Genomic DNA, 57671 nt, shown 5'->3' with positions numbered 1-57671 from the left:
GGAGCGTGGTGATGTCCACACCCTGCTCCTCGGCGACGACCTGATAGAGCGCCAGCAGCCACATGGCGGTGGCGTTGATGGTCATCGAGGTGTTCATCTGGTCCAGGGGGATGTCCTGGAACAGACGGCGCATGTCACCGAGGTGCGAGACCGGAACCCCGACCCGGCCGACCTCGCCGCGGGCGAGGACGTGGTCGGGGTCGTAGCCGGTCTGGGTCGGCAGGTCGAACGCGACCGACAGGCCGGTCTGGCCCTTGGCGAGGTTGCGCCGGTACAGCTCGTTGGACGCCTCGGCCGTGGAGTGACCGGCGTACGTGCGCATGAGCCACGGCCGGTCCTTCTGACGCTGACGCTCTGTCATCTGGTGACCTCAGACGTTCCGGAAGCGGTTGATGGCGTCGATGTGCTGCGCGCGCTTCTCCTCGTCGCGCACACCCAGGCCCTCACGGGGCGCCAGGGTGAGCACACCGACCTTGCCCTGGTGGAGGTTGCGGTGCACGTCGTAGGCGGCCTGCCCGGTGTCCTCCAGGGAGTAGACCTTGGAGAGCGTGGGGTGGATCTTGCCCTTGGCGACGAGCCGGTTGGCCTCCCAGGCCTCGCGGTAGTTCGCGAAGTGCGAGCCGATGATCCGCTTCAGCGACATCCACAGGTAGCGGTTGTCGTACTCGTGCATGTAGCCCGAGGTCGAGGCGCAGGTGGTGATGGTGCCGCCCTTGCGGGTGACGTAGACGCTCGCGCCGAAGGTCTCGCGGCCGGGGTGCTCGAAGACGATGTCGATGTCCTCGCCCCCGGTGAACTCGCGGATGCGCTTGCCGAAGCGCTTCCACTCCTTCGGGTCCTGGGTGGACTCGTCCTTCCAGAACTTGTAGCCCTCGGCGTTGCGGTCGATGATCGCCTCGGCGCCCATCGAGCGGCAGATGTCCGCCTTCTGCTCGCTGCTGACGACGCAGATGGGGTTGGCGCCGCCGGCGAGCGCGAACTGGGTGGCGTACGAGCCGAGCCCGCCGCTCGCGCCCCAGATGAGCACGTTGTCGCCCTGCTTCATGCCGGCGCCGTTCCTCGACACCAGCTGGCGGTACGCGGTGGAGTTGACGAGACCCGGGGCCGCGGCCTCCTCCCAGCTCAGGTGGTCGGGCTTCGGCATGAGCTGGTTGGACTTGACGAGCGCGATCTCGGCGAGGCCGCCGAAGTTGGTCTCGAAGCCCCAGATCCGCTGCTCGGGGTCGAGCATCGTGTCGTTGTGGCCGTCCGAGGACTCCAGCTCGACCGAGAGGCAGTGCGCGACGACCTCGTCTCCGGGCTTCCAGGAGTTCACGCCGGGACCGGTGCGCAGCACCACGCCCGCGAGGTCGGAGCCGATGACGTGGTACGGCAGGTCGTGGCGCTTGGTGAGCTCGCTGAGCCGCCCGTAGCGCTCCAGGAAGCCGAAGGTCGACATCGGCTCGAAGATCGAGGTCCACACGGAGTTGTAGTTGACCGAGGAGGCCATGACGGCCACCAGGGCCTCGCCGGGGCCGAGCTCCGGCACCGGCACGTCGTCCAGGTGGATCGACTTGCGGGGGTCCTTGTCGCGGGTGCTGAGCCCGGCGAACATCTCCGTCTCGTCCTTGTGCACGGTGACGGCACGGTAGGACTCGGGGAGCGGAAGAGCGGCGAAGTCGGCGGACGTGGATTCCGGCGACTGGATCGCGTCCAGGATTTCCTTCACGGTGTTGCCTCCGGCGGTACGCGTCCGAGGGAAGACGCTGGGGTTACGTCGGTGCTGCTGCTTGAGGTGAGGGGTGTGCCGTCGGTTCGGCGGAGGTGGTGCGGTGGCAGCGCCTTGTCGGCGCGGGAGGGTGCCTGTGACGCAGGCGTCCGGGCGCGCTCACCAGGGGTGTGCGGGGACAGCCGGCGTACGAGGGATCTCTGCACGCCGGCCGCCCGGACACCCTCAACGTATGGCACGCCGTGTCACCTGGCAAGGCACGGAGTGCCATGAGTTGCGCTCAGGTGAAATCTTTACGCACCACGTGAGCGATGATCGATCAGGCAACCCGATGATCGATCAAAACCCCTGTTCGGAGGGGGTGTGACCGGCTCTCGCCCGGGAATGGGGGGCGCGGCGAGGTGACGGCGAGGCGGTCGACGGATGGTCCGCAGGAGGCGGAGGGTGACACGACGGGTGCGGAGAGTGTCGTCCCGGGGCCCGGAGTGCCACGCGAGTGAGGGAGTTTCCGCGGCGGCGAGCGGCCCGGACACCCGCTCCGGCGCTCCGCCGATCGGGTGACGGTGGCGGGGGCGTTGCCAGGTGCGTCGCCGGGGGCGGCGCGGGGTGCGGACGCCGTGGGGCGCGGGGTGTGAGGTCACGGACCTCGGAACACCGGACGCGGTGGCGGGCCGCCCCCGGGAGAGCCACCGGGGAAGGCCCGTCCCCGGAACGGGCGGGACCCACTCTTCCGCGGGTTCCGCCGGTTCTACGAACCCTGGGGGCGGTCGCGCAGCGCCTGCTCGATCGTGCGCATCACCTGGTCGAGGGGGGCGTCGACCCGGGCCACGGTCACCAGGACGTCCCCCTCCGTGAAGGAGCTCGCGGGCGCTGTGCGCGGCGAGGTGTCCCGCCCGGCGCCGATACCGGTCCCGAACGTCCGTCGGACGATGGCGAAGGCGTGGTCGAGCTGCGTCTCCACGTCGCCCTGGCCGCCGGCCCGCAGCCAGCGCCGCAGGACGTGGTTGTGCGCCGTGACCACGGCGGACGCGGCGACCTCCGCGAGCAGCGGATCGTCGTTGGCGTCGTCGTCGTGGGCGTGCTCGTCGAAGTGACCGAGGAGGTAGCGGGTGAAGAGCCGCTCGTAGCGGGCGACGGAGGCGATCTCGGCCTCCCGGAGCGTGGGTACCTCGCGGGTCAGTTTGTAGCGCGAGACGGAGATCTCGGGCTGGGCCGCGTACATCTTCATGACTTCCTTGATGCCGCGGCACACCGTGTCCAGGGGGTGCTCGTGCGCGGGCGCCGCGTCGAGGACCGCCTCGGCGCGGATCAGGGTGTCGTCGTGGTCGGGGAAGATCGCCTCTTCCTTGGAACGGAAGTGGCGGAAGAAGGTGCGGCGGGCGACCCCGGCCCGGGCCGCGATCTCGTCGACGGTGGTCGCCTCGTAGCCCTTGGTCGCGAACAGCTCCATGGCCGAGGCCGCCAGTTCCCGTCGCATCTTGAGCCGTTGCGCGGCGGCGCGGCTGCCGGCGGCACTCTCCGGTGCGTCGGGCGTGGCCGGTGTACGTGGGGACCTGGCGGGCTGGGACATGACCCGAACGTACTGCATCCGCGCAGGAGAACGTGCAAGTCCGGTGATCCCCCCACCCTCGACGGGCGGGGGGTTTCCGGTCGGGTCGAGCAGTCCGCCCCAGTCGGCGCTGTCCGCGGACCGGTCGCCGGGACGGTCAGCGGCGGGCATATTCGCGGAAGCCGCGGCCCGTCTTGCGGCCGAGGCAGCCCGCGGCCACCAGATGCTCCAGGAGCGGCGCCGGGGCGAGGCCCGGGTCACGGAACTCCCGGTGCAGCACCTTCTCGATGGCCAGGGAGACGTCCAGGCCCACCACGTCCAGGAGCTCGAAGGGGCCCATCGGGTACCCGCCGCCGAGCTTCATCGCCGCGTCGATGTCGTCCAGCGTCGCGTAGTGCTCCTGGACCATCTTGACCGCGTTGTTCAGGTACGGGAAGAGCAGCGCGTTCACGATGAATCCGGCGCGGTCGCCGCAGTCCACCGGGTGCTTGCGGATCTTCTCGCACAGCTCGCGGACCGTGGCGTGCACGTCGTCCGCGGTCAGGACGGTCCGGACCACCTCGACCAGCTTCATCGCCGGGGCCGGGTTGAAGAAGTGCATGCCGATCACGTCCTGCGGGCGCGAGGTGGCGCGGGCGCAGGCCACGACGGGCAGCGAGGAGGTCGTGGTCGCGAGGATCGCGCCGGGCTTGCAGACCTTGTCGAAGACCGCGAACAGCTGCTGCTTGACCTCCAGGTCCTCGGCCACCGCCTCCAGGGCGAGATCGACCTCGGCGAAGGAGTCGTACGAACCCGACGGCGTGATCAGGTCCAGGGTGCTCGCGGCGGCCTCGGCGGTCATCCGGCCCTTGTCGACCGACCGCGCCAGCGACTTGCCGATCCGGGCCTTGGCGGCCTGCGCCTTCTCCTCGCTGCGGGCGGCCAGGACGACCTCGTGGCCGGCCTTCGCGAAGACCTCGGCGATGCCGGACGCCATCGTCCCGGAGCCCGCGACACCGACCGAGCGGACCGGACGGCCCGGCGTGCCGGTGCCGCCGGAGAGGGGGGTCAGCGCGTCCCGCACGACGCTCGCGCTGCCGGGCGCCTCGTAGGAGTAGAAGCCGCGACCCGACTTCCGGCCGGTCAGGCCCGCCTCGCTGAGCTGCTTGAGGATGGGCGCGGGGGCGTGCAGCCGGTCGCGGGACTCGGCGTACATGGCCTCCAGGACCGTACGGGCCGTGTCGACGCCGATCAGGTCGAGCAGGGCGAGCGGGCCCATGGGCAGGCCGCAGCCGAGCCGCATCGCGGCGTCGATGTCCTCGCGGGAGGCGTACTTCGCCTCGTACATCGCGGCCGCCTGGTTCAGGTAGCCGAAGAGCAGTCCGTCGGCGACGAAGCCGGGGCGGTCGCCGACCGCGACGGGCTCCTTGCCCAGGTCGAGGGCGAGGTTGGTGACGGCGCCGACCGCCGCGGGCGCGGTCAGCACGGAGGAGACCACCTCGACGAGCTTCATCGCGGGCGCCGGATTGAAGAAGTGCAGGCCGAGGACGCGCTCGGGGTGGGCCGAGTCGGCCGCCAGCCGTGTCACCGAGAGGGCGTTGGTGCCGGTGGCCAGGACGGTGTCCGGGCGCACGATGCCGTCCAGCGCGCGGAAGACCTGCTGCTTGATGTCGTACGACTCCGGGGTCACCTCGATGACCAGGTCGGCGTCGGCCGCGGCGGCGAGGTCGGTGGAGGTGCGGAAGCGGGCGAGGACGTCCGCCCGCTCCTGCTCGGTGAGGCGTTCGCGCCGCACGGCGCGGGCGGTGGAGGCTTCGAGCGCGGTGACGGCCTGGACGGCCGCGGCCTCGCTGATGTCGATGCCGACGACCTCGCGTCCGGCCCGGGCGAGCACCTCGGCGATGCCGGTGCCCATGGTGCCGAGGCCGACGACGGCGACGGTCTTGAGAGGGGACAGAGGAAGGTCGGACTGGGGAGCGGCCATCGCGGGACTCCAGATGAGGGTGACGACTGAGGAGAGGACGCACGGATGCGCGACGGAGCGCACGGGGTGCGGAGCATTGCGGGTGGTGCCGGGCCGACGAACGCACAGGCCCGGTTCCGTCCGGTCCGGGAGACCGCGATGGGTCGCCCGGTGAACGGTGGAGCCGACCGGCCCTGTCCCGGAGCCGTGTCGTACTGCGGTGCCTGAAGCACCGAACCGACTGCTCTCACGGCGGCTGCGTCACCAGGCCGCCCTGAGGTACACACGAGTGGGTAACTCGCTCGTCTGAGCTTAACCCGCCGGTAACGAGCGCGCCAGCCCCTGAGTTGGTGATGTACGTCCCCCCGTCGAGGTGTCGCCTCTAGTCTCGGCGGCATGGACGAGGAGTTGCGATCACTCACGGAGCGTCTACGGACCGAGGCGGGGGCCTCTTCGGCGTACGGCCGGCTCCTGGCGACCGAGGACCTCGACGTGCTGGCGGCGGCGCTGACCGAACCGGGACAGCCGCTGTGGGCGCGGGAGCTGGCGGCCTTCCGGCTCGGGGCCGCCGGGGACCGGCGGGCCTTCGAGGCGCTCGTCCTGCTGCTCAACCACCGCGAACCACGGCGCTGCGCGTCCGCGGCCCACGCGCTCGCGCTGCTCGGTGACCCGCGCACCGCGCGCGCGGCGGCGGCGCTCGCGACCAACGAGCTGCGCGTCGCCTACGCCCTGCATCCGGTGCGGCTGCTGGTCGCGCTGCGCGCCCCCGAGGCCGTGCCCGCGCTGATCACCACGTTGCGGCGGCGGCTGGGCCCGCACGATCCGTACCGCGCCGTCGCCCTGGCCTGCGTGGAGGGCTTGGGCGAGCTGGGGGACGTCCGCGCGAGACCCGTGCTGAACGACGCGCTCGCACACCCGGTCCTCGCCGAGCAGGCGGTGCGGGCGCTGGGCCGGCTGCCCCGGTGACACGACACCGCCGCGCTGTCGCCGTTTGCCCGTAGGCCGGCCCCCGCCTGCCGCCACCTCTCCGCCTGCCGCCGTTCCCCCGTCCGCCGGTGCTTCCCCGCCGGTCCCGAGGCCGGCACGCACTTCGGGGGAGAGCGCCCGGAACCGGTGAGGGGTCCGGCGGAGCCGATCCGCGGCAGCCCTCCCGGGGGCCGCCCCGCGTCGGAGCGCGGGGCCCTTCGGGGGTCAGACCGCGGAGCCCTCCGGGGGGACGCCGGTGACCGCATCGGCGTCCGCGGGGGCACCGGCGTCGGCACCGGTGCGCGACGGTACCGGTGCGGGGAGGCCGGTGAGCGCCCCGGCGTAGCGGACCTCGGGCACCTCGACCCCGCCCGCCTCGAACGGCTCCTCGGCGCCGTCGGGGCCGAAGCCGGCGTGCTCGTAGAACCCGCGGGCCGCGGAGTTCTCCTTGAGCACCCACAACAGCATCCGCTCGTACCCGGCGGCGGCACAGCGCTCGGCCGACGCCCGCAGCAGCGCGCGTCCCACGCCGGAGCCCGTCCGGTCCGGGTCGACGTAGATCGCGTACAACTCGACGTCCGTGGCGAGGACTTCGCCGTCGCGGTACGGGCCGTGGCAGGCCCAGCCGACCACCTCGCCCGCCTGTTCCGCGACCAGGTTCACCACGGTGCCGCCGCCCTGCCCGAAGCGAGCGCGCCGTCGCGCCGCGTCCTCCGCGACGCTGAGCGCGTCGAGGTACGACGAGGGCATCAGGCCCCGGTAGGCGGTCCGCCAGCCGCGGACGCGGATCTCCGCCACCCGGTCGCAGTCCGCGAGGTTCATCTCCCGGACGAGGACGCCGCTCATCCGCCGAGCACCGCGTACGCCTCGATCTCCATCAGGAACTCGGGGCCGATCAGCGCGGCGACCTGGACCGCGGAGGCGGCCGGCAGGCGGTCCGCGGGTATGTGGGCGTCCCGGGCGGCGCGGACGGCCGGCATGTGGGCCATGTCCGTGACGAAGTAGGTGAGTTTGACGACGTCGTCGAAGGTCGCGTCGGCGGCGGCCAGGCAGCGGCGCAGGTTCTCGAAGACCTGGCGGGCCTGCGCCGCCGGGTCGCCCTCGCCGACGAGCCTGCCGTCCTCGTCCAGGGCGAGCTGGCCCGAGACCGCCACGAAGCGGCCGCTGCCGAGGACGACATGCGAGTACGCGGCGGCGGGGGCGACCCCGTCGGGGGCGGGGATGCGGGTCGGTCCACTCATGCGTCCATGGTGGACCACGGGTGTGACAACGCCCCCGACGGGTGTCCGGCGGTGCTCAGCCGCGGGGGCCGAGCAGTCCGTGCAGTGTCGAGCCCTGCGCGGTGGCGGAGGCCGCCCTCGTGCCGAGCGGCTCCGGGTCGGGCAGCTTCTCGCACACCGCGTCGGCCTCACCGCTGCCGCGCGGCACCGTGCCGTCGGTGAGGTACGCCGCCAGGTACTTGTCCAGGCAGGCGTTGCCGCTCAGCGTGATCCCGTGGTTGCCGCCGCCCTGCTCGACCACCAGGCTGGAGCCGAACAGCTGGTGATGGACCGTCACGCCGCCCTGATACGGGGTGGCGGCGTCGTCGGTGGCCTGGAAGACCAGCGTCGGCGGCAGGGCCGTGTTGGAGATGTCCACCGGCCGCAGCGCGCTCGTCGGCCAGAACGCGCACGGAGCGTTGTACCAGGCGTTGTTCCAGACCATGAAGGGCGCCTTGCCGTAGGCGGCCCAGTTGTCCTTGCGCCACTGGTTCCAGTCGCGCGGCCAGGACACGTCACGGCACTGCACCGCGGTGTAGATGCTGTAGCCGTTGCCGTCCGAGGCGTCCTTGGCGCCGATCTTCTTGTAGGCCGCGAGGAGCGGGGCCGTCTCCTTCTTGTCGGCGTACGCCGCGAAGGCCGTGGCGAGACGGGGCCAGTAGCCGTTGTAGTAGCCGCCCGGGATGAAGGTGTCCTCCAGCTCGGAGGCGCCCACCTTCTTGTCGGCGGGCTTCGCGGCGAGCGCCCTGCGCATCGCGTACCACTTCGCCTCGACGCGAGCCGGGTCGGTGCCGAGCCGGTAGGTGGCGTCGTGCTTGGCGACCCAGGCCAGGAAGGCCCGGTGGCGGGCGTCGAAGGCGTAGTCCTGCCCGATGTTGTCCTCGTACCAGACACCGCCGGGGTCGACGACGGAGTCGAGCACCAGACGGCGCACGCGCTGCGGGTAGAGCTTCGCGTAGACGGCGCCCAGGTAGGTGCCGTAGGAGTACCCGAAGTAGTTGATCTTCTTGGCGCCGAGCGCGGCACGGATCGCGTCCATGTCACGGACCGCGCTGATCGTGTCGATGAACGGCAGCAGGTCGGCGTACTTCTCGCCGCACGCCGTGGCGAAGGACCGGGCCCGGTCGAGGTTGGCCCGCTCGATGGCGGGGGTGCTGGGCAGGGTGTCGGGGCGGACCGGCGCGAAGTGTCCGGGCCTGCAGTCCAGCGCGGGCCTGCTCGCGCCCACGCCGCGCGGGTCGAAACCGATGACGTCGTACTGCGCCGCCACCGCCTTGGGCAGCGTGGAGGCGACGAAGCCGGCCATCGTGATCCCGCTGCCGCCGGGGCCGCCGGGGTTCACCAGGAGGGGCCCCTGGTACGTCTTCGCGGTGTGCGGGACGCGCGAGAGCGCCAGGGTGATGAGCCGGCCGTCCGGCTTCGAGTGGTCCAGCGGCACCTTCACGGACGCGCACTGGAGCGCCGGGTAGGCATGGGTGCCGCACTTCTTCCAGGTGGGCTTCGCGGTCCGGACGGTGCGCGGTGCGGTCGTGGAGCCGGCGCTCGCGTCGGCGGGGATCGACGTGATCATCCCTGCCACCACGGCGACAGCCCCGCACAGAGCAGCTGCGCGTTTCTTCACAAGGCCTCCCAGGACGGAGGATTTCGAGCCGTGCACGCCACGGCCTTCGCGGCATCGTCCCGAGGTGGAGGCCCGGAAGAACCCGTTCGGGCAAGAGTTGACCCGATTGGGCCGAGGGATGCGCTCGTATGACGTCAGGGAGGTTTCGGGCGGGCGGGTCCCGCGAGCCGGTGGCTCGAACGCCCGTCAGAGCAGCGTCAGCTGGGTCGGCCCGGGCGCCGCCGGCGCGGCCGGACCGGCGGAGGTCCCGCGGGCGGCGATCCCGCGCGGCGCGCCCCGGTGGGCGGGCCCGATGCCGTACTCCTGGGCCAGTTCGTGGACCTGACGGGTGATCCGGCGCTGGTACCACTTGGGGGCGTACGCCCCCTCCGCGTACAGCCGCTCGTAACGGCGGACGAGATACGGGTGGTGGCGCTCCAGCCAGGCCATGAACCACTCACGGGCGCCCGGCCGCAGATGCAGCACCAAGGGGGTCACGGAGGTGGCCCCCGAGACGGCGATCGCCCGCACAGTGGCGCGCAGTTGGGCCGGGTGGTCGCCCAGGAAGGGGATCACGGGGGCCATCAGGACCCCGCAGCCGATGCCGTGGTCGGTCAGGGTGCGGACCACGTCCAGGCGGCGTTCGGGCGCCGGGGTCCCCGGTTCCACGGTGCGCCACAGCTCGGTGTCGGTGAAGCCCACGGAGACGGAGATGCCGACATCGGTCACCTCGGAGGCCTGCTTGAGGAGGTCGAGGTCGCGCAGGACGAGCGTGCCCTTCGTCAGGATCGAGAAGGGGTTCGCGTGGTCGCGCAGGGCGGCGATGATGCCCGGCATCAGCCGGTAGCGGCCCTCGGCCCGCTGGTAGCAGTCGACGTTGGTGCCCATCGCGATGTGCTCGCCGTGCCAGCGGTGGGAGCCGAGGTGGCGGCGGAGCAGGTCCGGCGCGTTCACCTTGACCACGATCTGGGAGTCGAAGTCGAGGCCCGTGTCGAGGTCCAGATAGCTGTGCGTCCTGCGGGCGAAACAGTAGACGCACGCGTGCGTGCAGCCCCGGTAGGGGTTGACCGTCCACTCGAAGGGCATGCGCGACGCCCCCGGCACCCGGTTCACGATCGAGCGGGCCCGGATCTCGTGGAACGTGATGCCGCGGAACTCCGGCGTGTCGAACGTGCGGGTCGTCACCGCGTCCGCGCCGAACAGCACGGCGTCCCGGGCGCGGTCCCCGGCGGGGTCCGCTGTGAGGTTCTCCCAGCGCATGAGGCCTCCTCGGTAGCACTGGCCACAGAATAGAACACATGTTCCCTTGATCGTGCGACCCGGTTTCCCCGGACCGGCGCGGACCCCGTCGCCCGCGCCGGTCCGCCCCCTCCGCGCCCGCGCCGCCGCCCCCTCGGCGCCGCGTCGCGGGACCCCTCCCGCCCCCGGGCCGCAGGCGCATTCCGCACCGGCTTCCACGCCCCTTCCGCGCCCGCGTCGCGGACCCCTTCCGCGCCACCGCGCGGACTTCTCGCGCGCCCCCTCGCGACCCCGTCCCGCGCCCCGCGGGCACCCCGATTTGAGGGGGCGGCCCGCCGGGTGGTTGGGTGGCCGCACACCCCGATTCACCAAGTGCTGGAGGAAGTGCCATGGCGCAGGTCGAGGCCACCACGGAGCGGGTCATCGCGGCGGACGCGGAGGCGGTGTTCGACGCCCTGGCCGACTACTCCGGCACCCGCGCGAAGCTGCTGCCCGAGCACTTCAGCGAGTACGAGGTGCGCGAGGGCGGTGACGGCGAGGGCACCCTCGTCCACTGGAAGCTCCAGGCCACCAGCAAGCGCGTCCGCGACTGTCTGCTCGAGGTCGGCGAGCCCACCGACGGCGAGCTCGTCGAGAAGGACCGCAACTCCTCCATGGTCACCACCTGGCGGGTCACCCCGGCCGGGGAGGGCAGGTCGCGGGTCGTCGTCAGCACCGTGTGGAACGGCGCGGGCGGCATCGGCGGCTTCTTCGAGAAGACCTTCGCGCCCAAGGGGCTCGGCCGGATCTACGACCTGGTGCTCGAGAGGCTCGCCGCCGAGACGGAGAAGTAGAACCGGAGACGCCTCGACGGCCCTCGGGCCCAAGAGGCGGACTCTCAGGGCGTGTTGCCGCCCTCACCGGTTCGAGTGCATCTCCTCTCCACGCGACGGTACGCCGTAACTCGTCGCGCTTGCTCGCAGTTGTCGCGATAAGCGGGAATTGTGCGGTCGGCGCGACGAGGGGAACGGCACGTGGGCGGGATCACTCTGGTGGAGGACGAACCGGCTGTCGCGCCCCCGCGGCCCGCCGCTCCCGAGGCGGCCGTCGCCACGGCCGGTCCCGGCCGGCTGGGCCCGCGCCAGGTGCGGCTGGTCTTCCTCGGGCTCATGCTCGCGCTGCTGCTCGCCGCGCTGGACCAGATGATCGTCGCCACCGCGCTTCCCAAGATCGTCGGTGAACTGCACGGCCTGGACCGGATGTCCTGGGCGATCACCGCCTACCTGCTCACCTCCACCGTCGGCCTCCCGGTCTACGGCAAGGTCGGCGACCTCTTCGGGCGCAAGGGCGTCTTCCAGTTCGCGATCGCGACCTTCGTGGTCGGTTCGGCGCTCGCCGGACGCGCGCAGAGCATGGACCAGCTGATCGCCTTCCGCGCGGTCCAGGGCGTCGGCGCGGGCGGCCTCATGATCGGCGTGCAGGCGATCATCGCCGACATCGTCCCGCCCCGCGAACGCGGCCGCTTCATGGGCCTGATCGGCGCCGCGTTCGGCCTCGCCTCGGTCGCCGGACCCCTGCTGGGCGGCTACTTCACCGACCACCTCTCCTGGCGCTGGTGCTTCTACGTCAACGTGCCCTTCGGCCTGGTGACGCTGGCGGTCGTCACCGTCGTCCTGAAACTGCCGAAGCCGGCCCGCCGGGGACGCGTCGACGTGCTCGGCGTACTGCTGCTCGCCGCCGCCTCGACCTGCCTGGTCCTGCTGACCAGTTGGGGCGGCACCGAGTACGACTGGGGGTCCGGGGTGATCCTCGGACTCGGCGCGGGCGCCCTCGCCGCGGCGGTCCTGTTCTTCGTCGTCGAGCGCTTCGCCGCCGAACCCCTCATCCCGCCACGGCTGTTCAGGGACGGCGTCTTCAACATCACCGCGCTGGTCGGACTGGTGATCGGCGTCGCCCTCTTCGGCGCCGCAAGCTATCTCCCGACCTTCCTGCAGATGGTCGACGGGGCCAGCGCCACCGAGTCCGGACTGCTCATGCTCCCGATGATGGGCGGCATCGTCGGCGCCTCGGTCGTCTCCGGCCAGCTCATCAGCCGCACCGGCCGCTACAAGGTCTACCCCGTGCTCGGCGCCGCCCTGTCGGCGCTCGGCATGTGGCTGCTCTCCCGGCTGGAGGTCGACACCCCGCGGCTGACCTACAGCGTCTGGATGGCCGTCCTCGGCGCCGGCATCGGCATGGTGATGCCCGTGCTGGTCCTCGCCGTCCAGAACTCCGTGCGCCCCGCCGACCTCGGCACGGCGACCAGCGCCAACAACTACTTCCGGCAGATCGGCGGCAGCGTCGGCGCCGCGATCTTCGGCACGCTCTTCGCCCGCCGGCTCACGGACGCCCTCGCCGAACGCGTCCCGGCACGCCCCGACGACCCCCTCCCGGACCCCGAGTCCCTGACCCCGCAGCTCGTCCACGCGATGCCCGCCCCGTTGCGCGACGCCTACATCGCCGCCTACGCGGACGCCATGCCGCGGATCTTTTTCTACCTCGTGCCGGTGCTCGTCCTCGGCCTGTTCATCGCCTTCTTCCTCAAGGAGAAACCGCTGGTGTCCCACAACGCCCCCGCCGCCGACACCGATTCCGCAGCGCCCGCCCACGTCCCGCAGGCCCGCACCACGTACGCCGCCGGCGTCCCCGTCTGCGGCACCGTCCAGCACCCCGACGGAACCGTCGTGCCGCGCGCCGCGCTCACCCTCATCGACATCGCCGGACAGCAGATCGGGCGAGGCGCCAGCGGCGAGGACGGGCGGTACGCGCTCTCCACGCCCGGATCGGGCTCGTACGTCCTGATCGCCGCGGCGGGCGGCCACCAGCCGCAGGCCGTCTCCGTGACCGTCGGCGAGCGGCCCGTGGAACTCGACGTCGTGCTCGGCGGCGCCGGCCGCCTGGCCGGAAGCGTGCTGACCGCCGACGGCACCCCGGTGCGCGACGCCACCGTCACCCTGACCAACGTGCACGGCGAGGTGGTGGCGACCACCCGCAGCGGGCGCGAAGGAGGCTATGTCATCACGGAGCTGGTGGCGGGCGAGTACACCCTCGCGGGCAGCGCGCCCGCGTTCCGGCCGGCCGCGCTCCCGGTGAGCGTCCAGGCCTCCCGCGAGACCCGCCAGGACGTCGAGCTGGCCGGCGGCGCCGTCCTGCGCGGCACCGTACGGGCGGGCGGCGGACGGCCCGTCGAGGACGCGCGCGTGACCCTGCTGGACGCCGCGGGCAATGTCGTGGACACCCTCACCACCGGCGCCGACGGCACGTTCCGCTTCGTCGACCTGTCCTCCGGCGAGTACACCGTCATCGCGGCCGGTTACCCACCGGTGGCCACCGTGCTCCAGGTGGCCGGCGGGGGCCGGACGGAGCGCGACCTCCAACTCGGCCACGAGGACTGACCGCGGACGGTCCGTCACAACGGGGACGGGTGGTGCGCCGGAGCGGGCCCGGTAAGGTCGATTACCCTATTGCCGCACACGGCGACGGACCGCCGCCGTACGGTGGTGGGTGCGGCACAGATCTTGCCGAGCCGCGGGGAGAGGGGCCAGGGCCATGGAGAGCGGCACTTCGCGTGGCACCGAAGTGGACACACCTCCCGGTCGCACAGCGGCGAACGGCGTCGCGGAGCACGCCGGCGCCGGGCGCGTCCCGCTGGCCGTGGTCGCCGTGGACCGTGACGGGCTCGTCTCCCACTGGAGCACCGGCGCCCGACGGCTGTTCGGCGTCCCCAAGGAGGACGCGGTGGGCCGTCCCGCCGTCGACCTGCTGCCCGTCTCCGGTGTGCTCCCCGAGGAGGACGAGACGGCGCCGTTCGGGGCGTACGCGGCGTACGACGGGTTCGGCCCGGGCCTGGAGTCCTCGCTCGACGGACGGCACTTCTACCCGGCCGCGGGCCGCGCCCGGCTCTCGGTGCCCGGCCGGGAGCGCGCGGCGCACGACGGCGGCGACCGCGTCGACGTGTTGTGGTGGGCTTACCCGCTGGTGGGCCCGGGGCGGGAGCGGCTGCTGGTGCTGGCCGCCGACGCGGGCGCGCTGCGCCACGCCGACGACCGGGTGGCCGTCGAGCGGATCGCCCCCGCCTTCGCCCTGCACACCGACTTCCCCGGTGCCGAGGAACTGGCCCGCAGACTGCCCGAGATCCTGCCCAGCATGAGCGTGGACGAAGGCGCCCGCATCGTCGCCCAGGTCCTCGAACTCGGCTACCCCGTCATGGAGTTCAGCCAGAACGACCGGGTGCCCGTCACCCCCGACTGGGGCGTGCCCCGGCGGGCCGGGCGCAGGGCGCGCTGCGAGCGGGCCGCCGGCTCCGAGGCCGACCCGGCACTCCCTCGGGACGCGTACGACGCGCAGGACGAGCGTGAGGACCTCGAGTACGTCGCGGTGCGCGAGCGCCTGGAGTTCCTCAACGAGGTCAGCGGACGCATCGGCACCTCCCTCGATCTCTCACGGACCGTCCTGGAGGTGAGCCGCGCCGTCGTGCCCCGGTTCACCGACGTGGCGGGCACCTATCTGCGCGAACAGGTCGTCGCCGGTGAGGGGTTCCCCGACGGGGTGCCCGACACCACCACGCTGTGGCACCGCGTGGCCCTGGAGCACACGGACGAGCCGGGCCGCTGGGACGACGTCGTGCCCGTCGGCGAGGCCATGCCGTTTCCCGCGCACACCCCGTTCTTCCAGTGCATGACCACCGGCGAGCCCGTCCTCGTGCCGCGCATCAGCGCGCAGTTGGGCCACATGATCGCCGCGCAGTTCGAGAAGCGCGACATCAGGCCGCTCATCACCGGCCGCTCCATGCTGGTCGTGCCGCTGAAGGCCCGCAACGTGGTGCTCGGCTTCATGGTCCTGCTGCGCCACCCGGAGCGTGTCGAGTTCAACGACATGGACCGGGTCACCGGCGCCGAACTCGCCGCCAGGGCCGGACTCGTCCTCGACAACGCCCGGATGTACACGTACCAGGAGAGCGTCGCCGAGACCCTCCAGGACAGCATGCTGCCGCAGATAGCGCCCCGCATGGCGGGCTGTGACATCGCCACCCGCTATCTGCCGGGCACACTCCTCGGCCGGGTCGGCGGCGACTGGTTCGACTCGGTGAAGCTGCCCGGTTCCCGGACCGCCCTGGTCGTCGGCGACGTGATGGGCCACGGCCTCAACTCGGCAGCGATGATGGGCCAGTTGCGTACCGCCGTGCAGACCATGGCAGCGCTCGACCTGCCGCCCGCCCAACTCCTGCGCAACCTCGACGACCTGGCCCAGCGGCTCGGCGAGCACTACCTCGCGACGTGCGTCTACGCGATCTACGACCCCCTCGCCGGTGAGCTGCAGATCGCCAACGCGGGCCACATCCCGCCCGTCCTGGTCCGCGCCGCCGACGGCCACAGCGACCTGCTCGACCTGCCCACCGGCGCGCCCATCGGCGTCGGCGGCGTGCCCTTCGAGGCGGTGCGCGTGGCGGTGGCGCCCGGCGACCGGCTCGTGATGTGCACCGACGGTCTGGTCGAGGTGCGCGGTGAGGACATCGGCGTCGGCCTCGCGACGCTCTGCGAGTCCGCCGCGCACCCGGCCGCGTCCATGGACGACGCCTGCGACACGATCATCCGGGCCCTCAACACCCGTGGCGGCCGCAAGGACGACGTGGCCCTGCTGATGGCCCGGCTGAACGGCATCGAACCCGAGGACGTCGCCGAATGGCGGCTCACCTCCGACCCGGCCGAGGCCCGCCGGGCGCGTGCCGTCGTCCGCGAGCAGCTGCACGAGTGGGGGCTGCGGCGGCTGGCCGATCCCGCCGAGCTCATGGTCGGCGAACTGGTGGCGAACGCCGTCCGGCACGCGCGGAGCCGGCGTATCGCACTGCGCCTGGTGCGCGGCGACACCCTGCTGTGCGAGGTGGCCGACGACGACCACACCCTGCCCACGCTCCTCAGCGCGGGCCCGGGCGACGAGTACGGACGCGGGCTGCGCGTCGTCAGCACGCTGGCCCGGGAGTGGGGCACCAGTCGCACCAGCGGTGGCAAGACCGTGTGGTTCGAACTGACGCTGCCGCGACGCTGACACCTTCCGGGGGCACCGACGCCCTTCCGTGGCTCGCTCGCGCGCTCCCGGGGCTCGCCCGCGTACGTCCCTGGACATGCCCGCGCACCTCGCGGGCCCCTGGGGGCGCAGGGGGCGCGCAACGGCGTACATGGTTCGGAATGACCGGTGAAGGAATGCGCCGTACGCTTGTCGCCGCTCTCCAGGCGCGATAGACCGATCTGGCCCGTCGCGCTCGGCGGGCGGCGGTGCTACCTGGGGAGCTGGCATGAGCGTGACGGGTCGGTACAGGGAGGCCTGGGAGGGCTTCTGGCGCGAGGCTCCCCAAGAACAGGGAGCCGTCTTCTGGGACGCGGAGCCCGCTCTGACCGCGGGCGTCCATCTCGCCCTCTTCGAACCGTACGTGACGTTCCACGGGCTGCCTCTCGTGGACCTGGGCTGCGGCAACGGCACCCAGACCCGCTTCCTCGCCGACCGCTTCCCGCGCGTCGTGGGAACCGACCTCTCGGCCGCGGCGCTCGACCACGCCCGTCACGCGGACGCCGCGGGCCGGGCGACGTACCGGGTGCTCGACGCGTCGGAGAAGGGTGAGGTCCAGCGCCTGCACGCGGAACTCGGCGACGCCAACGTCTATATGCGCGGGGTGCTCCACCAGTGCGAACCGGACGACCGCCAGCCGCTGGTGGACGGCATCGCCACGCTGCTGGGGGAGCGGGGCCGGGTGTTCCTGGTGGAGCTCTCCGAGGCCGCCCGTCCCGTGCTGGCGGGGCTGGCGCAGGGCGCCGACGGTCCTCCGGCCAAGCTGGCCCCCGTCTTCCGGCACGGCATCGCCCCGGGCGAGGTCTCCGACGCGTCCGTCCCCGACCATCTCGGCGCGGCCGGTCTCACCGTCCTCGCGAGCGGTGAACTCCCGCTCGTGACGGCGGAGTACACCGCGCTCGGCACCCGGATCGAGCTGCCTTCGAAGTGGCTGGTGGCGGGCCGCACCACGGGATGAGCCAGGGCACGGGTACGGCGTCACCGGCCGGTCGGTGACGCCGTACCCCTCTCAGTGGCCCTGGGCGAAGACCGGCAGGACCCGGCCGGCGGCCCTCCTGGACGGCCGCCCGCACACGCCGCGCGACGCCCTCGCGCGGCGGTGTCCGTCAGCCGTGTCCGTCAGTGGTCTCCGCGGGCGGCCGGGCGCGGTGGCCGGGCTCAGCGGCCGGGCCAGCCGTCCATGTGACGGTGCACCGCCACGGCAGGCTGGTCAGCGGCCTTGGGCGCGTTGGCCACCGCGTCGTGCAGTACGCCGGTGACCTCGGCGGCCAGCGCGTCGACCTTCGTCTTGAGGTCGACGGCCGGGATGCCCGAGCGGCTCAGCTCGTCGAGCCTGCGGTGGATGTCGTTGAGCCGGCTCTTCGTCGCGCTGTCCAGAGTGATCGGACGTGCCGTGGAGACCACGAACTGGTAGGCGCCCGCCAGGGTCTGGCAGCCGTCGCAGTGCTGGTTGGCCGCGTCGCTGAGGTTCACCGCGTTCAGCCGCGTGTGCTGGCCCGCCATGGTGACGATCTGGAAGGACAGGGCCACCGACCGGCAGTGCGCGTCGACCGAGCAGCCGACGGAGACCGCGTTGGCCTGGTTGCGCAGGCCCGCCGACTTCACCGTGCCGAGCTGCCGCACGGTGAAGGAGTCCTTGACCTGGGTGGGATGCGCCCGGTCGGCGTGGCTGAAGGTGTGGTCCTCGGCGACGGCCGCGCTGCGGCCCATGCTGCCCCCCGCGGCCGTGGCGGCCTGGGCCGGTACGGCGGTGGCGATACCGGCCGCGCCGGCCGCGAACAGGCCTATGCGCATGGCCTTCCGGCCGAGGGTCTTGCCGACGGGATTCGGCTTCCGATGGGCGTTGACGTGTGTGCTCACATGGTTCTCCTGTGAAGTCGGTGCGGTGTGCGGCCGCTCACTGGGCGGCCGGGGGCGGTTCGCTGGTCGTGCTCGGGCTGTCCGTCGGGGCGGGCGGGTCCGAGGTGGGCGCCGTCGAGGTCGGTGGCTCGGACGGCGACGGGTCGACGGGTCCCTCGGAGGGACCGGAGGACGGACCCGCCGGGGTCGAACCCGTCGTGTTCTGGCCGCCGCTGGGCTCGGCCGGTTTCTTCGACGGGCCCGCGCTGGGTGACACCGAGGCCCCCGCGTCCGCGCTGGGCGAGGCCGAGGCGCTCGCCGAGGCGGTGCCCGAGGCGCCGGGGGACACGGCGTCGGACGGCAGGACCGCGGCGGAGCCCGACGGGGACGCCTGCGGTCCGGGTTCGCTCGCGGGCCGGGCCGGCGGCTCCGCCGTGGAGACGCCGGGCTGGAGGATCGGGGCGATCGGCGGCCGCTTGGGCAGCGGCTCGGGCGTCACGCCGGAGACCCACGCGTAGCTCAGCGTGCCGAGACCGACCAGGGCCAGCGCGCACAGCGTCACCCTCAGCCGCGGCTTGCCGTCGGTCGAGCGTTTGGCGGCGCGGAAGACCCGGCCGCCCATCTTGACCGACAGATAGACCACACCGGCCATGGGACACAGCAGCATGAAGCAGCCGATCACACCGATGAGCCCGGCGGCGATCTCACCGTTGACGAAGGCGTCGCCCGTGCCCACGACCTGCGCGCTGAGCGAGCGGACCATCGTGGCGACGATCCGCGGCAGGTTCCACAGCGCGTAGCCGAGTTCACCGATCAGCAGCGGGACCATCGTGAGGACCCAGGTGGTGATGATGGTCCGGGACGACTTCTTCAGCCCGACGACCTCGGCGCGCGCCGCCTTGCCGCGCCGTCCGGGCACGGTGCTGAGCAGGATCGGCTTGATCTTGCCGTAGAGATCCGGGACGCCGGCCAGGTCGCCGAGGATGTAGTAGCCGTCCAGGCGGACGGCCGGCATCAGCTGCTCCAGGATCTCGAAGTGCCCGAGATACACGGTGGCCAGGAAGAACTGCTGGCCGGTGGCGAAGTACGCGGCGGTCATGCCGAGCATGAAGACGAGGTTGAAGTACACCCCGCCCAGGTCGGTGCGGAGCCGTCCGGCCCGTCCGATCCGGTAGATGTCCGTGACGTCGGTGTACATGGACGGCCAGATCAGGAAGAGCCCGCAGCCGATGCATCCCGGCCGCGCGCCTCCGTATCTGCACGCCGAGGCGTGACCGAACTCGTGGAAGACGAGCGAGGCCACGGTGAGCGCGAACACGACGAGCATCAGCACCGGCTGGTCGAGGACCTGCAGCACGGGCTCGACCGCGCCGAAGAAGCCGAACAGCCAGACGTCCATGGCCACGGCCGCCGCCAGCATCAGCACGACCACCGTGGGGCGGTGCAGCCAGGCCAGCGAGCGGGCGATACGGCCCGCGCGGCGCTCGTTGAAGATGATCCGGTGCCCCTTCAGGGCGAGCAGCAGATCGGACCGCGGCGCGGTGATCTCGTCCTCGTCCTGCCCCTCCGGCACCGTGACGCCCAGCGGGTCGAGCTTCTCCTCGACCAGGTAGCGCACGTTCTCCGCGCTGAGTTCCCGCCCGTAACGGGCGCTCACCCGGTGCGAGATGGTCTCGATGTCGTGCACTCCGTCGATCGCGGAGGCGACCAGGTACAGCAGCCGGGACAGCTGCACGACCTGGCCGTCGCCGCGGCGCGCGATGTACTTCGGGTCCGTGAAGCCCGATCCCTGGTACTCCCCGTGCAGTTTGAGCCCGGAGCTCAGTCGGGGTACCGGCAGTACCTCGACACCGGCGCCGACGACCGGCAGTGTCCCCGTGGCGAACTGCTCGTAGGTGACCGGGATTCCCCCCGGCCCCGGCACCGGCGACCCGGTGTCGTACAGCAACGCGGGCCCGTCCCCGAGTGCCGTCATGTGTGGTCCTTCCCCCCCAAGGGCGGACCGCGCCCGCCCCGGGCGCGGTCCGCCGGACAGCCGTTGCGCGGCGGGTGTTACTGCGAGACGTTGATCGCCTGGCTGGCGCTGGACTCGGCCACCGACCAGCTGGAGTGGTCGTTGAGGGCGGCCGACTCGTTGTGGGCGCTGATGTTCGCGACGTGCTTGGTCACGTTGGTGGTGCGGCCGAAGCTGAACTTCAGGCGGCCGAGGGCCTCACGGCCGGGGAGCAGCTCGGCGGACTCGGACTGCAGCTCGTTCATGTCCATGCTCATGGGATGTCCTTTCGGGACGTGGTTCGTTGAGGTGGTCGTGGTGATGACGCGAGGACGGACGCGGGCGTGGCGTCCGGCGTCGCGGACACGGGCGGGGACGCGGGCGGGCGTCCCGTGCCGGGCTACTGCGAGACGTTGATGGCCTGGGCGGCGCTGGACGACGCGTCCGACCAGCTGGAGTGGTCGTTGAGGGCGGCCGACTCGTTGTGGGCGCTGATGTTCGCGACGTGCTTGGTCACGTTGGTGGTGCGGCCGAAGCTGAACTTCAGGCGGCCGAGGGCCTCACGGCCGGGGAGCAGCTCGGCGGACTCGGTGTCGAGTTCACGGTTGTCCATCATGATGAATTCCCCCTCAGGGATAGACATTTCCGATCGGACGAAGGCAGGTTCCCCCCAAACTTCGTCCAATCTTGTCGGACGTGCTGTCCAACGAGATTGGACAGTAGTAGCCCCGGAGCTCGCCGCGCAAGCGGTTCGGGGAAAGACTTCTGGGGCCTGAGCGAAGCCCCACGTAGAATCGATCCCGCTTGGAAGAGTTCCGCCCGGCGGCGAGCAGGAAGTGACCATCGGTGGCCAACGCACTGCAGCAGATCATCAGAGATCGCCTCGACCGTGAGGGCTGGTCCTACGGAGAGGTGGCACGTCGGGGCGGTATCCCGCGCTCCACGGTCCACCATCTGGCGACGGCCGAGCGCGTGGTGCGCATGCCGCAGCCCAGCACGCTGGAAGGGCTGTCCAAGGGACTTGGACTGTCGTTGGACACGGTGCGGCGTGCCGCGGCGGAGGCCTGCGGCATTCATGTGTACGCGACCGACCAGCCGTCCGCGGTGGTGGACGCCGGCGCCTCGGCCGACCCCGAGGTGGACCTGCTCATCGCGAGCGTCCAGCAGCTCTCCGTCGACGACCGGCGCCACGTCGCCGCGCTCGTGGAATCCCTCCTGGGGCGCGACGCCCGCCGGGGCTGAGGGGCGGCGCCGGGCCTCCGGCGCGGACGGGGAGGCGCAGACCGGAGTCACGTCGGGCCGGCCGGGCACCTTCGGTGCGCCGGTGCCGGGTCCTGTACCGGTGCGGGCGAGGGGCGGCGATGCGGGGGCCGGGCGGCTCCGGCGGCCTCTCGACTCCGGGGCCGGCCGAGGGTGAGGGGCATAGACGCGCGAACCCCGGCGGCGGTTCCCCTTTTCGGCGATCGCGGTAAAAGAATCCAGAACCGCCGAAACCGCCAAGATCCACAGCTAGTCTCTCATTCTGCTCGGGGCACGTGAGTCGCACGACCCCTGTGTCACCCAGGGGGACATGTGCTCTTCGTGCACGGAGGACCCACCACCGCCGTGGTCCGGGGCAGTACCGGCGAGTCCGTGGTCCTGCTCTCGGGCGAACTGCCCGACATACTGACCGAGACCGCGCTCGCGGAGCTCCTCGACCTCGCCGCCGCCGTCCTCAGCGAGCAGGAACTGAAGCTCTTCCGGCGCTGTCTGGACGCCCTGGCGCGCGGGGAGGGCGGGACACCGCGCCGCATCGAGCTGGACGGCGTCGTCCTGACCGTCTACGAGGACTGATCCCGCCGTTCCCGCCACGAGGACCGATCCCGCCGTTCCCGTACGCCGTGCCGAACCGCGGACACCGTGATCGCCGGACGGCGCCCCGCTGCCCCCGGGCGGTCGTCCCGCCCATCCCACCGCGGACGCCGACCCCGGTGGCGTCGCCCGCTCCCGGTGGCGGCCCGGGTCCGCCGCGGCGTACCCCCTCCCGCGGCTCGGCGCGGTCGCCGTGAAACCCTGAGCGCCGGACGGTCGCGCGGCGGGCGACGGGACCGGTTCGGGCGGCTGTGTCCACGCATGGCCTCCTGGCCCGGCGCCGCGTCGCCGCGTAGCGTGGCCCGACATGAAGAGAGCCGCTGACCTGTGCGAAGAGGGTGTGTCGTGAAGATCCTCATCAGCGCCGACATGGAGGGCGCCACCGGGGTGACCTGGCCGGCCGACGTGCTGCCGGGGACGCCGCAATGGGAGCGGTGCCGCTCGATGTTCACCTCGGACGTGAACGCCGCCGTGCTCGGCTTCCTCGACGGCGGCGCGGACGAGGTGCTGATCAACGAGGCGCACTGGTCCATGCGCAATCTGCTGCTGGAACGGCTCGACGAGAGAGCCGAGATGCTCACCGGCCGGCACAAGTCGCTGTCCATGGTGGAGGGCGTGCAGCACGGCGACGTGGACGGGATCGCGTTCGTCGGCTACCACACGGGCGCCGGCATGGAGGGCGTCCTCGCCCACACCTACCTCGCCAACTCGATCACCGGGGTGTGGGTGGACGGCGTACGCGCCAGTGAGGGACTGCTCAACGCGCGGGTCGTCGCCGAGTACGGCGTACCCGTCGTCCTCGTCACGGGCGACGACCTGGCCTGCGAGGACGCGCTCGGCTACGCGCCGGAGGCGCTCAAGGTCGCCGTCAAGGACCACGTCTCGCGGTACGCGGCGGTGTGCCGGACGCCGTCCAGGACCGCCGCCGACATCCGGGCCGCGGCCAAGGAGGCGGCCGGGCTCGCCGTCCGGTACGAACCGGTGGCGGGCGGACCCTGCACGGTGGCGCTGGAGTTCGACGCGGAGCACCTGTCGATGGCGGCCACCGTCGTACCGGGTGTGGAACGCACCGGTGAGCGGAGAGTGGCCTACACCAGCGACACCATGTACGAGGGAATCCGCACCTTCAAGGCGGTCACCACGATCGTCTCGGCCGCGGTGGAGGAGCAGTATGGCTGACGAACAGGCACTGGACGAGGTCGTACGGTTCACCTCCGACCTCATCCGCATCGACACCACGAACCGGGGCGGCGGCGACTGCCAGGAGCGGCCGGCCGCCGAGTACGCCGCCGCGCTGCTGGCCGAGACCGGTGTCGAACCCGTCCTGCTGGAACGGACCAGGGGCCGCACGAACGTCGTCGCGCGCATCGAGGGCACCGACCCCTCCGCCGACGCGATGCTCGTCCACGGTCATCTCGACGTCGTGCCCGCACAGGCCGAGGACTGGAGCGTGCACCCGTTCTCCGGGGAGATCCGCGACGACGTCGTCTGGGGGCGCGGCGCGGTCGACATGAAGAACATGGACGCGATGATCCTCGCGGTCCTGCGGGGCTGGAAGCGCCTCGGTGTGCGGCCCCGGCGCGACCTCGTGATCGCCTTCACCGCCGACGAGGAGGCGAGCGCCGAGGACGGGTCCGGGTTCCTCGCCGACCACCACCCGGAGCTCTTCGAAGGCTGCACGGAGGGCATCAGCGAGTCGGGGGCGTTCACCTTCCACGACGGCAGCGGCCGTGAGCTGTACCCGATCGGGGCGGGGGAGCGCGGCACCGGGTGGCTCAAGCTCACGGCGCGCGGGCGGGCCGGCCACGGCTCCAAGGTGAACCGGAACAACGCCGTGACCCATCTGGCCGCCGCGATCGCGAGGATCGGCGCGCACGAGTGGCCCGTCCGGCTCACCCCGACCGTCCGGGCCGCGCTCGCCGAACTGGCCGCGCTGTACGGGATCGACGCGGACCTCGACGACCTGCGGGACGTGGACGAACTGCTGCGCAAGCTCGGCCCCGCGGCCGCCCTCGTCGAGGCCACCGTGCGCAACAGCGCCAACCCGACCATGCTCAGCGCCGGTTACAAGGTCAACGTGATTCCCGGGGAAGCGGTCGCCTACGTGGACGGCCGTCATCTCCCCGGCACCGAGGACGAGTTCAGGGCCACCCTCGACCAGCTCACCGGACCGGACGTGGAGTGGGAGTTCCACCATCGCGAGGTCGCCCTGCAGGCGCCGGTCGACTCGGTGACGTACCGGCGGATGCGGGCGGCGGTCGAGGAGTTCGCGCCCGGGGGGCACGTCGTGCCGTACTGCATGTCGGGCGGCACGGACGCCAAGCAGTTCTCACGCCTCGGCATCACCGGCTACGGATTCGCGCCGCTGAAGCTGCCCGAGGGCTTCGACTACCAGGCGCTCTTCCACGGTGTCGACGAACGCGTCCCCGTCGAGGCTCTGCACTTCGGCGTCCGCGTTCTCGACCGCTTCCTGCGTACGGCCTGAGGGGGACGGAAATGCGGACACTGTCATACGGATCATGGCCCTCGCCCATCGACGCGGCGCTCGCCGCGGCACACGACGGGCACCCCGAGTTCGCCGGGTTCGTCGGCGACGAGGCGTGGTGGACCGAACCCCGGCCCACCGAGGGAGGCCGGCGCACTCTCGTCCGGCGGCACGCCGACGGCACACAGGAGTCGGTCCTGCCCGCCCCGTGGAACGTCCGCAGCCGCGTCATCGAGTACGGCGGACAGCCCTGGGCGGGGGAGACGCGCCCCGGCGGACCGTTCGTGGTGTTCGTGAACTTCGCCGACCAGCGGCTGTACGCCTACGAGCCGGGCGCCGAGCCCCGCCCCCTCACGCCCGTGTCCCGCATCGGCGGCGGACTGCGCTGGGTGGACCCGCAGTTGCACTCCGACCGGGGTGAAGTGTGGTGCGTGATGGAGGAGTTCACCGGCGAGGGCCCGACCGACGTGCGCCGGGTCGCCGCCGCGGTGCCGCTCGACGGGTCGGCCGCGCAGGACCGGCGGGCCGTGCGTGAACTCACCGACGCGCGGCACCGGTTCGTCACCGGACCACGGCTGTCGCCGGACGGGCGGCAGGCGGCCTGGCTCGCCTGGGACCACCCGCGGATGCCCTGGGACGGCACGGAACTCGTCCTCGCGGACGTCACCGGGGACGGCACCCTGCACGACTCGCGCGTGGTGGCGGGCGGCCCCGACGAGTCGATCGCCCAGGCGGACTGGGCCGCCGACGGCACACTGCTCTACGCGGGGGACCGCACCGGCTGGTGGAATCTGTACCGGCTCGGACGGGAGACCCCCGTCTGCACCCGGGAGGAGGAGTTCGGCGGCCCGCTGTGGAAGATCGGCTACCGCTGGTTCGCGCCGCTGCCGAGCGGCCTCGTCGCCGTCGTGCACGGACGGGGCGCCACCCGGCTCGGCATACTCGACCCGGAGACCGGCGAGGTCGTCGACGCGGCCGGTCCCTGGACCGAGTTCACACCGACCCTCGCGGTGCACGGCAGCCGCGTCCTGGGCGTCGGGGCGAGCCCGCGCAGCGCCTACGAGGTCGTAGAACTGGACTTCCGCACCGGCCGCGCCCGGGTGGTCGGCGCCACCCACGACGACCCGGTGGACCCCGCGTACTACCCGGAGCCGCAGATCCGCACCTTCACCGGCCCCGCCGGCCGCGAGATCCACGCCCACGTCTACCCGCCCCACCACCCCGACCACGTGGCCCCCGGCGACGAACTGCCGCCCTACGTCGTCTGGGCGCACGGCGGCCCCACCGGCCGGGCCCCCCTCGTCCTCGACCTGGAGATCGCCTACTTCACCTCGCGCGGCATCGGTGTCGCCGAGGTCAACTACGGCGGATCGGCGGGACACGGCCGGGAGTACCGCAACCGGCTGCGTGAACAGTGGGGCGTCGTCGACGTCGAGGACTGCGCGGCCGTCGCCGCCGCCCTCGCGGAGGAGGGCACCGCGGACCGGCGGCGGCTCGCCATTCGCGGCGGCAGCGCGGGCGGCTGGACCAGCGCCGCGTCCCTCACCACCACCGACGTCTACGCCTGCGGCACGATCCTGTACCCGATCCTCGACCTCACCAGCTGGGGATCGGGGGAGACCCACGACTTCGAGTCCCAGTACCTGGAGTCGCTGATCGGCCCGCTCGCCGAGGTGCCCGGCCGCTACGTGGAGCGTTCACCCGCCGAGCACGCCGACCGGATCACCGCGCCCTTCCTGCTCCTGCAAGGGCTCGACGACCCCATCTGTCCGCCCGCGCAGTGCGAACGGTTCCTGTCCAGGATGGCGGGGCGAAACGTCCCGCACGCCTACATCGCCTTCGAGGGCGAGGGGCACGGATTCCGCCGCGCGGAGACCATGGTGCGCGCCCTGCAGGCCGAACTCTCCCTGTACGCACAGGTATTCGGTCTGAACCCGCCCGGCATTCCCACTCTGGAGCTCCTCAAGTGAAGTCCCTGACCCGTCCCGCCCGGCTGGCCCCCGGGGCCCGCGTTGCCGTCGTCTCGCCGAGCGGTCCGGTGCCCGAGGAGCGGCTGGAGGCGGGTCTCGACCTGCTGCGCGGCTGGGACCTCGATCCGGTGGTGGCCCCCCATGTGCTCGACCGCCACACCGAGTTCAACTACCTCGCGGGCGCCGACGCCGACCGGGCCGCCGACTTCCAGGCGGCCTGGTGCGACCCGGAGGTGGCCGCGGTGTTCTGCGCCCGCGGCGGCTACGGCGCGCAGCGCATGGTCGACCTGCTCGACTGGGACGCGATCCGCGCGGCGGGCCCCAAGGTGTTCCTCGGCTTCAGCGACATCACCGCACTGCACGAGGCGTTCGCGACCCGCGCCGGGCTGGCCACCCTGCACGGACCGATGGTCGCGGCCGTCGACTTCCTGAAGAACGCGCGGACGCAGGAGCATCTGCGCGCGACGCTCTTCGAGCCGGAGACCGTGCGCACCCTCACGGCGGGCACGGGCGGCGTGCTGGTGCCGGGGCGGGCCCGGGGCGTCACCCTCGGCGGCTGCGTCAGCCTGCTGGCCGCCGACCTCGGCACCCCGCACGCCCGTGCCTCGGCCCGGGGCGGGCTGCTGCTCATCGAGGACATCGGCGAGGAGGCCTACCGGCTGGACCGGATCCTCACCCAGCTCCTGCGGGCCGGATGGCTCGGCCCGGTCGCCGGGATCGCGCTCGGTTCCTGGGTGGACTGCGGCCCGTACGAGGGGCTGCGGGCCGTCTTCGCGGACCGGCTGGGCGGTCTCGGGGTGCCGGTCGTCGAGCACTTCGGATTCGGTCACTGCGAAGGGGCCCTCACCGTCCCGTTCGGCGTCGGCGCGGAGCTGGACGCGGACGCGGGGACCCTGACCCTGGACGAACCGGCGCTGGCCTAGGTCGTTTCCGCAACGTCGCGTCGGCCGTCCGGAGGGCCGGGTGTCCCGGCGGTCACCCGGAGGAACGCTCCACCGAGCGGGCCGCCGGCCCGCGACCCATGCTGGACGCATGAGTCCGAAGACCCCCGACGCCTCCGGCACGAGCGGCGCGAAGAGCCGCGCCGGGCTGATGACACCGGGCAGGTCCACCGTCATGGCGCTGGTCCTGCTCGCCCTGGTCTTCGTCTTCGAGAACACCCGGAGCACGAAGATCCGGCTGCTGGTACCGGAGGTGACCACGCCGCTGTGGATGGCGCTGCTGGGCACCGGGGCCATCGGCGCGCTGTGCGGGGCGTACTCCACGAGGCGACGGCCGTGAGACCGTGGAGACCCCGGAGCCGCAGAGCCGCGGCGGCGTACTGTGGCCGGATGCCTGAGAACGACTCCCCCTATCTTGCCCAGGGCCCCCGCGCGGGCATACGGCCCTTCACGTACGAGGACGCCGCCGAGTTCACCGCGCGGGTCCGTGAGAGCAAGGCCCTGCACCAGCCCTGGCTCTTCCCGCCGGGAACCCCCGACGCCTACGCGGCGTACGCGGGACGCCTCATCAAGGACCCCACGAAGGCCGGTTTCCTGGTCTGCGAACGGGACGGCGGCGCCATCGGCGGATTCATCAACATCAACAACATCGTCGAGGGCGGCTTTCTGAGCGGTGCGCTCGGGTACGGCGCCTTCGCGCACGCCGCGGGGCGGGGGCTCATGTCCGAGGGACTCGGGCTCGTGGTCCGGTACGCCTTCACGACGATGGGGCTGCACCGGCTGGAGATCAACGTCCAGCCCGGCAACGCCGCCTCCATCGCGCTCGCGCGGCGCTGCGGGTTCCGGCTGGAGGGCTTCTCGCCGGACTTCATCCACATCGACGGGGCCTGGCGCGACCACGAACGCTGGGCGATCACCGCGGAGATGACCGCCTCCCCGTGACCCGCGCGCCCCGGTCGGCTCCCCGGCCACCATGGACCCGCCGGTGCCCCGGGGCGCGCGACCTGTCCGGCTTTGCGCAATCCTGACCGTATCCTGACGAGCGGAACCCCTGGTCAGGTGGGCGTCGCCGCTGTTCCATGGTCGTCGTGACGACGATCCGACGTGACGTACTGACCCTGCCGTCGGCGGAGTTGGGGCCCAGCAACCCCCTGCCGCCGCTGCGGCCGCTCGACGAGACGCACCGCATCGACGACCGTGACCGCGAGGGACTCCCTCCCGACATGGCCCGGCAGATCGGCTACGAACCCCTGCGCGACGTCCTGCCGGAGCGGGTCCGGGACGGCTACGGCCGGCACCGCACGCCCCGCGCGACCGACACGATCGTGATCGAGAACGACCGGCTGCGGGTCACCGTGCTGCCGTCGCGCGGGGGCCGTGTCGCCTCCCTCTTCCACAAGCCCTCCGGGCGTGAACTCCTCTACCGCAACCCGGTGTTCCAGCCCGCCTGCTTCGCCCTCAACGGTGCCTGGTTCTCCGGCGGCATCGAGTGGAACATCGGCGCGACCGGTCACACCACGCTCTCCTGCGCCCCGGTGCACGCGGCCCGGGTCCCGGCCCCCGACGGCGGCGAGATGCTCCGGCTGTGGGAGTGGGAGCGGCTGCGCGACCTGCCCTTCCAGGTCGACCTGTGGCTGCCGGACGGCTCCGACTTCCTGCATGTCGGCGTCCGTGTCCGCAATCCGCACGAGCGGCCCGCCCCCCTGTACTGGTGGTCCAACATCGCCGTCCCCGAGGAGCGCCGGGTGCTGGCCCCGGCGGACGAGGCCTGGCACTTCGGCTACGAGCGGCGGCTGAGCCGGGTCCCGGTACCGGAGCACGAGGGCGTCGACCGCACCTATCCGCCGCGCTCCGGCTTCCCCGCCGACTACTTCTACGAAGTGCCCGACGGGCAGCGCCGCTGGATCGCGGCGCTCGACGACACGGGTGCGGGGCTCGTGCAGACGTCCACCGACGTGCTGCGCGGACGCAAGCTGTTCGTCTGGGGTTCCGGCCCGGGCGGGCGGCGCTGGCAGGAGTGGCTCACCGAGCCCGGCACCGGCGGCTACTGCGAGATCCAGGCCGGCCTCGCCCGCACCCAGCTGGAGCATGTGCGGCTGGACGCGGAGGACGAGGTGTCCTGGCTGGAGTCCTACGGGCCGCTGACGGCCGACCCGGCGAGCGCGCGGACCGTGCACGGGACGGACTGGGCGGCGGCGCGGGCGGAGGTGGAGGGCCGTCTGGAACGCGCCCTGCCGCGGACCGACGTGGAGGCGGCCTACGCGGCCTGGCTCCCGCACGCCGACACCGAACCCGGCGAGGTGCTGCATGCCGGGTCCGGCTGGGGTGCCCTCGAAGTGCTACGTACCACCTACAAGTTGGCCGGGACCCCGTTCGAGGAGTCGACGCTCGGCACGGCGCAGGCGCCGTGGGTGGAGCTGCTGCGGACCGGTGCCTTTCCCGAGCCTCGGCGGGTCGGGCCGCCGGGTGAGTCCCTGGTCGCCCCGCACTGGCGGGACATGCTGGAGACGGCGCCCGCCAGGCCGCTCACCGAGTACCACCTCGGCGTCGCCCAGTGGCACGCGGGCGACAGGGCGCAGGCGGTGCGCAGCTGGGAGCGGGCGCTCGGACTCGCGCCGTCCCTCTGGCCGCTGCTGCGGTGTCTGGCCGTCGCGGACCAGCAGGCGGGCAACCGGGAGCGGGCCGCCGACCGGTACGCCGAGGCCTTCGACGACCTGTGCCAGGAGCGTCGGGACGACGGCGCGGCCTGGACCGCGGCCACCGCGGCTCTGGGGCGGGAGGCGCTGGCCGCGCTGCTCGCGGTGGGGCGGACGGCCCGGGCGCGGACGGTCTGGGAACGGCTGCGCCCGACGACCCGCGAGCAGGGCCGGTTCCGCTTGATCGAGGCGGAGCTGCTGCTCGCGGAGGGGGACCGGCACGCCGCCCGGGCGGTCTTCGACGCGGGCTTCGAGGTCGCCGACCTGCGGGAGGGGGCCGAGGCGATCGGTGTGCTGTGGGCCCGGCTGACCGACGAGGAACTGCCCGGACGCTACGACTTCAGGATGCGGCCGCCGACGTCCGGATGACACGGCGGTCCGGACCGGCCGGGCCCCGCCCGCACCCGCCCGGGGGCCGGGACGGCGCGCCGCGTCCCCGCCCACGGGGGGCGGGCGGGGGACCGGGACGGACCGCCCGCCCGGCCGGTCACCGGGCCGTGCCGCGGTCCACGTACTCGTACACGGCACCGTCCGGGTGCATGGCGATCAGGTTGCGGCCCGCGGGGGTCCCCACGGGTCCCGCCAGGATGTGCGCGCCGAGCTCGCCGAGCACCCGGTGGGTCTCCTCGACGTCCCTGACGGCGATGGTCGCGGTGACCTTCCGCAGCACGTCCAGCTCGGCCTTCGGTCCGCTCATCAGCAGGAAGCAGCCCACCGCGGCGACCGACACGCCCCCGCGTTCGAACCGCTGGGCGCTGCTGCCCGCCAGTCTCTCGTAGAACGGGACCGAAGCCTCCAGGTCGTCGACGCAGACACGCAACGTGGTTCCCAGAATCTCCATGCGGACGAGCCTAGTTGGGGCGGCCCGGGGAGGAGATCGTTTCGGGCGCATCCCGGCCGGGCGGGCCGCTCCGCACGTGGGCGGACCGTCCCGATCCCGGTGGGGCGCGTCGTTCCGCCTCCGGCCGCGCGGGTCACCCGGCCTTCCGGCAGAGGATCTCGCCGTGCAGCACGGAGAACCAGCCGTCCTCCTGCCGCCCCCACGCGCGCCACGCGTCCGACACCGCCCGCAGCTGCCCGGTGGTCGCGTGGCCGCCCTCGGTGGCGCGCTCCGCGTAGGCCGACGCGAGGGTGCGGTCGGCCCACAGTCCGCTCCACCACCGCCGTTCGGCCTCGGTGGCGAAGGTCCAGGTGCTCGACGTCGCGGCGATGCCCGTGATGCCCGCGGCCAGGGCCCACGACCTCAGCCGGCGTCCCGCGGCGGGCTCGCCCCCGTTGGCGCGGGCGACGCGCAGGTACAGGTCCTGCCAGTCGGTCATTCCCGGCACCTCCGGGTACCAGGCCATGGCCGAGTAGTCCGCGTCGCGGACTGCGACGAGACCGCCGGGCTTGGTGACCCGGTACATCTCGCGCAGCGCCTGGACGGGGTCCCCCACGTGCTGCAGCACCTGGTGCGCGTGGACGACGCAGAAGGTGTCGTCCGGGTAGTCCAGGGCGTGCACGTCCGCGACCCCGAAGTCCACGTTGCTCAGCCCCCGGCCGGCCGCCGTGGTGCGGGCCCGGTCGAGGATGCCGGGCGCGTGGTCGACGCCGGTGACGTGTCCGTCCGGGACCAGTTCCGCCAGGTCGGCGGTGATGGTGCCGGGGCCGCACCCGATGTCCAGGATCTTCATGTGGGGCTTGAGCGAGCCGAGCAGATAGGCCGCGGAGTTGGCGGCGGTGCGCCAGGTGTGCGAGCGCAGTACGGACTCGTGGTGGCCGTGCGTGTAGACAGCGGTCTCCTGCGGCTTGGACATGACCGTTCCCCTTCGTCTCATCCCGTCGGTCATGGATCACCGTACGTCCGCGTGTCGAATGATGAGACCTGTGTCTTGGTATGTGGACACGATGTTCAGGGACGCCCGTGCTTCGGGAGCAGGCCCCGCACGGCGTACGCGGCCGTCGCGCCCAGGGCCGCGCCCGCGAGGACGTCGCTCGGGAAATGGGCGCCGGTGTAGACACGGGACAGGGCCACCGCGGTGGCGAGCGGTGCCACGGCGACGCCCCAGCCACGCGACTCCAGGGCCACCCCCGTCGCGAAGGCCGCAGCCGACGCGGAGTGGCCCGAGGGGAACGAGGTGGTGATCGGCTGGCGCTTCAGCCGGCGCGCCTGGGGGACCGGGGCGAGGGACGGGCGGGGGCGGCGCACCGTGCGTTTGCCCACGGTGTTGATCGTGGCGGAGGCGAGGCTCAGCGAGGCGAGCCCGCGGGCCGCGGCGCGGCGCGCGTGGGGGGTGCGGGTGGCGGCGAGGGCCGCCGCCGTGGCGAACCACAGCAGGCCGTGGTTGGCGCTGCGGCTCAGCCGCGGCAGGAGACGGTCGCCGCCGGGCCAGTGGCGGGACGCGACGGCCTCGAAGAGGCGGGAGTCGGCCGCCAGGAAGCGGGTGCGCAGCGGGTGGGGGCCCGGGAGAGCGGTGGTGAGGTCGACGTCAGGGGTGGTGGTCATGGGATGCGACTACCCGCGCCGGGGCGTTTTCCGCCCCCACCGTCCTCCGTCACCCCCGGTCGGGCCATCGGAACCGGAATCGCGGGGCCTGCCCGGCACGGGTTCCGAGGGGCGGGAGGCGCGGGTTCCCGGGGGTGTCGGGGGCGTGGCGGCCCACCCGTCGATATGGGTTTGCCGGGCGGCCCCGCCGCCACGGAGAATGCGGGACCATGGGACACCTCGAAGCCGCACATCTTGAGTACTACCTTCCCGACGGGAGGGCGCTGCTCGGCGATGTGTCGTTCCGGGTGGGAGAAGGGTCCGTCGTGGCCCTGGTCGGACCCAACGGAGCCGGCAAGACCACACTGCTGCGGCTGATCTCCGGCGAGCTGAAGCCGCACGGGGGCACCGTCACCGTCGGTGGCGGCCTCGGCGTGATGCGCCAGTTCGTCGGCTCGGTACGGGACGAGACGACCGTACGGGACCTGCTCGTCTCCGTGGCACCGCCCCGCATCCGGGAGGCCGCGAAGGCCGTCGACGCCGCCGAGCACGATCTGATGACCGTCGACGACGAGGCCTCCCAGCTCCGCTACGCGCAGGCCCTGTCCGACTGGGCGGAGGTGCGCGGGTACGAGTCCGAGACGCTCTGGGACATGTGCACCACGGCCGCGCTCGGCATCCCGTACGAGAAGGCGCAGTGGCGTCCGGTGCGGACGCTGTCCGGCGGTGAGCAGAAGCGGCTGGTGCTGGAGGCCCTGCTGCGCGGCACCGACGAGGTGCTGCTCCTCGACGAGCCGGACAACTATCTCGACGTGCCGGGAAAGCGCTGGCTGGAGGAGCGGCTCAAGGAGACCCGCAAGACCGTCCTGTTCGTCTCGCACGACCGGGAACTGCTGGCGCGCGCCGCCGAGAAGATCGTCAGCGTCGAGCCCGGACCGGCCGGTGCCGACGCCTGGGTGCACGGCGGCGGCTTCGCGACGTATCACGAGGCCCGTCAGGAGCGCTTCGCCCGCTTCGAGGAACTGCGCAGGCGGTGGGACGAGAAGCACGCCCAGCTGAAGAAACTGGTGCTGAGTCTGCGTCAGGCGGCGTCCATCTCGCACGAGTTGGCGTCCCGGTACCAGGCCGCCCAGACCCGGCTCAGGAAGTTCGAGGAGGCCGGTCCGCCGCCGGAACCGCCGCGCGAGCAGGACATCAGGATGCGGCTGCACGGCGGACGGACCGGAGTACGGGCCATCACCTGCCAGGGGCTGGAGCTCACCGGCCTGATGAACCCCTTCGACCTGGAGGTCTTCTACGGCGAGCGCGTCGCCGTGCTCGGGTCCAACGGCTCCGGCAAGTCGCACTTCCTGCGGCTGCTCGCCGGTGACACCGTCGCGCACACCGGCGCCTGGAAGCTCGGCGCGCGGGTCGTCGCCGGGCACTTCGCGCAGACGCACGCCCACCCCGAGCTGGAGGGCCGCGCGCTCCTCGACATCCTGTGGAGCGAGCACTCCCAGGACCGCGGCGCCGCGATGTCCCGGCTGCGCCGCTACGAACTGACCGCCCAGGCCGAGCAGCGGTTCGAGAAGCTCTCGGGAGGCCAGCAGGCCCGCTTCCAGATCCTCCTGCTGGAACTGGAGGGCTCCACCGCCCTGCTGCTGGACGAGCCGACCGACAACCTCGACCTGGAGTCCGCGGAGGCGCTCCAGGAGGGACTGGAGGCGTACGAGGGGACGGTGCTCGCCGTGACCCACGACCGCTGGTTCGCCCGTTCCTTCGACCGCTACCTGGTCTTCGGTTCCGACGGCAGGCTCCGGGAGACCTCGGAGCCGGTCTGGGACGAGCGGCGCGTGGAGCGCGCCCGGTAGGTCGGGTCGTCCGGATCGGGTGGCTCCGCCGCGCGGTGCCGTGCCGGTGTCGTGCGGAGCGGGGCGGGGGATGCCCGTGGAATGCCCGGGACCCCGGATGTTCGTAGAGTGGAGGGAGGACGGCGAGATCCATGGTTCCCTCCCGGACGCCGCCCGGGTGCCGCTCGCGGGAGCGCCTGCCCGGCGGGCCCCCGGACCACGCCGCAGGACACGACGAGCGGGGTACCACCATGACCGGAGTCGACCCGGACCGGCTGGACGACCAGCAGCTGATGAGAGAGCTGGAGACGATCCACCGGACGCGCCACGACACGCTGCTCCACGGCTCGAACGACGCGCTGCGGACCCACAACGTGCGCATGGCCCAACTGGAGGGCGAGTACCTGCGCCGCCATCCACGCCGTCCGGTCGCCCCGGGCCGGACCCGCGAGGGGGCCCGGGACCGGGTCTTCGGAGAAGTCGTCTGACGGTTCCGCGCCCGATGCTCCGTACGTGATGCGCCGTGCGTGACGTCTTGTGCCCGATGCGCGGTGCGTGATGCCCCGTGCGCGACCGCTCCGCGTTCCCGGCGGGGGCCCGGTCGCTCCCCTCGCATCCGCGACCGGACCTCCGCCGCTCCGGCGCCGCCAGGGACACCGGCGCCGAGTCCGACGGCCCTCCGCCCTGCTTCGCACGGCTGACGCCGGGAAGCCCGGGCCGTGGTTCCGGGACGTCGCGAAGGCTCCGGGACCGGCCCGTCGCGCGGGCGGACCACACGTCCCGTACCGATCGGCCGTGGCCGTGGGCCCGCTCCGGGGTCCGCGCGGCCGGGGGACGCGGGTGCCTCAGCAGTACCCCTGGGACCGCGGACCATGCCCGACGTGCCCGTCCCAACCCGCCTGGTACGTCAGGGGTTTGTCCCGACCGCGCAGGGGCAGGCGGAATTTCAGTGCTTCGGACAGGAGGCACGCCCGTGGGAGCCGTCCGGTTCTCACCACGGGTGTGCCTGTCCGGCGCTCCCGGTGCTCCCACGGTGACCGCCCGAACCAAGGCACTGCCAAGGGAGTTGCGACGCACCATGCGAAACCGAGTGAGCGCGACACGGCACCCGCACGATGACGCCCCCGACACCGCGGACGCGTTCCGCAGGCTCGCGGCGCTGCCCCCGGGGGGCGAGCGCGACGCACTCCGTGAGCGGATCGTCGAGGCCTGGCTGCCCATGGCCGACCGGCTCGCGGGCCGGTTCCGCAACCGCGGCGAGAGCCTGGAGGACCTGAGGCAGGTGGCGGCCCTCGGCCTGGTCAAGGCCGTCGACCGGTACGACCCCGAACTCGGCAACGCCTTCGAGAGCTACGCCGTGCCGACCGTCACCGGTGAGATCAAGCGCCACTTCCGCGACCACATGTGGAGCCTCCATGTGCCGCGCCGGGTCCAGGACCTGCGCAACCGCGTGCGGTTCGCCCAGCAGGAACTGTCGGGGAGCGTGTCGGGCCACGGGCCCACCGTCGCGGAGATCGCCGCGCACGCCCGGATGAGCGAGGAGGACGTACGGGCAGGTCTGGAGGCACTGGAGAGCTTCAGCGCGCTCTCCCTCGACGCCGAACTCAGGGGCGGCGGCGAAGGCTACTCGCTCGGCGACGCCCTCGGCTCGGCCGACCCCGCCCTGGACGTCGTCATCGACCGCGAGGCGGTCAAGCCCCGGCTGCAGGCACTGCCCGAACGCGAACGCACCATCCTCTACATGCGGTTCTTCGGCGACATGACCCAGAGCAGCATCGCCGAGCAGCTCGGCATCTCGCAGATGCACGTCTCCCGGCTGATCAGCCGCTGCTGCGCGCGACTGCGGAACCAGGTGCTGCGCGACGCGGTGTGACCGGGGCCGGGCCCACCGGTCCGTCGGTCCACGGTCGCGAGGACGTGACGGGACCTCATCTCCCGCGCCCGGGGCTCCGCCGGAGTGAGGGTGTCGTCGGAGGAGACGTACGTCCTCACTCCGGCGGGCTGCTCGTCGCCGTCACCCGCTCGGGTGCCCCCGTCCCGCGAATGGTGCCCGGCGGCGCGCGCCCCGGAGCCGGGCGGGCTGTGATGGGCTCGGGGCGCACGACGGCCGTGCCCCTTCAGACGCAGTCGTTCCGAAGGAGCCCAGCCGATGCGCCGTACCGCCCGTGTGCTGTCCGCCACCGCCCTGGCCTGTACCGCGCTGGGCGCGGCCGCCTCGGCCGCGTCCGCGGAACCGGGCGCCCAGGTCGTGCCGCGCTCCGTGGGACCCGGGGAGCCCGTCACCGTCTCCGTGTCCTGCGACGCGACGGGTGAGGGGCCGCCGGAGTCCCTCGACGACCGCTTCACCGGTATCGAGGGGAGCGAGGTCCGGTTGCGGCGGGTGGGCGACGGTGTCGGTGAGAAGGCCGTCACCTATCGCGGCACGGTCCGCGTCCCGTCCCGGCCGGCCGCGCGGGCGGCCTTCCGCGGTGACGTCGGCCCGCGGACCGTCGAGGGGGTCTGCCCCGCCGTGCCGGGCGGCCGCGCGAAACCGTGGAAGGCGTCGTACCGCCTGACCCACGAGGCGCCCGCCCCCGCGCACGGCGCGTCCCGGAAGCCCTCGCACAAGCCGTCGGTCCCTTCGGGGAAACCGAGCACGGCTCCGCCGGTCGCACCGGGGGCGGCGGCCCCGGCGGTTCCCCGGGAGTCGTCGAAGGCGGTGCCGGTCGCTTCTGCGGAGGCGTCCAGGGCGCCGCAGGCCGGGCCTCGGGGGAAGACGGGTGCGGCGCCGGTGGTCCGCCGCGAGCCGTCGAAGGCGGCGCAGGCTCCTTCTGCGAAGGCGTCGAAGGCGGCGCACGTCGGTCCACGGGAGAAGCCGGTTGCTTCCGCGGAGGCGTCGAAGACGGCGCACGTCGTCGCGGGGGAGAAGACGGAGGCGGCGCCGGTGGTCCGCCGGGAGCCGTCCGCCGAGGCGCCGGTCGTTCCTCGTGAGGCGCGGGGTGCGGTGCCGGTTGCTTCCGCGGAGGCGTCGAAGACGGCGCACGTCAGCCCTCGGGAGAAGACGGGGGCGGCGCCGGTGGTCCGCCGGGAGCCGTCCGCCGCGGCGCCGGTGGTCCGCCGGGAGGGCTCGAGCGCCGCTCAGGCTGTTCCCCGGGAGGCTTCGGGCGCGGCTTTCGCCGTGCCGCCGCAGGTGCCGGGCGAGGCCACCGTCGTTCCGCCCGAGATGCCGATTTCCGCCCCGCCGGCTCCACCGGAGGTGCCGGACGTGGCCTCTGCCGCGCCCCGGGAAACCTCACGCGAGGTCCCGGACGCCCCGGGGAACACCGTTCCGGTCGGCCCGGCAGGGACCCCCGGCGAGGGTGCGTCCAGGAACGATTCCCCGGGGGTGACCCCGGAGAGCGCTCCGGGCGTTCCCGGAAGGGCGACCCGTGACGGTGCTCCGGGCGCGCCCGGGGAAGCCGCGGGCGACGTCCCGGTCGTACCCGGGAACGCGGCGGCGGGGGATGGCGCCCAGGACGTTCCTCCGGGCGTCACCGGCGGCACCTCACCGGTCCTTCCCGACACCGCGGCCGGGGAGGGCGACCAGGGTGTTCCTCCCGCGACGGCCACCGACAGCACACCGGTCGTCCCCGAGAGCGCGGCCCGAGGCGACGCCCAGGACATTCCGCCGGGCACCGCTCGCGAGGGCGGCCAGGACGTCCCGCCGGGCACCGCTCAGGAGGACGGCCGGGATGTTCCCGGCGGTGCGGGGCGTCAGGACGGCCGGGACGCTCCCGGTGGCGCGGGGCGCGACCACGCGTCCGGGACCGCCCAGTCCGCCCCCCACGACAGCGGCCCCGACTCCCCGGACGGCGCGGGACACGGCACCTCGCAGGAGGGCGGCCGCGACGGAGGGGACGGTCCGGGGGACCGTCCCACCGGTGCCCAGCACGGGGTGCAGGCCGGTGAGGGCGGCGCCTTCACCGAGTCCGTACCGGTCCTCGTCCTCGGGTTCCTCCTCATCGCGGGCGCCCTGGGCGCGGCCGGCCACCGGCTGTTGCGCGAACGGCTGTTCGCCCGCCGTTGAGGAGGTGACGGGCGCGATCCCGCGGGTGCCCAGGGCACCGGACAGGCGCGGGTCCGGACTCATCGGAGCGGATCACGCAAGGCGACCTGGCCAGGCGACCTGACCAGGCGGACGGCAAGGGACGGCCGGCACTGCGGAGACGGCCGGAACGGCAGGGACGGCAGGGACGGCAGGGACAGAGCACGGCTCGGACTGCGCGGAGGCACGAATGCGGCGGACGGTACCGGAAGGCCACGGTCCGGTCCGGTACGGCCCACCACTCCCCGACCAGGGCCTGCCGGTCCTGCCGGAACTGCGCGCCGTCCTGGCCGCCGCCGCGGACCGCACCGACGCGGAACCCCCCGGAGGCGGGCCCGCGCTCCTCGACGCCGCCCGCGGCTACTGGAACCGGCGTGGCCTGGCCGCGGCCCGTGACCGGGTGGCCGCCGCGCCCGGCGCCCCCGCGCTGCTCCTCGCCCTGACGGGCGCGCTCGGCGGTGACGTCCTGGTGCCGAGACCGTGCGCCGCCTGGTGGGCGCCGCAGGCGCGGCTGCTGGGCCGGTCCGTGTTCCATGTGGCGACGCCCGCGGAGTGCGGCGGCCTGCCGGACCCGTACGCCCTGCTGGAGACGGTCCGCCGGGTCCGTGCGGAGGGCGGCGATCCACGGCTGCTCGTCCTCTCCGTCGCCGACGACCCGACGGCCACCGTCGCACCTCCCGAGGTGGTCCACGAGACCGTCGAGGCGGCCGTGGCCGAGGGACTGCACGTGGTCAGTGACGAGACCTGGCGCGACACCTTGCACCGGCCGCACGACACCGTGCTGCTCAGCCCCGCCGAGATGCTTCCCGAAGAGGTCACCGTCATCGCGGACCTCTCCGGGGCCTTCCTGCCGCAGGGCTGGCCCGCCGCCGTGGCACGCTTCCCGGTCACCGACGCGGGTGTCCGGCTGCGCGCCCGGGTCCTCGACGTACTCACCGTGCTCGGCGCGCGGGTCACCCGGCCGGTGGCCGAGGCGGCCGCGTACGCGCTCCGTGAGCCGGACGCCGTCCTGAGCGGGCTCACGGCGGCCGTCCGGCTGCACGCGCGCGTGGCCGAGGCCGCGCACCGCGTGGTGACCGGCGCGGGCGCCCTCGCGCGGCCACCGCGGGCCGGCCGCCATCTGTACGTGGATCTCGGCCCGTTGCGCGCCGCGCTCACCGCCCGCGGCGTCGGCGACGCACAGGAACTGGAGGACTTCCTCACCGCCCGGCTCGGCATGCCGGCCCCGGGCGGTCACCGGTTCGGGGACGACCTCGGGGCGCTGCGGGTGCGACTGGGGACGGGGCCCCTGCTCGGCGCGAGCGACGAGGAGCGCGCGGAATGCCTCAGTTCCCCCTCGCCGCTGGAACTGCCACACGTGCAACGTGCGTTGACCCTCTTGGGATCGGCCTTCGACGATCTCCGCGACGACGCTCAGCGATGGGAGCCTCTTCCATGACGCAGCAGTCCCGGTCGACCACGAGCACCGGCACCGACGCACCGGCCCCGGACGGACCGCCCCCGTCCCCGGCCCCCGCCCCGTCCTCGTCCCCCTCCCCGTCCCCGAACGGACCGTCGCCCTCCCCGGCTCCGGCGGCGCGCTCCTCGCTGCTCGAACCGCCCGCCCCATCCGCTCCGCCCGCGGTACCGCCGCTTCCCGTCGTCCCGCTCGCCGAGCCCAGACCGCTCGGCGAGCGGCGTGTGGCCCAGATCGTTCGTCGACCGGCTGACCGCCCCGCTGCCGGGGCTGCGGGCCTTCGCCCGGTTCGCCCGTGAGGGCGCGCTGCGTCCGCGCCCCGAGGAGCCGGCCGGCATCCCCTCAGTGCCGTTCGCACCGGCACCGCTGCCCCGGGTGGACGCGCGCACCGTCGCCGTATCCTGGGCGGGGCAAGCGAGTTGGGTGATCCGGATAGGCGGGCTCACCGTCCTCACCGACCCGGTCTGGTCCCGCAGGATCCTCGGCACCCCGGCCCGGATCACCCCCGTCGGCGTGGCCTGGAGCGCCCTGCCGCGCGTCGACGCGGTCGTCATCAGCCACAACCACTACGACCATCTGGACGCCCCGACCCTGCGGCGTCTGCCGCGCCACACACCGGTGTTCGTGCCGGCCGGGCTCGGACGCTGGTTCCGGCGCCGCCGGTTCACCCGGGTCACCGAGCTGGACTGGTGGGAGGCGGCCGAACTCGACGGCGTGCGTATCGACTTCGTCCCCGCCCACCACTGGTCCAAGCGCAGCCTCACCGACACCTGCCGGACCCTGTGGGGTGGCTGGGTCCTGACGGAACCCGGCGGCCGACGGGTGTACTTCGCCGGGGACACGGGCTACGGCCACTGGTTCGAGCGCATCGGCCGGCGGTATCCCGGCATCGGCCTCGCCCTGCTGCCCATCGGCGCGTACGACCCGCGGTGGTGGCTCAGGGACGTCCACTGCGATCCGGAGGAGGCGGTCCAGGCCGCCGTCGACCTCGGCGCCCGCCGGATGGCGCCCATGCACTGGGGGACGTTCGTGCTCTCGGCGGAGCCGGTGCTGGAGCCCTTGACCAGGGTGCGGGCGGCCTGGGAGCGGGCGGGACTCGAACGGGCCGACCTGTGGGATCTGCCGGTGGGGGGTTCCCGGGTGCTCGGGTAGCGACGCCGGGGGGCGGGGGGCAGTTCGGGCGTGGGCCGTCAGCGGTTGCCCTGGTCGCCCGCGGGGTTCTCCGTCCCCCCGCCGGGACGTCCGGACGGTCCGGTCCCGCGCACCCGGCGCCACAGGCCCGGCGCCAGGCCGAGGACCACCGTCAGGAGCACCGCCGCCACCACTCCCTCCCAGGGTTCGTCGAAGAGGGAGCCGCCCAGTATGCCGATGACCTGGTAGGTGGCCGCCCAGGCGAGGCACGCGGGTATGTCGCCGCGGGCGAAGACACGCAGGGGCATCCTCGCCAGCAGGCAGGCCAGCATCACCGGTATGCGTCCGGCGGGGACCAGCCGGGACAGCACCAGCACGGTGGCACCGTGGTCGCTCAGCTTCTGCTGGGCCTGGGCGAGCCGGTCCTCGGGGGCACGGTCCCGGATCGCCTCCAGCCAGCGCGAGCCGTTCCTCGAACCCATGCCGCGCCGCCCGAGCCAGTACAGCGCCACGTCACCGAGGAACGCGGCGAGGGAGGCCACCAGGAACACCAGCAGCAGCGCGAACGGCGCCGTCTGGTGGAAGGCCACCACCGCCGCCGAGCTGACCAGTGCGCCCGTCGGCACCACGGGCACCAGCGCGCCGAGCAGCACCAGCAGGAACAGCGACGGATAGCCGATCGCCTGCTGCGTGCTCTCCGGCGTGACCGCCGCGCCCGTGGCGGCAAGGAACATCGCCGCGGTGCCGTTCCGTGCGGACAGGAACAGCGCCGGGGCGGTGCCCACGGCGGACAGCGACATCACCGCGCGACCTCCGGCCGCACGCTCTGGCCGTGGTCGAGCCGGTGCACCGCCACCTCGGGCGCCGACTCGGCGGCCAGGCGCGCGAACTCATCACCCGGCGCATGGAATTCATGGGGGCGCACACCGTCCATGCCGATCGGCCAGTACGTGCCGTAGTGCACCGGCACGGCGCTGCGCGGCATCAGCCGGGCCAGCGCCTGCGCCGCCCGCGCCGCGTCCAGGTGCTCCGCCCCGAGGAAGGGGCCCCAGCCGCCGACCGGCAGCAGCGCCACGTCGACCGGTCCGACCTCCTCGGCCATCGAGTCGAACAGCCCGGTGTCCCCGGCGAAATACGTCCGCGCCTCGCCCTCGACCACGAAACCCAGCGCGGGCGAGCGGTGCGGTCCGACCGGGATCCTGCGTCCGTCGTGCCGCGCCGACACGACACGTACCACCAGGTCACCGACCCGGACCCGGTCGCCGGGCGTCACCTCGGTGACCCGCAGACGGTCCAGCCTGCGCAGGGCGGGCACCGCGCGGACCGCCCCCTCGGGGACCAGCACCCGGGTGCCCGGCGCGAGCAGCCGCAGCGAGGGCGCGTGCAGATGGTCGGCGTGCAGATGCGAGACCAGCGCCACGTCCGCGGCAGCCGCCTCGGGAGGGGGCGGCGCCCCGCGCCTGCGGCGCAGGTGCGCGAGCCGGCGCGCGAAGAGGGGGTCGGTGAGCACGCGTGTACCGGAGTCCTCCAGCGTGCAGGTGGCGTGCCCCCACCAGGTGATCTCCACCGGCACCTCTTTGCCTCCTTCGTGCGACTCCCCCCGAGCCTACGGGCAGGAGTAGGGTCGGCGGCGAAACCCGGAGGTGAGGGGGACGCCATGGGAGACACGCGCGGTGCCTCCGCCGTGCCGAGCACGGTGCGCGTCACGGCGATCGCGAGCCTGACGCCCCTGGAGGAGCTGGAGGCGGACCCCTTCCTCGTCGACTCCCGCAGCCAGCACGCGATGTGCGCCCGCTGGGCCGCGGAGCGCGGGTACGTCGTCACCCGGGAGCTTCTGGTCCGGGGACTGCGGCCCGACCACCGCACCCTGTGGGCCGACGTGGAGGCGGGTCTCGTCGACCTGTTCGTCGCGCCGAGCCACCGCGTCCTGGAGCGTGCCCTCGCCTCCGTCGAGGAGTTCACCGCCGAGTGCGCTCGCCGGGGCGTCCGGATCGAGACGGTCGGCTGCGCGGAACCCTCGTACGACGCGCAGATGAAGGCCCGGGTCCACCGCCGTCTGTCGATGCCGACCGCGGGGTACGACGGCCGCTGACCGCCCTCCGGCGGCGCTGACCGGTGTCCGACGCCCGCCCCCGGCCGGCTTCCGGCGATCGCCGCCCGCGACCGTTGCCCGCGACCGGTTTCCGGGGGCGCTGACAGGCTTCCGGCGTGCGTCCGTTCCGGCGGCGGCGACCGGCGACTGGCTTCCGGCGGCCGACGCCGACGGCGGCGACTGTCGACCGCGACGGCCGACAGGCTCCCGGTGACGGCGACCGGCCGTCGCTCACCGCCGGCGTCGGCAGGCGCCTGGTGACCGCGACCGGCCGCCGTCGACCGCTCGCGTCGACAGGGCCCCGGCGGCGTCGGCCGCCGTCGCCGACCGGTCCGCGCTCGGGGCGGTGCGGGGCGGTGCGGGCCCGTCCGGTCGCTCCGGCGGGTGTGACAGGGTGGGAGCAGGCCTCGCGGACCGGGCGAGCCCGGGACGTGAGGTGGACAGGACGTGGGTGGAGGACGGTGGCGGCGGGTCCTCAGCGGGGTCTGGCGCAGCGTCGCGGTGTGGGCCGTGTCCTCGGTCACGATGCTGGTGCTGGCCGGCGCCCTGCCCGACTTCCAGCTGCAGTCCGACAACGGGGACAGCGCCACCCGCATCGCCGTCACGGCGGCGGCCGGCGCGGGCGTCTTCGGTCTGCTGTCGTCGCTGGTGTGGCCGCTGCTCGTGCGGGCCCTGCTCCTCGTGCCCGCACTCGTACTCGGCCTGCTCGTCTTCTTCCTGAACGGGTCGCTGCTGCTGCTCGCCCTGCGCATCAACCCCTCCGGACAGAGCGAGGCCGCGCCGGAGACCGCCGTGGTCGTCGCCGCCGTGATGTCCGCGGTCGCCTCCGCCACCGGCGGCGCGCTCGCCGTCCGGGACGACGACGCCTACCGGCGCAGGCTCTACCGGCTCGCGGCCCGGCGGCGCGGCCGGTCCGACGGCCACCGCGGACCCTCGTCCCCCGGCGTCGTCTTCCTCCAGCTCGACGGCGTCGGCCACGACGTGCTGGAGGAAGCGGTCGGCAGGGGACTCATGCCGACCGTCGCGCGCTGGCTCGGCACCACCCACCGTCTCACCCCCTGGCGCACCGACTGGTCGAGCCAGACCGGCGCCAGCCAGCTCGGCATCCTGCACGGCAGCAACCACGACGTCCCGGCCTTCAGGTGGTACGAGAAGGAGAGCCACGAGGTCATGGTCTGCAACCGGCCCAGCAGCGCCGCCGAACTGCAGCGCCGGGCCATCGGGTACACCGGCGACGGCGGACTGCTCACCGTCGACGGGGCCAGCCGCGGCAACCTCTTCAGCGGCGGCGCCGACGAGCTCGCCCTCGTGCTCTCCATAGCCGCGCGCCGAGGCCGGGAGAACCGTTCCCGCTCGGGCTACTTCGCGTACTTCAGCGACCCCGCCAACGCGGTCCGTACGGCGATGTCCTTCGTCGCCGAGGTGTTCCGCGAGATCGGCCAGTCCACCCGCGCCCGGCTGCAGAAGCGGCGTCCGCGGGTCGGGCGCGGCGGCCTGTACCCGTTCGTCCGCGCCTTCGCGACCGTCGTCGAGCGGGACGTCGTCGTCGCCGCGGTGATCGGCGACATGCTCGCCGGGCGCAACGCGGTCTACGCGGACCTGGTCGCGTACGACGAGGTGGCGCACCACTCCGGACCGCGCGGCCGGGACACGCAGAAGGTCCTGGAACGTCTCGACCGCTCGCTCGCGCTGATCGAGAAGGTCGCCGAACACGCCCCCCGGCCGTACCGGATCGTCGTGCTGTCGGACCACGGGCAGAGCCCCGGCGAGACCTTCCTGACCCGCTACGGCCTCAGCCTCGGCAACCTGGTCCGGGCCGGCTGCGGGCTGCCGGTGCCGCGCCGGGCGCGCGGCACGCACAGCGGCGCCGAGGCGCGGGCGGCGGTCCGGGCCGCGCTGCGCCGGCCCGTCGAGGAGAGCGGCGAGCGCCACCGCCCCGAACGCGGCGCCGAACCCGTCGTCCTGGCCTCCGGCAACCTCGGCCTCGTCTCCTTCCCGGACGTGCCGCACCGGATGAGCCGCGAGGAGATCGACCGCCGTCACCCCGCGCTGCTGTCCACCCTCGCCGACCACCCCGGCGTCGGCTTCCTGCTGGTGCGCAGCGAGGAGCACGGCGGTCTGGTGATCGGCGCGCACGGCGTGGAGGCGCCCGTCGGCACGCTCGACGACGAACACCCGGGCCCGCTGGCCGACTTCGGACCCGGCGCCGCCGACGCCGTGCGGCGCACGCACACCTTCCCGCACGCGGCCGACATCATGGTCAACTCCTGGTACGACCCGAAGGAGGGCGAGGTGCTCGCCTTCGAGGAGCAGATCGGCTCGCACGGCGGCCTCGGCGGCGCCCAGGGGCGTCCGTTCCTGATGTCGCCGCTCGTCCTGTCCGAGCCGGCCGACGACCAGGACGGCCTGGTGGGCGCGGAGCAGGTGCACCGCGTCCTGCGCGGCTGGCTGCGCGAGTGCGACGGCCCCCAGGTGCCGCTGCCGGCCGCCGGGAGCGAGCGCGCCGCCTGAAAATGGGCTGCGGCGGACGGACCCACACGCACACACTGGTCGTTCCGGACACCGCGCAGCCGCGCGCTCCCCCGAAGACCTCCCAGGAGTCCGTGCGTGCACGCAGCCGTCACCGTCACCCCCGCCCGCCTCCCGGAGCTGCTGCTCGGTCTCGCCACCGTGCGGCCCGTCTTCATCTGGGGTGCTCCCGGCATCGGAAAGTCCTCCCTGGTGAGGGAGTTCGCCGAGTCGCTGGGTCTGGAGTGCGTGAGTCTGCTCGGCACCCAGCTCGCGCCCGAGGACCTCATCGGAGTCCCGCAGATCCGCGACGGACGGTCCGTCTTCTGCCCCCCGGAGGCGATCGCCCGCGACGAGCCCTACTGCCTGTTCCTGGACGAACTGAACGCGGCGACGCCCGATGTCCAGAAGGCCTTCTACTCGCTGATCCTGGACCGCCGCATCGGCAGCTACGAACTCCCCGCCGGGTCGATCGTCATCGGAGCGGGCAACCGCGCGACGGACAACGCGCTGGCCCGCCCGATCGCCTCCGCGCTCGTCAACCGCCTCGCCCATGTGCACCTGGAGGCCTCGCCGAAGGACTGGCTGGTCTGGGCCGCGGGCAACGGCATCCACCCCTGGGTCCTGGACCACCTCACCGACCGCCCCGACCACCTGTGGTCCAAGCCGCCCAAGACGGAGGAGCCCTTCTCCACGCCCCGCTCCTGGCACATCCTCTCCGACGCGCTGCACTCCTTCGGCCCCGCCCTGGACGAGGCCACCCTCGGCGTGATCGCGCACGGCACGCTGACGCCCGCGCACGCGGTCGCCTTCAGCGGCTACGTCAAGATCGTGCGCAGCCGGTTCGGCATCGAGGCCGTCCTCAGGGGCGACGCCCGCTGGCCGCACCGGCCCGAGGACCGGGACCTGCTCTACTACCTCGCCGAGTCCTTCCGGGGGCGTCTGATCAAGGAGCTGCCCGCGAGCAAGGACCACCTCTCGGCGGCCGGACAGCAGACCGCGTACCGCGCCAAGTCGCTGCTCGTGCAGCTCGCCGAGATCTCGGTGGAGGTGGCGCAGAGCGTCATCTCCCCGGACGCCGACGGCAATCCCGTCCTGCCCGCGTGGTTCCTGGTCGAGACCGCCCGGGACCTGCCCCGGCTGGTGGAGGCCCGCCGGTGAGCCGCACGCGCGGCAGGGACCAGCCCAAGAAGGACCCGGCCGGGGAGGCGTTCGCGGAGGGCATGCGCCTGGTGCGGGCCAACCGCGCGCTCGCCGCCATCGGGTTCAGCACCTGCCGCCAGGAGGACTGCGCCGCATCGCCCCGCGACGGCCTCGTCCGGGTCGACTCCGACGGCGTCCTGCACGTCCACCCCACCCGCCGGGCCGAACCCGCCGAGTGGGCCTGGGCGGTCGCGCACGGCGTCATCCACCTCGGCTTCGGCCACGTGCCCGCGGCGACGGGCCGGCGCGAACAGCCCGACCGCGCCGACCTGGCCGCCCGCTGCGCCGTGGTCAACCGCTTCCTGCTCGGCTTCCCGGTCGGCACCACCCCCGAGGACCTGCCCCCGGCCTACCCTGACGGCGACGAGGAGCAGCTCGCCGCCCGCTGGCGCCGCGACGGGATCCCGTCGGCGTACGACCGCTGCGGTACGGCCGGCGCCGACCCGGACCAGCTGCTGGTGCCCTGGGACACCTGGAAGGGCGGTACCGCGCCGGACTGGCAGCTCGCCTTCGCGCACGCCCTGACGCGCACCGTGGCCACGGCGATGGACCTGGCGGGCGGCCGCCGTTCCTCCATGCGCGGCGGACCCACCCGGCTTCAGCCCTGGGAGCGGGCGCTGAGCTGGTTCGTCTCCTCCTACCCGCTGCTCGGCGGCATCGCGGCCGGCATCACGCTGGTCGCCGACGCCGAACTGGCGCGCGCGTACGACATCTCCGTCGCGGCGGTCGACGCGACGGCGGGTGAGATCTACGTCAATCCGCTGCGCGAACTCGGCGACGAGGAATGGCGGTTCGTCCTCGCCCACGAGATGCTGCACGCCGCGCTGCGGCACGGCGACCGCTGCGGCACCCGCGACCCGTACCTCTTCAACGTCGCCTGCGACTACGTCGTCAACGGCTGGCTGTGCGCGATGCAGGTCGGCACGATGCCCGACGGGCTGCTGTACGACGCGGAGCTGACGGACCTGTCCGCGGAGGAGGTCTACGACCGGATCGCCACCGACCTGCGGCGGATGCGCCGGCTGTCCACCCTGCGAGGCAAGGGTGCCGGCGACATCCTCGGCGGACCGATCGGCCCGCCGCGCGACCACGTCGACCTCGACGAGCTGTACCGCCGCGGACTGGCCCGCGGCCTGGACCTCCACCAGTACCAGGAACGCGGCTTCCTGCCGGGCGGCCTGGTGGAGGAGATCCGCGCGCTCAGTCACCCGCCGCTGCCCTGGGACGCCCGACTGGCCCGCTGGTTCGACGAGTTCGTGCCACGCCCCGAGCCGCTGCGGACGTACGCGCGTCCGGCCCGGCGGCAGGCCTCGACCCCCGACATCCCGCGCGCCGGACGGTACTTCCCGCCAGAGGAGGTCGCCCGCTGCACCTTCGGCGTGGTCCTCGACACCTCCGGATCCATGGACCGCACGCTGCTCGGCAAGGCACTGGGCGCGATCGCCTCGTACGCCGAGGCCCGTGACGTACCCGCCGCGCGCGTCGTGTTCTGCGACGCCGCACCGCACGACGCGGGGTATCTGCCGGTCACCGAGATCGCCGGCCGTACCCGGGTGCACGGGCGCGGCGGTACGGTGCTGCAGCCCGGCATCGACCTGCTGCACCGCGCCGACGACTTCCCGCCCGGCGCGCCGGTGCTGGTCATCACGGACGGCTGGTGCGACGTGCTGCGGGTGCGGCGCGAGCACGCGTATCTGATCCCGGACGGCGCGCGGCTCCCGTTCTCGCCGCGGGGACCGGTCTTCCGCGTGCGGTGAGCCGTCATTCTGGGTGCGCGGCGCGCGGGTGTGATCGGATGGGCCGTACGGTCCCGGAACACGGGACCCACCGCCCCATCGAAGGGAATCATCGTGGCAACCACGCGCACCGCGCACACCGTGTGGGAAGGCAACCTGCTCGAGGGCAGCGGCGTCGTCACCTTCGACTCCTCCGGCATCGGCGAGCAGCCGGTGACGTGGGCGTCGCGGGCGCAGGACGCCAACGGAAAGACCAGCCCCGAGGAGCTGATCGCCGCCGCCCACTCCAGCTGCTTCTCCATGGCGCTGTCGCACGCCCTCGCGGGCGCGGGCACCCCGCCCACCAAGCTGATCACCAACGCCGACGTCACGTTCCAGCCCGGTGAGGGCATCACCGGCATCCACCTCACCGTCGAGGGCACCGTACCGGGCCTCGACAACGACGGTTTCGTGGCCGCGGCCGAGGACGCCAAGAAGAACTGCCCGGTCAGCGCGGCCCTGACGGGGACGACGATCACCCTGACCGCCAAGCTGGCCTGACACCCCGTACACGACGGTGCCGCGGTCCCCCCGGGGGCCGCGGCACCGTCGTGTCCGGAACCGCCCGCGAGGTACGCCCCATTGACAAGACGGCACTCAAGTTTTGTGCTTGAGGCCGGGCAGCACCCCAGGCGGAAGGGGACGGACATGGCACGTGCGGTCGGGATCGACCTCGGTACGACGAACTCGGTGGTGGCGGTCCTGGAGGGCGGTGACCCCACCGTCGTCGCCAACGCGGAGGGCGCGCGCACCACACCCTCCGTGGTGGCGTTCGCCAAGAACGGCGAAGTGCTCGTCGGTGAGGTCGCCAAGCGGCAGGCCGTGACGAACGTGGAGCGCACCGCCCGCTCGGTCAAGCGGTACGTGGGCGACGCGCAGTGGCGCTTCCCTGAGCACGGTTCCGTCGACGGCACCCGCTACCGCGCCCAGGAGCTGTCGGCGCGTGTGCTGCAGAAGCTGAAGCGGGACGCGGAGGCGTACCTCGGCGAGGACGTCACGGACGCGGTGATCACGGTGCCCGCCTACTTCGACGACGCCCAGCGCCAGGCCACCAAGGAGGCCGGCGAGATCGCCGGGCTGAGAGTCCTGCGGATCATCAACGAGCCGACGGCCGCGGCGCTCGCGTACGGACTCGACCGCGGCGAGGAACAGACCGTCCTCGTCTTCGACCTGGGCGGCGGCACCTTCGACGTCTCGCTCCTGGAGATCGGTGACGGTGTCATCGAGGTCAAGGCCACCAACGGCGACACCCGGCTCGGCGGGGACGACTGGGACCAGCGGATCGTCGAACACCTCGCCCAGCGCTTCAAGGGCTCCCACGGCATCGACCTGGGCCGCGACAAGATGGCGCTGCAACGTCTGCGCGAAGGGGCCGAGAAGGCCAAGATCGAGCTTTCCAGCTCGACGGAGACCACCGTCAACCTGCCCTACATCACCGCCTCCGCCGAAGGACCCCTGCACCTGGAGGAGAAACTGACGCGCGCTCAGTTCCAAGAGCTGACCGCCGACCTGCTCGACCGCTGCAAGACGCCCTTCCACCGTGCCGTCAAGGACGCGGGTGTGCGGCTCGCCGCGATCGACCACGTCATCCTCGTCGGCGGTTCGACCCGGATGCCCGCGGTGACGGACCTGGTCCGCGAACTCACCGGCAAGGACCCGCACAAGGGCGTCAACCCGGACGAGGTGGTGGCGCTCGGAGCGGCCCTTCAGGCGGGCGTCATCCGCGGGGACGTCAAGGACGTCCTGCTGCTCGACGTCACCCCGCTCTCTCTCGGCATCGAGACCAAGGGCGGCATCATGACCCGGCTCATCGAGCGCAACACCACCATTCCCACCCGCCGTTCGGAGATCTTCACGACGGCGGCCGACAACCAGCCGTCGGTCGGCATCCAGGTCTACCAGGGCGAACGGGAGATCGCCGCGTACAACAAGAAGCTCGGCGTCTTCGACCTGACCGGACTGCCGCCCTCGCCGCGCGGGGTCCCGCAGATCGAGGTCGCCTTCGACATCGACGCCAACGGGATCATGCACGTCTCCGCGAAGGACCTGGCCACCGGCCGTGAGCAGAAGATGACGGTCACCGGCGGCTCCGCGCTGCCCAAGGACGCCATCGACCGCATGATGCGGGAGGCCGAGCAGTACGCGGACGAGGACCGCGCCCGCCGCGAGGCCGCCGAGACCCGCAACCAGGCCGAGCAACTCGTCTACCAGACCGAGAAGTTCCTCCGCGACAACGACGAGCGGATCCCGTCCGACACCAGGCCGGAGGTGGAGTCCGCGCTCGCCGACCTCAAGCGGCTGCTGGTGGACTCGGCCGACGACACGACCGCCCTGCGGGCCGGCGTCGAGAACCTGGCCTCCGCGAGCCAGCGGATGGGCCAGGCGATGTACGCCCAGGCGGCGCGGGCGCCCGGGGACGAACCGGCCCAGGAGCACATCCCGGCCGACGAGGACGGCGTGGTGGACGCGGAGATCGTGGACGACGAGAGCCAGGCGCGGGGCGGCGCGGCCTAGGGCCCTTCTTCCGGATCGCGCCGCGGGGTGAGCGGGGCCCCGTCAGTAGGAGTCCCGCAGCTCCCGCAGGATCTCCTTGGTGCGGGGGACGGAGGCGGCCTGGGCCGACATGTGGTCCAGGACCTCCAGATGCGTGGCCACCTCGCGCCGCGAGTCGAGGTAGACGGCGCCCGTCAGGTACTCGCTGTAGACCATGTCCGGCAGTTCCGGCTCCGCGAAGCGGAACAGGGCGAAGGACGTGTACGTCCCCGGATGCGGCCCGCTCGCGTACTCGGCGACCTGGAGGGTGATGTCGTCGCTCTCCAGCTCCCGCAGCAGACGGTCGATCTGGTCGCGCATCACCTTGCCGTGGATGCTCACGGGCCGGCGCAGCGCCGTCTCGTCCATGATCACCCAGAGGTGGGGCCGGTTCTCCCGTGCCATCAGCAGCTGCTGCCGCGTCATGCGCAGCGTGACATGCCGCTCGATGGCCTCCGGACCCCTCTGGCCGACGGTCCCGGCCTCCAGTACCGACCGCGCGTAGTCCTCGGTCTGCAGCAGCCCGGGCACGAAGTGCGGCTCGTACGAACGGATCATCCGGGCGGCGCCCTCCAGGCTGACATGCAGGCTGAACCAGTCCGGCAGCACGTCGTGGAACCGCTGCCACCATCCCGGGCGGTTCGCCTCCTCGGCCAGCGCGACGAAGGCGGCGACCTCGTCGTCGGACACGCCGTACGTCGTCAACAGCACCTGAAGGTAGGGGATCTTGAGGGCGACCTCGGCCATCTCCATGCGCCGCACGGTCGCCGGAGCCACCCGCAGGACCCGCGCGGCCTCGTCCCGGCGCAGGCCCGTGGCCTCCCGCAACTCCTGCAGCCGCCGTCCGAGCACCACTTGCCCCACGGTGGGCGCAGCCCGCCGCTCACTCACGCCACGCCCTCCCCACGCGCCGAAGCCCCCCGAGCAGTGTGTCATGCGCCCCCGGAACCCTCATGGGGTCCGGAGGAACGGAAATGACTCAAACGGATCGTTGACTGTTCGTCAAGACGCGAGTGACTGAAGATACTTGACCGTGGCCGGGTCGGCGGGCAGGAACGTCTCGACGGCCAGTTCCGCGACGGTCACGTCCATCGGGGTGTTGAAGGTGGAGATGGACGACATGAAAGACAGGATCCGGCCGTCGTGCTCGATCCGCATCGGCAGCGCGAAGTACGGCACCGGCTCGGCGGCCTCCCCGGCGGCCGGCTCCGGGTCGGCCGGCGGCACCGGGTAGGCGGTCACCTCCTCGTACAGCGTGCGCAGCGGCTCGGAGCGGTGCAGGGCGATCCGGCGCTCCATCTGCGCGAGCAGGTGGTCACGCCATTCGCGCAGATTGCGGATGCGCGGTGCCAGGCCCTCGGGGTGCAGGGCCAGCCGCATCGCGTTCAGCGGCGGCGCGAGCAGTGACTCCGGGACGCCGTCGAGGAGCATGGTGACACCACGGTTCGCGGCGAGCACCGTGTAGGTGGCGTCGACCACCAGCGCCGGGTACGGCTCGTACCCCTGGATCAGCCGCTCCAGACCCTGGCGCACCGTGTCCATCTCCGGGGCGTCGAGGGGGGTCTCCGGGTAGTGCGGGGCGTAACCGGCGGCCAGCAGCAGCGCGTTGCGTTCGCGTACCGGTACGTCGAGGTGTTCGGCGAGCCGCAGCACCATCTCCTCGCTGGGGCGGGAGCGGCCCGTCTCGACGAAGCTGATGTGGCGGGCGGAGGAGTCGGCGCGGAGCGCGAGCTCCAGCTGACTGATCCGGCGCTGCTCGCGCCAGGCGCGGAGCAGGGGGCCGATTCCCTTGCCGGGGAGGGGAGTCGGTGGGACACGGGGGCCGGAGCCGGACGCGACGATGGGCATGGGCCGACGGTAGTCGAGGAGGTGGGGAGGGGGTCCCGGGGGCTTTCGCCCCCCCCGCCCCTACCCGACCCATCCGTTCCTGGGGGCTCCGCCCCCAGACCCCCTCGGCCTGGACGGCCTCGTCCTCAAACGCCGGACGGGCTGAAATAGCTGCCCCCGGCCGGCACCGGCAGCCCGTCCGGCGTTTGAGGACGAGCCCTTCGGGCGATGCGGGGGTCCAGGGGGCGCAGCGCCCCTGGCGGGGGTCTGGGGGCGCAGCCCCCAGGGACGGGAGCCGCCCCGACTGTGACACGCTGAAAACCCCGGAGGGAAGGAGCACCACCATGCCCGTGGAACCCCTGCCGCGGAAGGAGATCGAGTCGCAGCTGGCGGACCTGCCCGGCTGGTCGCTCGACGGCGACCACCTCACCCGCTCCTACCGGCTCGCCTCCCACCCCGCCGCCACCGCCCTGGTCGTCCACATCGCCCAGGTGCAGGAGGAACTCGACCACCACTCGGACCTCACCCTGGGCTACGACACCGTCACCCTCACGGTGAACACGCACAGCGTCGGCGGCGCCGTCACCGAGCTCGACCTCGCGCTCGCCCGGAGGGTGGAGAACCTCGCCCCGGGCCACGGCGCGGTCTGACCGCCATGCTGGACTACGAGAAGGAGGCGGCCGCGTACGACGCCGGCCGCGGCGGCGAACCCCGCGCCGAGGCCGCCGCGAAGGCGGTGCTCGGCCTCGTCCCGGAGGACGCCCGCACCCTGCTCGACACGGCCTGCGGAACCGGAACGGTCACCCGCCGCCTCGCCGGCGCACGCCCCTGGTCACGGGTGACCGGGGTGGACGCCGCCCACAGCATGACCCGGCTGGCCGCGGCCCGGCTCCCGGGCTCGGTGATACGCGCGGACAGCCGCCGACTGCCCTTCGCGGACGCCACGTTCGACGCGGTCACCAGCGTGTGGCTGCTGCACCTGCCCGACAGCGGCGCGGACGTCCGGGACATCGTCGCCGAATGCGCACGGGTGCTGCGCCCGGGCGGGGTGTACGTCACCACCGTCGACAAGGCCGCGGCGCACGATGTCGGCAGCGACATCGACGCGGTACTCGCCCCCCGGCCGCGCCGGTCCGCCAGGGACGCGGCGGACCGGGTGACCGCGTACGCGGGAGAGCACGGCCTCGTGCCGGCCGGCCGGAGCCGGTTCCGCGGCCACGGGCAGGGCCGCAGTCCGCGCGGCACCGTGGCGGACCTGAGGCGCGGCTGGTTCACCCGCCTGCCGCCCGGCGATCCGCTCACGGAGCACTTCGTCACGCTGCTCGAAGCGCTGCCCGGCCAGGACGTCCCGCGCGCCGAACCGCGCTTCGCGCTACGGGCGTTCAGGAAGGCGCCGGCCGGGTGAACTCCATGACCCGGTTGGTCACCCAGGTGCTCCCCCCGTCCACGGAGAAGGCCTGCTCCCAACGGGCCGTGCCGGCCGAGATCCCCGACCACACGAACCGCACCCGGACGTCCTCGCCGGCGTACGTGTCGTCGCCGTGGAACACCCCGCGTCCGTCGCTCCCGAACGCCCCGGTCACCGGCGGGAACAGCTTCCCGCTCCGGCTGGAGGACCAGTTCAGCGACCACACCCGCGCCTCCGGGTCGAACAGCCGCAGGGTGAGCCCCTTCCAGCCCTGACCAGGCACCGTCAGCTCGTCGACGTTCGCGGCCCCGTCGAACAGACTCCAGCAGCGACCGGTGGCCGGGAACTCCTCCCAGCCGCCGCGGTCGTCGAGGAAGTCCACCAGGCGCCGGTTGCGCACGTCCCAGTCGCCGTGCAGGAAGTCGAAGTCGTGCGGACCGCTCATCGACGGTCTCCCGTCGTGCCGGCGGGGAGCGAGTCGGCGAGGTACGCGGCGAGATCGGGGACCTCCGGCGCGAGCAGGTGCCGGACCCAGGCGTCGCGTTCGTGCAGGATCGGCGGCAACTCCCAGACGCAGCCGATCCAGGGCATCGCGACGGTGCCGAAGTGGGTGGGGTCCCGGTCCGGACAGCCGAGCACGGGCTGGCCCGCCGCCGCGCCCCGGAAGTGCAGCACGTTGTCCCACACCCAGCTGTACGCGTTGAGGTAGGCGCCGTCGTCGCCGCCCCGGTGCAGGACGACGAAGGCCGCCGGCGGGGTGCCGTCCGGTTCGGGCAGGAGCTCCGGCAGCAACGCGTACGCCGCCGCCTCGACCTCCGGTGCGATGCCCGCCGGGTCCGCCGTGACGTGATAGCGCTTGATCCACCGCCCGGCCACCTCAGCGGGCGGCGGCACGGTCAGCAGTTTCTCCCTGAAACCGGTGGTGGCGGGGGACGTCGGGTGCGCCGGGCCCGTGGCCCGCGGGGGGTTCGTCGTGTTCGGGGGGCTCAGGGCGGGCGCCGCAAGGGGCGGACGCGTGGCGGTCGCCGGGCGCGCGGGAGTTGTCGAGGTCATGGCAGGACGGTAGAACCGGTCCACTGACATCCTGTGTCAGTGAAGTCCAGCCGTCTGGTGTCCATTCTTCTGCTGCTGCAGACCCGCGAGCGGATGACCGCCGCCCAGCTCGCCGAGGAGCTGGAGGTCTCGGTGCGGACCGTCTACCGGGACGTGGAGGCGTTGCACGCGGCCGGGATCCCCCTCTACGGGGAGGCGGGCCACGCGGGCGGCTACCGCCTCCTGGACGGCTACCGCACCCGGCTCACCGGACTCACGGCCGGCGAGGCCGAGGCACTCTTCCTCGCGGGCGTGCCCGGTCCCGCCGCCGAACTGGGACTCGGCGGCTTCCTCGCCGCCGCCCGGCTGAAGGTCCGTGCCGCCCTGCCGCGGGAGCTCCGCGCGCACGCCGACCGGATCAGTGACCGCTTCCACCTCGACGCACCGGGCTGGTACGCGGACGCCGACGACACCCCGTACCTTCCGGCTGTGGCCGACGCCGTCCGGAACGGACGCGTCCTGAGCGTCCTGTACCGGCGGTGGCGCGAACCCACCGACGTGCGGCGCCGTCTGGAGCCGTACGGCCTGGTCCTGAAGGCGGGCCGCTGGTACGTGGTCGCGGGACCGGGGCCGCGCACCTTCCGCGTCGACCAGATCCTCCGGCTCGACCCGTGCGACGAGGAGTTCACCCGCCCCGGGGACTTCGACCTGGCGGCCTACTGGACGGCGTACCGGCGGGACTTCCACGAGCGGCTGCACCGGGGCGAGGCGGTGCTCCGGGTGGCGCCGGGAACCCGGCTCACCGGTGCGGCGGGCGAGGCACTGGCCTCCGGCGGTGAGCGGGAGGCGGACGGCTGGACCCGGGTCACCGTCCCGATCGAGTCCGTCGACCGTGCCCATGACGCGTTCCTCGTCCACGGAGCCGCGGTCGAGGTGCTGGAGCCCGCCGAACTGCGGGACCGGATCGCCCGGACGGCCGGCGCGCTCGCCCGTCTGTACACCCGGAACCCGCCCGACCCGGCCGTGACCGGACGCCGCGACCGTCCTGAGGGACACCTGCCCGGCGCCGGGGACCCCGTGACCGGGTGACGCGGACCGGCCGCCGACCGGGTCGCGCCGTGACAGGGAGACGCCGTGACCGGGCGATGCGGCGCGGGGTCAGGCCTTCGCGGCCAGTCCCCGGCGGATCGCGGTCTCCACCGGCGAGTAGCCGCCGTCCGCGCGCTCCAGCTCGTGGGGGGCCGTCGGGTACAGGGGCGGCTGTGCCATGAGACGCGGGCGCGTGCCGTGGTGCGGCTGCGCCGCGTGGACCAGGAACGGGTGACAGAGGTACACGTCCCCGGGCCGGCCGGTCGCCAGGGCGAGGGGGCGGTGCGCCGACGCCTCGGCCACCTTCGGGCCGAGTTCGAGGAACGAGGCACCCTTCTCGCCGTACGGCTCCAGGACCGGCGGTACGTCGAGGTGCGAGCCCACCCGGACTCGCGTCGGGGCGTCCTCCTCGGTGACCTCACTGAACAGGAAGAGCATCAGCAGCGCCCGGCCCCGGGAGGTGAGGTCGGTGTGGAAGAGCGACTCGCCGTCGGGGAGATGGCTGCCCTCGATGTGCCAGCCCGCGTCGTCCGGCTCGTCCGGGTGCGGGAAGCGGAGCGGGAAGCTGCCCAGCGCGTACCGCGGCTGCCAGCGGCGCTCGCCGACCAGCAGGTCGAAGGCCCGGTGCAGGACGGGGGAGTTGGCGGCGGCGGCGAACGGACCCTGCGCCATGCTGCTCACCCAGCACACCGGGTCCCGCCAGGTGCCGGGGTCGTCCGGGTCGTACCCCGTCTCCTTCCACAGCAGCCGCGCACCGTCCTCGGCGACGCGCGGCGGGAAGGCGCCCTCGATCCTCACGAACCCGTCCTCGAGGAACCGTTCCACCAGCGTCTCGTCGTCCATGGGGCCCATGGTCCGGGACGGGCCGCCCCGAGCGCACCGGAATTTCCGGCGGCCGGTCCATTTTGCCGTTCGAGCAACGTCGTTGGCCGTTTCCGGGAGTCGTGGAGCACGCTGTGCTCCACCCGGACGAGAGGCCGACCACCATGGCGTACGACCACGACCCGCACCACGGCACCAGCCACGAGCACACCCGTCGGCACCCGCTGGGGGAGGCCCCCCGGCACGCCCACGACCACGACCACATGGACTTCGGGGAGATGGCCGGCCTGCTGGAGCAGGAGGCGGAACTGTTCAGCCCGT

Annotated in this window: 49 protein-coding genes and 3 pseudogenes (2 of these 52 only partly in view); 30 read left to right on the top strand and 22 right to left on the bottom strand. The window is 73.2% G+C overall.

Translation table 11 applies throughout. The features are described from left to right. The 4 genes from OG776_RS11495 to OG776_RS11480 all read right to left on the bottom strand — a co-directional run. Nucleotides 1–361, bottom strand: the 5' end (the start) of a protein-coding gene (locus OG776_RS11495; RefSeq protein WP_148013026.1) for a protein meaA. Its footprint begins 1673 nt before the window's first position; only the first 361 of its 2034 coding nucleotides appear in the window; the start codon lies at nt 359–361; its stop codon lies off the left edge, out of view. Between the two features lie 9 nt (nt 362–370). After that, nucleotides 371–1708 carry a crotonyl-CoA carboxylase/reductase gene (gene ccrA, locus OG776_RS11490; RefSeq protein WP_148013025.1) on the bottom strand — a complete coding sequence of 446 codons (1338 nt, stop codon included), beginning with the start codon at nt 1706–1708 and terminating at the stop codon, nt 371–373. Nucleotides 1709–2456: 748 nt separating this feature from the next. Then, nucleotides 2457–3278 (bottom strand): TetR family transcriptional regulator, encoded by an 822-nt coding sequence (locus tag OG776_RS11485; protein WP_187285951.1) that lies wholly within the window; start codon nt 3276–3278, stop codon nt 2457–2459. 136 nt (nt 3279–3414) lie between these two features. Then, the gene (locus OG776_RS11480) at nt 3415–5220 is read right to left on the bottom strand and encodes a 3-hydroxyacyl-CoA dehydrogenase family protein (RefSeq protein WP_148013023.1); all 1806 of its coding nucleotides are present in this window, start codon (nt 5218–5220) and stop codon (nt 3415–3417) included. A gap of 375 nt (nt 5221–5595) precedes the next feature. On the opposite strand from OG776_RS11480, the gene OG776_RS11475 reads away from it, so the two are divergent. Next, nucleotides 5596–6165 carry an adenylosuccinate lyase gene (locus OG776_RS11475; protein ID WP_148013022.1) on the top strand — a complete coding sequence of 190 codons (570 nt, stop codon included), beginning with the start codon at nt 5596–5598 and terminating at the stop codon, nt 6163–6165. 327 nt (nt 6166–6492) lie between these two features. Here the strand turns inward: OG776_RS11475 and OG776_RS11470 are convergent. The 4 genes and pseudogenes from OG776_RS11470 to OG776_RS11455 all read right to left on the bottom strand — a co-directional run. After that, nucleotides 6493–7011, bottom strand: a pseudogene (locus OG776_RS11470) (GNAT family N-acetyltransferase); the annotation flags it as partial. After that, nucleotides 7008–7406 (bottom strand): RidA family protein, encoded by a 399-nt coding sequence (locus OG776_RS11465; RefSeq protein WP_329320440.1) that lies wholly within the window; start codon nt 7404–7406, stop codon nt 7008–7010. The pseudogene OG776_RS11470 and the gene OG776_RS11465, both read right to left, overlap by 4 nt. A gap of 55 nt (nt 7407–7461) precedes the next feature. Further along, nucleotides 7462–9045 carry an alpha/beta hydrolase gene (locus OG776_RS11460; RefSeq protein WP_148014634.1) on the bottom strand — a complete coding sequence of 528 codons (1584 nt, stop codon included), beginning with the start codon at nt 9043–9045 and terminating at the stop codon, nt 7462–7464. 186 nt (nt 9046–9231) lie between these two features. Beyond that, nucleotides 9232–10284, bottom strand: coding sequence for an Rv2578c family radical SAM protein (locus OG776_RS11455; RefSeq protein WP_148014635.1), 1053 nt, complete (start codon nt 10282–10284; stop codon nt 9232–9234). A 368-nt stretch (nt 10285–10652) separates the two neighbouring features. Here OG776_RS11455 and OG776_RS11450 point away from each other — a divergent pair, with 368 nt between their 5' ends. From OG776_RS11450 to OG776_RS11435, 4 genes are all read left to right on the top strand, one after another. After that, nucleotides 10653–11096, top strand: a complete 444-nt coding sequence (locus OG776_RS11450) for an SRPBCC family protein (protein WP_148013019.1) — start codon at nt 10653–10655, stop codon at nt 11094–11096. A gap of 180 nt (nt 11097–11276) precedes the next feature. Beyond that, nucleotides 11277–13676 (top strand): MFS transporter, encoded by a 2400-nt coding sequence (locus OG776_RS11445; protein ID WP_329320436.1) that lies wholly within the window; start codon nt 11277–11279, stop codon nt 13674–13676. A gap of 154 nt (nt 13677–13830) precedes the next feature. Beyond that, nucleotides 13831–16326, top strand: coding sequence for a SpoIIE family protein phosphatase (locus tag OG776_RS11440; protein ID WP_329320434.1), 2496 nt, complete (start codon nt 13831–13833; stop codon nt 16324–16326). A 247-nt stretch (nt 16327–16573) separates the two neighbouring features. Then, nucleotides 16574–17302, top strand: coding sequence for a class I SAM-dependent methyltransferase (locus OG776_RS11435; RefSeq protein WP_148013016.1), 729 nt, complete (start codon nt 16574–16576; stop codon nt 17300–17302). 200 nt (nt 17303–17502) lie between these two features. Here the strand turns inward: OG776_RS11435 and OG776_RS11430 are convergent, their stop codons facing one another. The 4 genes from OG776_RS11430 to OG776_RS11415 form a co-directional block, all read right to left on the bottom strand. Continuing rightward, nucleotides 17503–18204 carry a hypothetical protein gene (locus OG776_RS11430; RefSeq protein WP_261994927.1) on the bottom strand — a complete coding sequence of 234 codons (702 nt, stop codon included), beginning with the start codon at nt 18202–18204 and terminating at the stop codon, nt 17503–17505. 37 nt (nt 18205–18241) lie between these two features. Further along, a complete protein-coding gene (locus tag OG776_RS11425; protein ID WP_329320431.1) occupies nt 18242–20158 on the bottom strand; it encodes a hypothetical protein in 1917 nt (638 codons plus the stop codon). A 77-nt stretch (nt 20159–20235) separates the two neighbouring features. Beyond that, entirely contained in the window at nt 20236–20454 is a 219-nt protein-coding gene (locus OG776_RS11420; protein ID WP_148013015.1) for a hypothetical protein, read from the bottom strand. 122 nt (nt 20455–20576) lie between these two features. After that, nucleotides 20577–20792: a hypothetical protein gene (locus OG776_RS11415; RefSeq protein WP_228120476.1), complete on the bottom strand. Its 216-nt coding sequence runs from the start codon at nt 20790–20792 to the stop codon at nt 20577–20579. A gap of 230 nt (nt 20793–21022) precedes the next feature. Here OG776_RS11415 and OG776_RS11410 point away from each other — a divergent pair, with 230 nt between their 5' ends. From OG776_RS11410 to OG776_RS11370, 9 genes are all read left to right on the top strand, one after another. After that, complete coding sequence (locus tag OG776_RS11410) at nt 21023–21418, top strand: helix-turn-helix domain-containing protein (RefSeq protein ID WP_148013014.1); 396 nt, start codon at nt 21023–21025, stop codon at nt 21416–21418. A gap of 330 nt (nt 21419–21748) precedes the next feature. Continuing rightward, the gene (locus tag OG776_RS11405; RefSeq protein ID WP_261994925.1) at nt 21749–22009 is read left to right on the top strand and encodes a hypothetical protein; all 261 of its coding nucleotides are present in this window, start codon (nt 21749–21751) and stop codon (nt 22007–22009) included. A gap of 363 nt (nt 22010–22372) precedes the next feature. Next, entirely contained in the window at nt 22373–23206 is an 834-nt protein-coding gene (locus tag OG776_RS11400) for a M55 family metallopeptidase (RefSeq protein WP_148013013.1), read from the top strand. After that, nucleotides 23199–24512 (top strand): M20/M25/M40 family metallo-hydrolase, encoded by a 1314-nt coding sequence (locus tag OG776_RS11395; RefSeq protein WP_329320427.1) that lies wholly within the window; start codon nt 23199–23201, stop codon nt 24510–24512. The genes OG776_RS11400 and OG776_RS11395 overlap by 8 nt, the downstream gene beginning before the upstream one ends. A gap of 11 nt (nt 24513–24523) precedes the next feature. Further along, nucleotides 24524–26482: a prolyl oligopeptidase family serine peptidase gene (locus tag OG776_RS11390; RefSeq protein WP_329320425.1), complete on the top strand. Its 1959-nt coding sequence runs from the start codon at nt 24524–24526 to the stop codon at nt 26480–26482. After that, nucleotides 26479–27405, top strand: coding sequence for a S66 peptidase family protein (locus OG776_RS11385; RefSeq protein WP_148013010.1), 927 nt, complete (start codon nt 26479–26481; stop codon nt 27403–27405). The genes OG776_RS11390 and OG776_RS11385 overlap by 4 nt, the downstream gene beginning before the upstream one ends. Nucleotides 27406–27514: 109 nt before the next feature. Then, a complete protein-coding gene (locus OG776_RS11380; protein ID WP_148013009.1) occupies nt 27515–27763 on the top strand; it encodes a DUF1049 domain-containing protein in 249 nt (82 codons plus the stop codon). A gap of 50 nt (nt 27764–27813) precedes the next feature. Further along, nucleotides 27814–28365, top strand: coding sequence for a GNAT family N-acetyltransferase (locus OG776_RS11375; RefSeq protein ID WP_148013008.1), 552 nt, complete (start codon nt 27814–27816; stop codon nt 28363–28365). Between the two features lie 137 nt (nt 28366–28502). Continuing rightward, nucleotides 28503–30488, top strand: coding sequence for a DUF5107 domain-containing protein (locus OG776_RS11370; RefSeq protein ID WP_329320420.1), 1986 nt, complete (start codon nt 28503–28505; stop codon nt 30486–30488). 118 nt (nt 30489–30606) lie between these two features. Here the strand turns inward: OG776_RS11370 and OG776_RS11365 are convergent, their stop codons facing one another. The 3 genes and pseudogenes from OG776_RS11365 to OG776_RS11355 all read right to left on the bottom strand — a co-directional run. After that, nucleotides 30607–30960 (bottom strand): VOC family protein, encoded by a 354-nt coding sequence (locus OG776_RS11365; RefSeq protein WP_148013006.1) that lies wholly within the window; start codon nt 30958–30960, stop codon nt 30607–30609. Between the two features lie 133 nt (nt 30961–31093). Further along, nucleotides 31094–31915: a class I SAM-dependent methyltransferase gene (locus OG776_RS11360; RefSeq protein ID WP_329320417.1), complete on the bottom strand. Its 822-nt coding sequence runs from the start codon at nt 31913–31915 to the stop codon at nt 31094–31096. Between the two features lie 113 nt (nt 31916–32028). Then, nucleotides 32029–32604 (bottom strand): annotated as a pseudogene (locus OG776_RS11355) (phosphatase PAP2 family protein); the annotation flags it as partial. Between the two features lie 209 nt (nt 32605–32813). Here OG776_RS11355 and OG776_RS11350 point away from each other — a divergent pair. The 6 genes and pseudogenes from OG776_RS11350 to OG776_RS11325 all read left to right on the top strand — a co-directional run bounded on the left by OG776_RS11350 (nt 32814) and on the right by OG776_RS11325 (nt 41083). Then, nucleotides 32814–34433: an ATP-binding cassette domain-containing protein gene (locus OG776_RS11350; RefSeq protein WP_148013004.1), complete on the top strand. Its 1620-nt coding sequence runs from the start codon at nt 32814–32816 to the stop codon at nt 34431–34433. 230 nt (nt 34434–34663) lie between these two features. Then, on the top strand, nt 34664–34900 hold the full coding sequence (locus OG776_RS11345; RefSeq protein ID WP_148013003.1) for a DUF6158 family protein: 237 nt from the start codon (nt 34664–34666) through the stop codon (nt 34898–34900). Between the two features lie 590 nt (nt 34901–35490). After that, nucleotides 35491–36285 (top strand): RNA polymerase sigma factor SigF, encoded by a 795-nt coding sequence (locus tag OG776_RS11340; protein ID WP_148013002.1) that lies wholly within the window; start codon nt 35491–35493, stop codon nt 36283–36285. A 276-nt stretch (nt 36286–36561) separates the two neighbouring features. Then, nucleotides 36562–38457, top strand: a complete 1896-nt coding sequence (locus OG776_RS11335; protein ID WP_329326404.1) for a hypothetical protein — start codon at nt 36562–36564, stop codon at nt 38455–38457. 208 nt (nt 38458–38665) lie between these two features. Further along, entirely contained in the window at nt 38666–39913 is a 1248-nt protein-coding gene (locus OG776_RS11330) for an aminotransferase class I/II-fold pyridoxal phosphate-dependent enzyme (protein WP_148012999.1), read from the top strand. Then, nucleotides 39796–41083: pseudogene (locus tag OG776_RS11325) on the top strand (MBL fold metallo-hydrolase). Before OG776_RS11330 ends, OG776_RS11325 begins: the two are co-directional and overlap by 118 nt. 38 nt (nt 41084–41121) lie before the next feature. Here the strand turns inward: OG776_RS11325 and OG776_RS11320 are convergent. Beyond that, on the bottom strand, nt 41122–41796 hold the full coding sequence (locus tag OG776_RS11320) for a DedA family protein (RefSeq protein WP_329323694.1): 675 nt from the start codon (nt 41794–41796) through the stop codon (nt 41122–41124). Nucleotides 41797–41861: 65 nt separating this feature from the next. Then, complete coding sequence (locus OG776_RS11315) at nt 41862–42635, bottom strand: MBL fold metallo-hydrolase (RefSeq protein ID WP_329320410.1); 774 nt, start codon at nt 42633–42635, stop codon at nt 41862–41864. Between the two features lie 84 nt (nt 42636–42719). On the opposite strand from OG776_RS11315, the gene OG776_RS11310 reads away from it, so the two are divergent. The 6 genes from OG776_RS11310 to dnaK all read left to right on the top strand — a co-directional run bounded on the left by OG776_RS11310 (nt 42720) and on the right by dnaK (nt 51154). Beyond that, nucleotides 42720–43154: a hypothetical protein gene (locus tag OG776_RS11310; RefSeq protein WP_329320408.1), complete on the top strand. Its 435-nt coding sequence runs from the start codon at nt 42720–42722 to the stop codon at nt 43152–43154. Nucleotides 43155–43601: 447 nt separating this feature from the next. Next, on the top strand, nt 43602–45665 hold the full coding sequence (locus OG776_RS11305) for an alkaline phosphatase family protein (protein ID WP_148012996.1): 2064 nt from the start codon (nt 43602–43604) through the stop codon (nt 45663–45665). Between the two features lie 96 nt (nt 45666–45761). Further along, nucleotides 45762–46823, top strand: coding sequence for an ATP-binding protein (locus OG776_RS11300; RefSeq protein ID WP_148012995.1), 1062 nt, complete (start codon nt 45762–45764; stop codon nt 46821–46823). Further along, the gene (locus tag OG776_RS11295) at nt 46820–48622 is read left to right on the top strand and encodes a vWA domain-containing protein (RefSeq protein ID WP_329320405.1); all 1803 of its coding nucleotides are present in this window, start codon (nt 46820–46822) and stop codon (nt 48620–48622) included. The genes OG776_RS11300 and OG776_RS11295 overlap by 4 nt, the downstream gene beginning before the upstream one ends. 93 nt (nt 48623–48715) lie before the next feature. After that, nucleotides 48716–49141 carry an OsmC family protein gene (locus tag OG776_RS11290; RefSeq protein WP_329320403.1) on the top strand — a complete coding sequence of 142 codons (426 nt, stop codon included), beginning with the start codon at nt 48716–48718 and terminating at the stop codon, nt 49139–49141. Nucleotides 49142–49288: 147 nt separating this feature from the next. Beyond that, nucleotides 49289–51154, top strand: coding sequence for a molecular chaperone DnaK (dnaK, locus tag OG776_RS11285; RefSeq protein WP_329320401.1), 1866 nt, complete (start codon nt 49289–49291; stop codon nt 51152–51154). A gap of 42 nt (nt 51155–51196) precedes the next feature. Here the strand turns inward: dnaK and OG776_RS11280 are convergent, their stop codons facing one another. Then, nucleotides 51197–52063, bottom strand: a complete 867-nt coding sequence (locus tag OG776_RS11280; RefSeq protein WP_148012992.1) for a helix-turn-helix domain-containing protein — start codon at nt 52061–52063, stop codon at nt 51197–51199. Nucleotides 52064–52174: 111 nt separating this feature from the next. Continuing rightward, nucleotides 52175–53020 carry a helix-turn-helix domain-containing protein gene (locus OG776_RS11275; RefSeq protein ID WP_148012991.1) on the bottom strand — a complete coding sequence of 282 codons (846 nt, stop codon included), beginning with the start codon at nt 53018–53020 and terminating at the stop codon, nt 52175–52177. A 323-nt stretch (nt 53021–53343) separates the two neighbouring features. Between OG776_RS11275 and OG776_RS11270 the strand changes: the two genes are divergently transcribed. Then, nucleotides 53344–53649 (top strand): 4a-hydroxytetrahydrobiopterin dehydratase, encoded by a 306-nt coding sequence (locus OG776_RS11270; protein ID WP_148012990.1) that lies wholly within the window; start codon nt 53344–53346, stop codon nt 53647–53649. Nucleotides 53650–53654: 5 nt separating this feature from the next. Continuing rightward, nucleotides 53655–54404 (top strand): class I SAM-dependent methyltransferase, encoded by a 750-nt coding sequence (locus tag OG776_RS11265; protein WP_148012989.1) that lies wholly within the window; start codon nt 53655–53657, stop codon nt 54402–54404. Here the strand turns inward: OG776_RS11265 and OG776_RS11260 are convergent. Then, nucleotides 54382–54852, bottom strand: a complete 471-nt coding sequence (locus OG776_RS11260; protein ID WP_329320396.1) for a hypothetical protein — start codon at nt 54850–54852, stop codon at nt 54382–54384. The two genes, OG776_RS11265 and OG776_RS11260, sit on opposite strands and share 23 nt — an antisense overlap. Further along, entirely contained in the window at nt 54849–55301 is a 453-nt protein-coding gene (locus OG776_RS11255; RefSeq protein WP_148012988.1) for a hypothetical protein, read from the bottom strand. Before OG776_RS11255 ends, OG776_RS11260 begins: the two co-directional genes overlap by 4 nt. Nucleotides 55302–55499: 198 nt before the next feature. Here OG776_RS11255 and OG776_RS11250 point away from each other — a divergent pair, with 198 nt between their 5' ends. Next, a complete protein-coding gene (locus OG776_RS11250) occupies nt 55500–56528 on the top strand; it encodes a helix-turn-helix transcriptional regulator (RefSeq protein ID WP_329320394.1) in 1029 nt (342 codons plus the stop codon). Between the two features lie 69 nt (nt 56529–56597). On the opposite strand, the gene OG776_RS11245 is transcribed toward OG776_RS11250, so the two are convergent. Beyond that, nucleotides 56598–57371: a phytanoyl-CoA dioxygenase family protein gene (locus OG776_RS11245; protein WP_187285947.1), complete on the bottom strand. Its 774-nt coding sequence runs from the start codon at nt 57369–57371 to the stop codon at nt 56598–56600. 143 nt (nt 57372–57514) lie between these two features. Between OG776_RS11245 and OG776_RS11240 the strand changes: the two genes are divergently transcribed. Beyond that, on the top strand, nt 57515–57671 hold the 5' end (the start) of the coding sequence (locus OG776_RS11240; RefSeq protein ID WP_148013289.1) for a class I SAM-dependent methyltransferase. 779 nt of this gene lie beyond the right edge of the window; the window shows 157 of its 936 coding nt (coding positions 1–157); its start codon is at nt 57515–57517; its stop codon lies off the right edge, out of view.

The sequence above is a fragment of the Streptomyces sp. NBC_01689 genome (assembly GCF_036250675.1).
Classification (GTDB): Bacteria; Actinomycetota; Actinomycetes; order Streptomycetales; family Streptomycetaceae; genus Streptomyces.
This window is presented reverse-complemented; position numbering and strand designations above follow the sequence as displayed.

Bases quoted from the DNA above. Each gene is read 5' to 3' on its own strand.
- OG776_RS11365 (WP_148013006.1), bottom strand. From the start codon at position 30,960: ATGGAGATTCTGGGAACCACGTTGCGTGTCTGCGTCGACGACCTGGAG.
- OG776_RS11275 (WP_148012991.1), bottom strand. From the start codon at position 53,020: ATGCCCATCGTCGCGTCCGGCTCCGGCCCCCGTGTCCCACCGACTCCC.
- OG776_RS11450 (WP_148013019.1), top strand. From the start codon at position 10,653: ATGGCGCAGGTCGAGGCCACCACGGAGCGGGTCATCGCGGCGGACGCG.
- OG776_RS11340 (WP_148013002.1), top strand. From the start codon at position 35,491: ATGCGAAACCGAGTGAGCGCGACACGGCACCCGCACGATGACGCCCCC.
- OG776_RS11480 (WP_148013023.1), bottom strand. From the start codon at position 5,220: ATGGCCGCTCCCCAGTCCGACCTTCCTCTGTCCCCTCTCAAGACCGTC.
- OG776_RS11475 (WP_148013022.1), top strand. From the start codon at position 5,596: ATGGACGAGGAGTTGCGATCACTCACGGAGCGTCTACGGACCGAGGCG.
- OG776_RS11265 (WP_148012989.1), top strand. From the start codon at position 53,655: ATGCTGGACTACGAGAAGGAGGCGGCCGCGTACGACGCCGGCCGCGGC.
- OG776_RS11350 (WP_148013004.1), top strand. From the start codon at position 32,814: ATGGGACACCTCGAAGCCGCACATCTTGAGTACTACCTTCCCGACGGG.
- OG776_RS11395 (WP_329320427.1), top strand. From the start codon at position 23,199: ATGGCTGACGAACAGGCACTGGACGAGGTCGTACGGTTCACCTCCGAC.
- OG776_RS11270 (WP_148012990.1), top strand. From the start codon at position 53,344: ATGCCCGTGGAACCCCTGCCGCGGAAGGAGATCGAGTCGCAGCTGGCG.
- OG776_RS11435 (WP_148013016.1), top strand. From the start codon at position 16,574: ATGAGCGTGACGGGTCGGTACAGGGAGGCCTGGGAGGGCTTCTGGCGC.
- OG776_RS11330 (WP_148012999.1), top strand. From the start codon at position 38,666: ATGCGGCGGACGGTACCGGAAGGCCACGGTCCGGTCCGGTACGGCCCA.
- OG776_RS11485 (WP_187285951.1), bottom strand. From the start codon at position 3,278: ATGTCCCAGCCCGCCAGGTCCCCACGTACACCGGCCACGCCCGACGCA.
- OG776_RS11335 (WP_329326404.1), top strand. From the start codon at position 36,562: ATGCGCCGTACCGCCCGTGTGCTGTCCGCCACCGCCCTGGCCTGTACC.
- OG776_RS11320 (WP_329323694.1), bottom strand. From the start codon at position 41,796: ATGTTCCTTGCCGCCACGGGCGCGGCGGTCACGCCGGAGAGCACGCAG.
- OG776_RS11390 (WP_329320425.1), top strand. From the start codon at position 24,524: ATGCGGACACTGTCATACGGATCATGGCCCTCGCCCATCGACGCGGCG.
- OG776_RS11375 (WP_148013008.1), top strand. From the start codon at position 27,814: ATGCCTGAGAACGACTCCCCCTATCTTGCCCAGGGCCCCCGCGCGGGC.
- OG776_RS11415 (WP_228120476.1), bottom strand. From the start codon at position 20,792: ATGATGGACAACCGTGAACTCGACACCGAGTCCGCCGAGCTGCTCCCC.
- OG776_RS11425 (WP_329320431.1), bottom strand. From the start codon at position 20,158: ATGACGGCACTCGGGGACGGGCCCGCGTTGCTGTACGACACCGGGTCG.
- OG776_RS11345 (WP_148013003.1), top strand. From the start codon at position 34,664: ATGACCGGAGTCGACCCGGACCGGCTGGACGACCAGCAGCTGATGAGA.
- OG776_RS11370 (WP_329320420.1), top strand. From the start codon at position 28,503: ATGGTCGTCGTGACGACGATCCGACGTGACGTACTGACCCTGCCGTCG.
- OG776_RS11420 (WP_148013015.1), bottom strand. From the start codon at position 20,454: ATGAGCATGGACATGAACGAGCTGCAGTCCGAGTCCGCCGAGCTGCTC.
- OG776_RS11310 (WP_329320408.1), top strand. From the start codon at position 42,720: ATGGGAGACACGCGCGGTGCCTCCGCCGTGCCGAGCACGGTGCGCGTC.
- OG776_RS11245 (WP_187285947.1), bottom strand. From the start codon at position 57,371: ATGGACGACGAGACGCTGGTGGAACGGTTCCTCGAGGACGGGTTCGTG.
- OG776_RS11260 (WP_329320396.1), bottom strand. From the start codon at position 54,852: ATGAGCGGTCCGCACGACTTCGACTTCCTGCACGGCGACTGGGACGTG.
- dnaK (WP_329320401.1), top strand. From the start codon at position 49,289: ATGGCACGTGCGGTCGGGATCGACCTCGGTACGACGAACTCGGTGGTG.
- OG776_RS11455 (WP_148014635.1), bottom strand. From the start codon at position 10,284: ATGCGCTGGGAGAACCTCACAGCGGACCCCGCCGGGGACCGCGCCCGG.
- OG776_RS11440 (WP_329320434.1), top strand. From the start codon at position 13,831: ATGGAGAGCGGCACTTCGCGTGGCACCGAAGTGGACACACCTCCCGGT.
- OG776_RS11380 (WP_148013009.1), top strand. From the start codon at position 27,515: ATGAGTCCGAAGACCCCCGACGCCTCCGGCACGAGCGGCGCGAAGAGC.
- OG776_RS11465 (WP_329320440.1), bottom strand. From the start codon at position 7,406: ATGAGTGGACCGACCCGCATCCCCGCCCCCGACGGGGTCGCCCCCGCC.
- OG776_RS11360 (WP_329320417.1), bottom strand. From the start codon at position 31,915: ATGTCCAAGCCGCAGGAGACCGCTGTCTACACGCACGGCCACCACGAG.